This window comes from Vibrio bivalvicida, from assembly GCF_001399455.2.
Classification (GTDB): domain Bacteria; phylum Pseudomonadota; class Gammaproteobacteria; order Enterobacterales; family Vibrionaceae; genus Vibrio; species Vibrio bivalvicida.
This window is the reverse complement of the sequence record NZ_LLEI02000083.1, coordinates 1-57,671: the sequence shown is the minus strand read 5'-3', so window position 1 is coordinate 57,671 and position 57,671 is coordinate 1. Positions and strand designations below refer to the sequence as shown.

The following is a 57,671-nucleotide window of genomic DNA, read 5'->3' as shown; positions in this document are numbered from 1 at the left end:
AAAGGGAGCCAAGCTCCCTTTTTCGAATCAATGTGGCTATTTTTTAATCTTGGTAAAAATGGACCATTCTTCTTTAACGTTACCTTTGTGACCGATAACCGTAGCAACTACCTTGCGGTTCTTGGCATGGCTGACTTCATCAGTGCCTGTTTCACTTAGGTTGGTGTCACCAAAGCCAACGATACGAACCCGGTTAGAATCAATGCCATTGGATAGCAGTGCGTGTTCAACAGAGATAGCGCGGCGTTTGGACAAAGCCATATTGTACTCATGCTGACCAACTTTGCTCGCGTAGCCCTGAAGTTCGATAGAAGTAGAAGGGTAGCTCTTAAGGAAGTCAGCCATCTCACGAATCTGCGCAAGGAACACTGGCTGAATTTCGTCGGAATCGTTGGCAAACAGGATATGTAAGCTCATCTCTTCTTGTGTCTTGACGTAAGTACCACAGCCATCGTTGTCTATTTCGGCATTGAGCGGTGTCTGTGGACATAAATCCCGAGCATTGATAACACCATCTTTATCTTCATCAAGAAGATCGTCGACCTGATTTGGTGTAGGAGTGTCGATATACTGGTACACATCTTCAGCTTTCAGTGGTGCTGCGAATACGGTAGCCGCGATAATCATAGTTAGGAGTGATTTATTCATATCAGTATTCTACCTTTTCGTTCCACTCTTGAGGTGTATCAACGCGCAGTGCAGCAAGCAAATTACCTGTTGCGTTCATAACACGATACTTAGCGTACTGCTCGTCGTATTTTGCGTCTAAATAGCCTTTACGAGCTTCGAACAATTCGTTTTCTGTGTTCAAAAGATCGAGCAGAGTACGTTTACCAATCTTATATTGTTTCTCGTAGGCAATAACCGTATCTGATGCCGAATCTACATGGTCCGCCAAGAAATCTTTTTGTTGAACAGTTAGATCTAACGCGCTCCAAGAGAGTCGCAAACCTTCTTCTACACTACGATAGGTGCGGTCACGGAAATCTTTTGCTTTATTAAGCTGATACGCCGCACTTTCTGTTCGATCTGAGTCTGAACCACCATTGTACAGGTTATAGCGCATGCGAAGCATCGCTGAAAACTCGTCACTCCCGCCTTCAATACCGCCTGCATCATCACGCCAAGTTTGGTTAGCTTCAATTGAAAGGGTTGGGTAGTTAACACCTTTAGTTTGATCATATTGAAAACGTGCTGAGTCAACGTCCGCTTGAGCGACTTTCACCACTGGGTGACTAGTAAATGCTGTATCGAGTGCTTCATCAACAGTAAAGGGGATTGCCGTTTGATCTGCGCGAGGGAAGGTTAGACCTTGCGGGGACTGACCGACTATACGTTTAAACTGGGTATGCACGTCAAAAAGGTTGTTTTGTGCTGCTAGTAAATTGCCGTGAGCTTTAGCTAAACGCGCTTCTACTTGGGATAGATCCGCTGTTGAACCAATACCTGAGTCCACGCGTTTCTTAATATCGGAGTAGATTTCTTTATGAACCGTAAGATTACTTTCGGAAAGCGCCAACACTTCATAAGCTTTGGTTGCGTCCAAGTAAATCTTTGTTACCTGCAGCGCGATGTCCTGAGCGTCTGACATTAATTGGAAACGAACCGATTCAGCATCAGCTGCTGTCCTATCCATGTCATTGAGCGTCGCCGAACCATCCCACAGCAGCTGTGTAAGCGTTAACGTGGCTTCCTTTCGAGTAAGTTCGTTTTCTGTGCCTGAAGCTAGGTCAACTGCTTCATAACCAATACCAGCATCTAAATCCAATTTAGGCATATAAGCCCCACCAGAGGCTTCGGCATCGAAATACTTACTTTTGAACTCATTATAAGAAGCTTTTATTTCTGGGTTGGTCGTAATAGTAAAGGCGACGGCTTGTTCTAATGTTTGACTGTGTGCAGGAAAGCTAAGTGCAACCGCGCAACTTAGTACTTTCAACTTATTCCAATTCACTCTGACTCTCCTCGAAAGTGCTCGTAGGTGAGGATATTACTCAATAAAATCGTCTCAAAAATGAGATATATCCATCATTAGCGCCAATAAAATAACACTATTGGAAGTATAAAACTAATCAATTTGACAATTAAGTTGTTGTTAAACTGTTAAATATGACCTGGAACTAATTCAAGCAAATAGGCGCGATTAAAGGTACGCCATACTTAATTTTGTTGGCTAAAATCGAGATCTTAGTTCAGTTTCTTAAGGCTAAAAATGCAACTTGGGTCGTGTTTGTAGCGCCTTTTGTTCAAAAAACAGGTTTAGGAAAGATATGAAAAATGATAATTTATACAGAGTGTGAATTTATATTTTGCCAATTATTTGTCACTGGCAATATAACAAAAGAAAGCAGTCAAGGATTAAGGACTTAAAATATGGGTTTTGGTACTTACGTAGCAATGGGTAATCTTGCAGCCAACCAAATTATCGTCATTGATGTAAACGGTAATGTAAGGGTTCTAATCGAAGGTGAACTACCTAGGCCTGGTGAGGTTATCGTTCAATCGAATTCAGATGCGACAGATAACAGCAGACAATTACAAGTGGAGCTCGTTGATCAAGGCGGAGCGCCTCAGGACATTAGCGCTGAAATCGAAGATATATTTGCTGCTTTAGAAGAAGGCCAAGACCCAACTGAATTAGGTGAAGACTTCGCGACTGCTGCCGGGGGACAAACAGGTTCAAGTCTTGCTGCAAGTGCATCTGTAACGCGTGATGGTACAGAAACTATCGCAAGTACCAACTTTACAACTGAAGGTTTTCAATCCTTAGGCCTTTCGGAAACACAAAGCCTTTCCCTACTCGAGCAGTTCCGTTTGTTTGAACCTGTCTTCGTCGACGTTAACAACGACCCACTGGGTGAAAGTATTGCGGTAACTACAGATGAAGATACTGCCATTAGTGGTGCCTTAACTGCTACCGATCAAAATCCAACAGATACGTTAACTTTCTCCCAAGCCTCTGTTCCCTCAAATGGTACGGCAACTGTAAACCCTGACGGCACGTGGACGTATACACCAAACACAAACTTTGATGGTGACGATAGCTTCACTGTTACTGTGGACGATGGTAATGGTGGAACCGATACTCTGGTTGTCAATGTCACAGTTACGCCTATCCCAGAAATCACTGTTAGTGGAGGAGGTGACGTAAGTGAAGGCAGTGATGCTACCTACACAATTAGTTATGATAAACCATCTACCCAAGATACGACGTTACGATTAACTAATCAGTTAAACACCGCCGAAAGCGACGATGTTGGTTCTATTCAAGTTCAAACTTCTACCGGCCAAACTCTAACGGTTAACGCTGATGGTACAGTAACAGTTCCAGCGGGTACCACTTCTCTCACTGTAACAATTCCAACGACGCAAGATGATATCTATGAAGGTGATGAGTCTTTCACTCTCAATGTTGAGTCAGTTTCTGGATTAGTGGGAAGCGGGGCTGGTCAGTCGACCATCACCGATGGTGGTGAGAACGGTGGCGACGACGATCGTCCGAGCGTGAGCATCACAGAAACCGTGAGCGTGAGTGAAGGCTCAGCGGCCGAGTTCACAGTGAGCCTAGATAAGGCGGCGGACACGGCAGTGACGGTGAACCTGACGAGCTCAACGGCAGGCGCTAATACAGCGGAATCGGACGACATCGGTAACATGGTAGTGACGTTGGCAGATGGTGTGACGGTAGTGACCCCGAACGCAGACGGCAGCTACACAATCCCAGCGGGTCAGACCGAGCTGAAAGTGAGCGTGGCGACCACTCAGGATGACGTGTACGAAGGCAACGAGACGTTCAGCGTGAGCGTTGAGGGCGCATCTGGCGCGACAGGCACAGACACAGGCACGGCGACCATCACCGATGGTGGTGAGAACGGTGGCGACGACGATCGTCCGAGCGTGAGCATCACAGAAACCGTGAGCGTGAGTGAAGGCTCAGCGGCCGAGTTCACAGTGAGCCTAGATAAGGCGGCGGACACGGCAGTGACGGTGAACCTGACGAGCTCAACGGCAGGCGCTAATACAGCGGAATCGGACGACATCGGTAACATGGTAGTGACGTTGGCAGATGGTGTGACGGTAGTGACCCCGAACGCAGACGGCAGCTACACAATCCCAGCGGGTCAGACCGAGCTGAAAGTGAGCGTGGCGACCACTCAGGATGACGTGTACGAAGGCAACGAGACGTTCAGCGTGAGCGTTGAGGGCGCATCTGGCGCGACAGGCACAGACACAGGCACGGCGACCATCAAAGACGATGACGCGCCAGCGGAAATATCTGCAGTAACAAACTCTCGCGTTTCTGAAGAAGGGCTTACGAATGCAAATGTCGATACTGATGGAAATACAGATACGACAAACAGTAAAACAGCATCAGGTACATTTGTTGTAAGCGATGTCGACAGCTCATCTGTGTCAGTGTCACTAGAGTCGAGTTCTTCACTTAGCTCAAACGGCCAGACAATTTCTTGGAGCTGGGATAGTAGTTCGAAAACGCTAACTGGTTCGACAACTGCCGGACTAGCGGTAATTCAGGTAGCTCTCACTGAACCTAGTACATCTGGGTTAGGTGAATGGGATTACAATGTAACATTACTTGCTCCAGTTGATCACCCAGTGACAACTGAAGAAGACAATATCAATATTGAACTTGGCATTGTTGTGAATGACGGCACTTCGGTGACTAAATCGTCGATCCCGTTGAGCATCGAAGATGACTCTCCAGTAATCAGTGATTCAACACCAGTAATGGTAACGGTATCAAACGTGCCGGATGTACTGGTTGGTAAAGTTGATTTTTCAGGGGCTGGCGATCATCAATCAATTTCAATCGGCGGCGTAACGGTTGAGGCTCAAGGTTTTGTTTCTTCTAGTTCTGCTCAGCTAGGTGATGCTTTGGTCAACCAATCTTCTTCAGGGATTGGTGTTCACAGTAGTGTTGACTTCAGCCACCCATTGAATAACGAAGTCGACTACCGTTATGCAAATGGTGAAGGCGTTTCCGAGCAATTAATCATTGATCTCGGAGACAAGGTAGCATTTGGTGCTTCAATAGAATTCGCCAAAATGTATGGTGGAGAAAAAGAAACAGGAGTCGCGTATTTCTATCGTGATGGCGTGTTAATTGCGACCCAGCCATTTAGTTCTGATGCTGCTAGCGGTGATTATGCTAAGAACTTTAGTGTTACTGAGGGTGGCTTTGACAGAATTGTGTTAGAAGCGACAAGTAATGGTAATGGAGCAAACCACAGTGATAATAGCGACTTTACCGTTAAGTCAATTACTTTCTCAGGTTCCTCAGAAGCGCAACCTATTGCAAGCGCTGATGGTGTTGTCAACTTTGAATACGGCGCAGATGGCAAAGGTTCGATAGAGTTACTTGCAAGTGGCGAATCTCAATTACGTACAGCGGAAGGAAAGCTAGTTACACTTTCCATTGATTCATCTAATTCAAATCACCTATTAGCTCACGATAGCGACGGTAATTTAGTATTTGAAGTTCAGCTAACTCCTGCTACAGGTAAATGGGAGTACTTCCAGTACGAATCTATGCAGACTCCAATTGGTGATGGTGACATCGATCTTCAGGTTCGCGTTACTGATGCAGATGGGGACTTCTTGACTTCGAGTTTTGCAGTAGTTCCATATGCCCCACCATCAATTGGAGATGTACAGCTTACAGTGTCTGAGGAAGGCCTCCTAAACGGTATACTTGACGATGACGCTTTGGCTGGTAGCTCTGATACTACAAATAACCCGTCGGATAGTGATATTGTGCCTATGTCGAATGGTGTTACAGATGTTAGCTTAGGTATTCCGACGGGCTCTTACACTAGCGGTTCGAGTTCTATAACTTGGCAACTGTCTAATGATGCTAAGACGCTCGTAGGTAGTGCTCAAGGCTCTAAGGTTATAGAGGTATCAGTTGACAGTGTTGGTAACGTTTCGACAGTACTTTCTGGTCCAATAGATCACCCAAATAGTAATGGTGAAGATATCATCGGTATTGATGTTCCTCTTATCGCGGAAAACAGCTTAGGGCTAACGAGCAATGGCAAGGCTACGATCGTTATTGAGGATGATTCGCCAGAAGCTTCACGTGTTCATCATGATGTGGTTGCGGAAACTAAAGTTGGTGCGAATGTACAGCTTATTTTAGACGTTTCTGGATCAATGAAGGATGACGCAGGTAATGGAAAGTCAAGACTGCAAGTTATGAAAGAGTCAACGATTCAGATGTTGAATCAGTATCAAGCACTTGGTGAAACTAGAGTACAGATTGTTGCATTTTCTGATAATTATTACAGTAATCAGAGCCCTGCTAATTATACTGTATGGATGTCAGTTGCGTCAGCAATTACCTATGTCGAAGAACTACAAGCGGGCGGCGGTACCGATTACGATAGTGCAGTTTGGATTGCAAACCAAACATGGGATTCGTCGTCTGGTCGCTTGCCAAATGCAAGCAATGTGAGTTACTTCCTATCTGATGGGGAGCCAACAGGATCAGACCGCGGAAATTCAAATAGAATTAACCAGACTGAAGAAGGATGGTGGAAAACTCATCTCGAGCAGCACGATATTACGGCACAGTCTTATGGCATCGGTAATAATGCTCCTGCAGAATACCTAAACCCTGTATCCTATGATGGTCTGACCGAGCAGGATACGGATGCGATTATTGTCCCTGATGTTACACAGTTACCACCAGTGTTGTTGCAATCGTTGATACAACCGATTGGCGGGAATTTGCTTTCTAATACCCAAGGTGCTGATGAACCCGTTATTAGCCAGATCATTATTGACGGTGTAACGTTCAACTTCAACGGTAGTGATATTTCTTCAACCCTAACCAATGCTGATATTTCTCATACTTTTAATAGTCAGACGAACACCTTAACTATTTACATAGACTCGAAACATAGCTTAGTGATTGACCTAGATGACGGCGGCTATCAGTTCTTCGGTGCGGCAGGTACTAAGCCAGTCGAATTAGACTTCTACTATACGATCACTGATTCTGATGGTGATAGTAGCGCTAGCTTACTTTCATTCGAAATTGATGGTGTAAATGTTGTTCCTGATATTAAATCTGAAGGGGATATTGTTGACCACGTTAGATTGGATCATTACAGCACCTCTCATGAGAAATTGCTCTGGTCACAAAATCCAGCAGGTGCAGATAACCAGATAGTCGATGGTCACAAAGATGGCCTTGTTGTCGATGTTGGTGCTGCCGGGGATGATGTGTTCCTTGGCGAAGGGAATGACACCCTGTATTTGGGTGACAGTCATGCTTCTCTCGACAATAATGCTAATTCTACAGCAAGTATTAACGCTGCTAACAATGACATGAAAACGTTTATGTCTGGTGGGGATTTAGAACATCTTCAGAACCCTTCAGATGAAAACAGCGCTCTGACTAGCTCACAGTTTAGCAGTGCACATATTGATGTTGGCCATAGTGGAGCTGGTAGCGATCATGTGTATGGTCAAGGTGGTGTCGATATTATCTATGGTGCGTCAGGTAATGATGTATTGGATGGTGGCGAAGGCAATGATGGCCTAAGAGGTGGTTCTGGTGAAGACCGCTTAATAGGAGGAGCTGGAGAAGACATCCTAATTGGTGGTTTGGGTGATGATATCTTAACTGGTGGTGTTGATGATGACATCTTTAAGTTTGTTGACCAAGATCATACTAACTCTGAGATCGATATTAGAGATGGTGAAAGAGATATTATTACTGACTTTACTAAAGGTGAAGATAAGATTGATATCTCAGAAATACTTCATACTGATGCCAATGATACGGTAGACAGCCTGCTTCAGGAGCATAAAATTGATATCGCTATCGAAGGTAGTGACAACTTAGCAACAGCAGACCTTAAGTTGACTATTTCTGATGGAAATAGTAGTCAAGAAGTCGTATTGCAAGATGCAGCTGCTCAATACAGTAGTTACATTTCAGATGGTTCAATAACTAACGCTAGCGCTATATTGAATGATTTGCTGAAAGTGCACGATACAACTAACTAGTAAAAAAGGGCCGAAAGGCCCTTTTTTAATAGCTATTAACTGCTAAGTGAAGTCAGATCACTTGTTATAAAGTCATCTATTTTTTTGGTTTTACAGCACCTTACAAGCAAAACCTTTGAGGTAGAAACCTTCCGGGTAGGCACTATCTGTCGGGTGGTCGGCTGCTTGTTCAAAGCGTTCAATAAATTTAACTTGGCGGCCAGAATCAACCGCAGCGTCTGCGATTACTTTCTGGAATAACTCGCCACTCATTAAACCTGAGCAAGAGTAGGTGAGCAGTGTTCCACCAGGTTTCAATATTTGCATCGCTAACATGTTGATATCTTTGTAGCCATTTGCGCCAGACGTTAAGTTGTTTTTGCTTGAAACAAACTTAGGTGGGTCCATGATTACGACGTCAAATTTAGTGCCTTGATCGCGGTACTCACGCAGCAGTTTAAATACATCGGCGTTGAGGAAAACTGCGCGTTTCTTAGAAATGTCGAACTCGTTTAGCTCTGCATTATACTTAGCCGTATCGAGTGCAGGTTGAGAGACATCGGCATTGATAACGCGCTTCGCTCCACCTTTTAGAGAATACAGACCAAAGCCACCAGTGTATGAGAAGCAATTAAGGACTTCTTTATCTTTCACATATTTCATTGCTTGTTGGCGGCTGTCACGTTGGTCAAGGTAGAAACCTGTTTTGTGGCCACCAACGATATCAACACTGATCTTCACGCCGTTCTCTTCAATGACTACTGACTTTGGTGGCTCTTGGCCGTGAAGAACTCCAGTAGTTTCCTCTAGGCCTTCTTTTCTGCGTACCGCTACATCAGAGCGCTCGTACACATTACACTCAGGGAAGCACTCAACAAGTGCAGCAACTAATGTCTGTTTATGAAACTCCGCACCAGCACTAAGGAGTTGGCACACTAAGTAATCTTGGTACTTATCGATAGTGATACCAGGTAAGCCATCTGATTCGGCGGCAATCAGACGATAACCCGTGAGTCCATCGCGCACGATAATATCTTCGCGCAGTAGCTGAGCATCTTGAATACGTTTGGTAAAAAACGCTTTGTCGATTGACTCCTTTTCGAAACTCCATACACGAGCGCGAATCTGTGAGTTAGGTGAGTATGCTGCCTTAGCTAGCCATTTACCGTCATGAGAGAAAACGTCTACCGTTTCTCCTAATTTGGGTTCGCCTTCAACTTTATGTATTCCACGAGAGAATACCCATGGGTGCTTGCGGCGAAGGGATTTGTCGCGTCCTTTGACTAGATAAATAGCTGGAGTCATTGGTTTACTCGATTGTTTTTTGTAAGGTGGGGTATTTTCTAGGATGTGTTTTTGAAAAGCAAATAAAAGAGCCGCGCAAGGCGGCTCGGAGTTAAGCTTTAAGGCCCGTAAGCAGGGCTTCCATTTGATCGCTTTGATTTCGTAGCTGAGCGATGTTGGAATTTGTCGCATTAATCATATCGCAGACACTATCAGACTGAACTCGAATATCTTCAACACTTGCGGCTATATTGTCGGCAACAACACCTTGTTCTTCGGCAGCAGTTGCAATTTGAATGCTACTATCTGAAATAGATTGGTTCTTCTCGGCGAGAGCTCCAATTTCAATATCAACTTCAGACATACGTTGTTGACCTTCAGATGCATTGATTACCGTTGTCTCCATTAACTGAGTCAGCGATTGACTGTTACGCTGTAGCGCTTCAATCATAGTTTGAATCTCAACGGTTGCTTGCTGAGTACGACCCGCAAGGGCCCTAACTTCATCGGCTACTACGGCAAAGCCACGTCCTTGTTCACCAGCGCGTGCCGCTTCGATAGCAGCGTTAAGGGCAAGTAGATTAGTTTGTTCCGAAATGCCGTTGATGGTTGTGACAACTTCATCAATTTGAGCTGCGTTGGCATCTAGCTCCGCTACAGCTTCAGAAGCCGATTGAATCTCTTGTGACAGAGTAGAGATAGAAGTCAAAGTATGGCCTACTTTAGTTTGCCCCTCAGTGGCAACGCTACGAGCATCTTCGGTTTGAGTACTCGATTCGTGGGCGAGGTTAGCCACTTCTCTAATCGTCGAGGCCATTTGTTCAGTCGCACTAGCAAGTGAATTTAGATGCTCTTGCTGCGAGCCAGAAACTTCGGCGCTCTGTTGATTAGACAGGTTTAAGTCTGAACTAATTTGCTGCATTAACGCGATAGACTCTTGAATAGAAATCACCATGTTCTGCTCACGCTCAGCGACTTTGTCGATGGTAATGGCAATTTCACTAAATTCATCTCTGACCTTAAAGAAGTTCATACGGCTAGTTAAGTCACCATCTGATAAGGTAGTCAATGCTTTATTCATGGTAAACATAGCGCCACCAATAAAGGTCATGATGTAGTAAACACCTAATGCAATGAGTGACAATGTCACCAAAATGATAGCAACATGGGTAGTAGACATTGCTGACCAGAGATTTTGCTCATGGATAGCGGCTAAGCTAAAGGCTCCGCTGTTGACGCTAACAGCACCGTCACCTGCGCCAAACTGAATAGTCTCTGAACCCTTGATGATATTGGCGACTTGTTCTTGCGAAAGGTTTCCAGCTTCGATTAAATCGCGCATGAGAACGAGTTCATCCTGATAGAGGTGGTGGAGCATCTTATCGGCACTGTTATCGAGAACGAGAGTTAAAATGATTAAAGCGATAACGGGCAGTAAGAAAAGCAGATAGAACTTCTCTTGAATTTTTAGATGAATGAGATATTTATCAATCCAGCGAAAAGGTATTTCTTTCATAATTAGTATGTCCAATGAAGAGACCCATATATCCATTATGGGCTAGAATATTACCTGCTCAATATATCATTGACTCAATAACAGAGGTACACAGAATGGATCAAAGTTGTGAGAGGTTCACAGTATCCGGTATTGTCCAAGGTGTGGGGTTTCGCTATCACACCTCATATCAGGGCCTTAAAATTGACACTACAGGATATGCTAAGAATTTAGAAAACGGTGATGTGGAAGTTGTCGTTTGTGGGAGCACGGCTCAAATTGAAATGATGGCTAAATGGTTAGAGCAAGGGCCAAGAAGTGCGAGAGTAGATAGCCTCCATCGTGAATCGATACCTTACAAACCGTATAAAGGATTTAAGATCCTGTAGCCGATACTACAGGAGTTCATTGTTTATAAACATTTAGCTGGCTTTGGCAAGCCGGCCAGTTTGGTGGCTTGTTTTGCAGGTCCTTGCTTAAAGAGTTTAAACAGGTACTTACTGTTGCCCTTTTCTGGGCCGTGCGCTTTTTCCATCGCTTTGACTAACATGCGAACCGCTGGAGAGGTGTTGAACTCTTCGTAAAAATCACGAACAAAATGAACCACTTCTAAGTGTGCTTCAGTGAGTTCGATGCCTTCTTGCTTCGCCAGTATTGAAATCATGCCTTCTTCCCACTCAGTATAATCCAATAGGTAGCCTTGCGCGTCAGTTTCGATTTGTTTGCCATTGTACTCAAACATCTTACGATCCTAATTTTTATGATATTCAATAGGGTAGCGCAGCATACATTGATTGAACAAGATAGCAAGAAAGAAAAAGCCCGAAAGGAGAGCCTTTCGGGCTTGAAAACTCTAACTAAGCTACCGCGAATTAGTCATCGTTCATGATGCCTAGAATGCTTAGTAGGCTGATGAAGATGTTGTAGATAGAGACATACAGAGTGATAGTTGCTGAGATGTAGTTAGACTCACCACCTCGGATAATTCCCTGAGTTGTCATCAGAATTGCCATTGTTGAGAAAACAATGAACAAACTGCTTAGCGCAAGATGTAGGATGGTCGATTGAATAAAGAAGCTTGCAATCATACCTACAACAAGAACCACAAACAGAGACAGCATTAAGCCACCCATCATAGATAGGTCACGTTTAGTTGTCAGAGCGTAAGCTGATGCCGCCATAAATGACAGAGCAGTGCCACCTAGAGCCATGAGTATCACATCACCCATACCAGCGCCAATGTATGCGTTTAGGATTGGACCGACTGTATAACCTAGGAAACCTGTAAATAGGAACGTAAACACTAGACCCATGCTATTGTTGCGGTTTTTCTCGGTTAGGAAAAGTAGGCCGTAGAAACCAACTAGCATGATGATGATTCCCGGACGAGGAAGGTTCATCGCCATGGAAACACCCGCAACAACTGCTGACCAGAGCAGTGTCATAGAAAGCAGAGCGTAGGTGTTACGCAATACTTTGTTGGTTTGTAGAGCACTTTCTTGGCTTGAAGTGCGTGTAAACATAGGACTGTTCATAATCTTCCTCGTAAGATTTTATGTTTATATCTACATTTATGAGGTTGAATGATCAAAAGATCAAGCCCCATGTAATGATGTAGTAGATAAAATAATAATAGAAATAAAAACTTATGTATTTTGAAATATGTAACACAATTTAACAACTAAAAAAGGGGCGACCTAAGTCACCCCTTTACGTATATCATAGTTTAGTGATGAAGAATTTGAGCCAAGAAGTTTTGCGTTCGGTCTGATTGAGGGTTTTCAAAGAAATCAACCGGGTTGTTTTCTTCGATTATTTCACCTGCATCCATAAAGATAACGCGGTCAGCAACTTCTTTAGCGAAGCCCATTTCGTGGGTTACACACAGCATCGTCATCCCTTCTTCTGCTAGTTCAACCATGACATCGAGTACTTCACGTACCATTTCTGGGTCGAGTGCAGATGTCGGCTCGTCGAACAACATCACTTGCGGATTCATACATAATGAACGTGCGATTGCGACACGTTGTTGCTGACCACCAGAAAGCTGGCCAGGGTATTTATCTGCTTGTTCTGGGATCTTCACACGCTCCAAATACTTCATCGCAATGGCTTCTGCTTCATCTTTAGGCATCTTTTTTACCCAAATTGGTGCCAGTGTACAGTTTTCAAGCACGGTTAGGTGGGGGAAGAGATTAAAGTGTTGGAAACACATGCCCACTTCGCGGCGAACGGCTTCAATGTTCTTAAGATCATCCGTTAGCTCATTGCCAGAAACGATGATTTGTCCTTTTTGATGTTCTTCTAGTCGGTTGATGCAGCGAATCATGGTTGACTTACCAGAACCAGAAGGGCCACAGATAACTATTTTTTCACCCTTCTTAACATCTAGGTTGATGTTTTTTAAGACGTGGAACTCACCGTACCACTTGTTCATATCCTTAAGTTGGATCATGTAATCTTGTTGTTGCGTCATAATACGTCCTTGAGCTTTCTGATTATCGTTTGTGACCGGTATGAAGTTTGTTTTCTAGCCATATCGAGTACCTCGACATGCCGAAACAAAATACCCAGAACACTAACGCGACAAATACATAACTTTCGGTAGCAAAACCTAACCATTCTGGGTCGGTGTTCGCTGCTTGGCCAATACCCAATACGTCAAACATACCAATAATCAGTACTAGACTGGTATCTTTAAATAGACCAATAAAGGTGTTTACAATGGACGGAATAGTAATCTTAAGCGCTTGAGGCAGAATAATTAATCCCATCTTTTTCCAATAAGTTAGGCCGAGAGCATCGGCTGCTTCATACTGCCCTTTTGGAATTGCTTGTAAGCCACCACGAACGACCTCTGCCATGTAGGCGGCACTAAACATGACTACACCAATCAGGGCGCGAATCAGTTTGTCTGTCTCTGATCCTTCCGCGAGAAACAGTGGCAACATCACCGATGCCATAAAGAGTACAGTGATAAGTGGAACACCACGCCAGACTTCGATGTAAACAGTACAGATGCTGCGAATAATAGGCATCTCTGAGCGGCGACCCAATGCTAAAGCGACACCGATTGGCAAAGATACAACGATACCGACAAGAGCGATGATTAATGTAACTAACAGTCCACCCCATTTATGGGTTTCGACTACTTCAAGGCCAAATACACCGCCATACAAAAGCGCAGCAATGATAAATGGATAGATGTTGACAAAGAACAGCCAAATCCATAGTCGTTTTGGCGTTTTTTCATACGCTAGCAATGCTGTAAAGATGGCTAGAGTAATGTAAAACAGACGTGGACGCCAAAGCTCTTCTTGAGGGTAGAAGCCATACATGAACTGTTCCCAGCGCACGCTGATAAATACCCAACAAGCCCCTTCGCGGCTACATGCATCGCGAGTTGAACCAACCCAATCAGCTTTTAAGAATGCCCAATCAAAGATGTTCCAAAGTAACATAAATGATAAATAGGCGAGAATGACGGTAACTACAGAGTTTACCGGGCCGTTAAATAGGTGTTTTCTTAGCCAACCTACTGCGCCAACCGTATTCGCTGGAGGTGGAAGGTCTGGCTGAAATTGATGTACTTTCATGCTATCTCTCCACTAAAGCAACTTTACGGTTGTAGATGTTCATCAATGCAGAGGTTAACAAACTCAACGTGAGGTAGACGCCCATTGTCATTGCAATGATCTCGATAGCTTGACCGGTCTGGTTGAGCGTTGTCCCAGCGAACACCGACACCAAATCTGGGTAACCAATTGCCATCGCAAGCGATGAGTTTTTGGTCAAGTTCAGATATTGGCTAGTGAGTGGAGGAATAATGATTCTTAGTGCTTGCGGAATAACCACAAGCTTTAACGTTCGAGAGCGAGGGAGACCTAGTGACATCGCGGCTTCCGTTTGGCCGTGATTTACTGCGTTAATTCCTGAACGTACGATCTCGGCGATAAATGAAGCGGTGTAGATACTTAGAGCGAGTAGAAGAGCCGCAAGCTCTGGGATGATACTTACACCACCGCGGAAGTTAAAGCCTTTGAGCTCTGGGTATTCCGCTGTAATTGGTGAGCCCATTAAGAAATAGACAACAACAGGCAAACCAACACATAATCCTAGCGCAATTCTGCCCATAGGCGTTTGCTGACCAGTTAGGCGTTGTTTGTTATTTGCCCAAATATTAATAAGTATCGTGGCGATAATGCCCACAACAAGTGTGCCGACCACAATAGATGAACCCGCTTCGAAAACTGGAGCAGGGAAGTATAGCCCTCTTACGTTTAGGAATATGGCTTCTCCAAGGCTTAAACTTTGCCTAGTTGAAGGGAGTGCTTGAAGCACCGCAAAATACCAAAAGAATATTTGCAGCAGAAGTGGTACGTTTCGGAATATCTCGATATAGACAGCAGCAAAACGACTAACCAACCAGTTAGACGATAAACGCGCAATGCCCATGACAAAACCGACTACGGTTGCCAAGATTATCCCAAAAAAAGACACTAAGGCCGTGTTTAACAGGCCGATGACAAATGTTCGACCGTAAGAATAAGTTTCATCGTATTCAATCAGCGTCAGGCCAATCCCAAAGCCAGCTTCTTGATCGAGAAATTCAAAACCCGTGGCGATACCGCGAGCTTCTAAGTTGGTGAGTGCATTATTGACAATGGTGTAAAAGAAAAAGACAAGCGCTGCTATCGCAATAATTTGGAAAACAACTGCTCGAAAGGTGGGATTGTAAATAAGGCTAGCGTTTGAACTCGGTCCGTTATCCGAATTCGCCGCAACATTAGTAGGTTTCATACAGCTATAACCTCAAATCCATTTTTTATAAAAAGGGCGGCCTAAACCGCCCAATTTTTTGTTTAGTAACTAGCTAATAATAGTTATTAACGGATTGGTGGAGCGTACATGAAGCCGCCGGCGTTCCATAGAGCGTTCACACCACGTGAAATTTGTAGTGGAGAACCTTCACCTACAGTACGTTCGAAACTTTCACCGTAGTTACCCACTTGTTTGATCACTTGGTAGCCCCAGTCATCGCGGATACCCAAACCTTTTCCTTTAGGGCCATCAACACCTAGGATACGCTTAATGTTTGGATCTTTGGACTTAAGCATTTCGTCAGCATTTTTAGAAGTAACACCGTATTCTTCGGCGTTAACCATAGCAGCAAGTGTCCATTTCGCAATGTTGAACCACTGGTCGTCACCTTGACGAACAACAGGGCCTAGAGGTTCTTTAGAAATGATTTCAGGAAGTACTTGCGCTGAAGAAGGATCTTGCAGGTTTAGACGAAGTGCATAAAGGCCAGATTGGTCAGTTGTCAGTACGTCACAACGGCCTGCATCGAAACCTTTTGAGGTTTGCGCTGCTGTATCAAATACCACTGGCTTATATGACATACCGCTGTTGCGGAAGTAATCAGCAAGGTTAAGTTCGGTTGTTGTACCAGATTGAACACAAACTGATGCACCGTCTAGCTCTTTGGCACTGGTTAGGCCAAGATCTTTCTTAACCATGAAACCTTGACCGTCGTAGTAGTTCACACCTACAAAGTTAAGGCCAAGTGCGGTATCGCGGTGAAGTGTCCATGTCGTATTACGAGATAGTACATCAATCTCACCAGATTGCAGGGCAGTGAAACGTTCTTTAGCTGTCAGAGGTACGTATTTTACTTTTGTTTTATCGCCTAATACTGCAGCTGCGAGACCTTGACAGTATTCTACGTCGATACCTTCCCATTCACCTTTTGAGTTCGGGTTAGAGAAACCTGGCAAGCCAGTACTTACACCACAAGTAATGAAACCTTGTTTAGTTACTTTATCCAGCGTGCTATCCGCTGCTGAAGCGCTGGTAGACATCAGTGCAGTAGATGCAGCTACAACTGAAGCAAGAAGTGTTAGTTTATGTGCCATTTGTATCCTTCCTGTATGATCCATGTTTGTTCAGGCTCACCCTGATATAACGATTAAAAAATGTTGCGTTTCATTAATTATTAGGTTGCTAGTGCTCGTAATCGAGTCTTAGTTAAATCAACCAGTTATAAGCGTAGGAAAGGATCTGCGATTTCTCAAATGTATAATTTCGAAAGATTTTTGATTAAACTCACAAACCCTGACAGACATTAGAATGGCAATATGTTGCTAAAATGTAAATAGTGCAACAGATCACAAATCTGGTGCGACAGGATGGTGTAATAAATTTATCAATACAAATAGATTTGAAGTTTGAATGAATGTCACCACGTGGTGAAAAAAACCAAAGAAAGTTTAAAATTTGGTCATAAATTATGGGGTTGATCGAAATCACATGAATCTCATGCCCCATTTTTGTTACTATCGAAGGCAAAGACGTTTTCAATGACTCAAGGAATGAAATGCAGTATTTTCCTCTATTTATAGATCTTAACCACAAGCCAGTACTGGTTGTTGGAGGTGGGGAAGTGGCGAGTAGAAAGGTTGATAGCTTGATTAGGGCAGGAGCCGACGTCACTATTGTCTCGCCAAAAATCGAAGACTACCTCGCTAAATTGGTCGATAAACAAGAGTGCCGCTGGGTTCAGGGTTTTTACTCGGCCGAGTTACTTGATAAGAAGTACATTCAAGTATGGGCGACAACAGACAATCCAAGTCTGAATCACCAAGTCCACTACGACGCTAGGCAAAAAGGCATATTGGTGAATGTCGTCGATGACCTGCCTTACTGTGACTTTATCACCCCTTCTATGATTAACCGCGGGCGTATCCAACTTGCAATCTCGAGTGGGGGAGCGGCACCAGTATTGATTCGTAATGTAAGAGAAAAGCTTGAGGCTGTACTCCCTCAAAATCTCTCTCTACAGGCTGAATTTGCTGCGTCAAAGCGTGGGGATATTAAGAGCATACTGCCAACAGTGGATGAGCGACGTAAATTTTGGGAAGCGTTTTTTGCAAGATCTGATGTCGATCATGCTAGCGCAAACTCAGCGCTAGAATTTGCTTATCAAGACTTACTTAAGCAAGGCTTTGATCAGAAAGGCTCCGTGAGTTGGATAGAGTACGGTGATGATGTTGAGCTTCTCACTTTAAAGGCGATGAGGCTGATGCAGCAAGCTGAACTAGTATTGTTTGATAGCTATTGCCCGTTTGGGTTTATTGACTTGGTACGTCGAGATGCTGAACGAGTTGAGTACCACAACGAGGCTGAGCTAGCCGGGATGCTAGAAAAGGCTAGGTTAGAAGATCTGCGCGTGACGGTATTTGTTCCTCCTAGATCAAGTGGAGTTACTTTCCTGCAGGGTGAAGATTTACTGCTGAGGTTAGGTTCAAGTAAGTAGAAAAGAAAAAGCCCGATACTAATCGCATCGGGCTTTTAACTATTAGGCATAAATTAGTCGCGGAAGTTTTCGTACTGGAAAGGTTGGCCTAGCTCAGCTTCACGTATCACGGCGATTACCGCTTGCAGGTCGTCACGCTTTTTACCCGCAACACGTACTTTCTCTCCTTGAATCGAAGCTTGTACTTTCATTTTTTTGTCTTTGATCAGCTTGACGATTTTCTTCGCAATTGGTGTTTCGATGCCTTGCTTAAATACGACAATTTGATGCCAGTTTTTACCCGAAGCTTCTTCTCCTTTCGCTTCCATCGCATTTGCATCTACGCCACGTTTTGCTAAGTGGCTTCGTAAAATGTCACGCATTTGCTTTAATTGGAAGTCGCCTTCAGCGTTTAATCGTACTGACTCGTCTTTTTGCATTTCAAACGATGCTTCTACACCGCGAAAATCAAAACGCGTAGAAAGTTCACGCGTTGCGTTATCTACCGCGTTACGTAACTCAACAGTATCGATTTCAGAGACAATATCAAATGATGGCATGTTGGAATCCTTATTATTACGAGCGTTCTTTAACTGCTGTTGCTAGCATATCAAGCATGGTGGCGGTATCTTCCCAACCTAAACATGGATCAGTAATAGATTGACCGTAGGTTAGATTGTTGATGTCTGCCATAGACTGGTTGCCTTCAAGGATAAAGCTTTCAGCCATGATACCAGCGACTTGATTTTTACCAGACTTAATCTGTTCACAAATATCTTTTGCAACGTCAAGCTGCTTACGGTGCTGCTTTTGGCAGTTGGCATGGCTAAAGTCAACCACAAGACGTTGTGGTAGGCCAACTTCTCCCAACTGTTTGCACGCAGCATCGACAGATTCTGCGTCAAAGTTAGGTCCTTTGTCACCGCCACGCAGAATCACGTGACCATAAGGGTTACCACTGGTACGGTATACGGTCATGCGACCGTTTTTATCTGGTGAGTAAAAGTAGTGAGACGCCTGTGAAGCACGAATAGCATCAATAGCAATTTTGATATTGCCGTTGGTGCCGTTTTTAAAGCCTACCGGGCATGATAGCGCAGAAGCCATTTCACGGTGAATCTGTGATTCTGTCGTACGTGCACCGATTGCTCCCCATGTAATGAGGTCTGCAATGTATTGGCCTGTGATCATATCAAGAAACTCTGTAGCCGTAGCAAGGCCGAGCTTATTGATGTCTAGTAATAGTTTACGCGCTTTGTTAAGACCAGCTTCTAATGCATATGAGCCATCTAGGTTAGGGTCAGTAATGAGTCCTTTCCAACCAACAATGGTTCGAGGCTTCTCAAAATACGTACGCATTACAATGAATAGCTGATCTTTGTATTGATTCTGAATGGCTGCTAGGCGTTCTGCATAATCGATTGCAGCTTCAGTATCATGAACTGAACAAGGGCCGACAATCACAAGTAGGCGTTGGTCTTCCCCTGTAAGGATATTTTCAATTTGACGACGTGACTGTGCAATACGCTGGGCTACTTCGTCCGTAATCGGATGGGCGTTTCCTAACTCTGCCGGTGTCGGCATTGGACCCAAAGCTTGGGTTCTTAATTCATCGGTTTTTAATGGCATACCACAGCCTGTTCTCTTATTGCGAAGCGGTAAAGATAACGGAAACGCCGTTAGGAATAAACTACTTATCGAGATTCTTCTTTATACAAGGGTGTAAAAGTGAAAAAACGGATGCTTAACTAGATTCATAGTACATTCGACGTTCATTCTCTATGGTCAAGCATTGCTCTAAACTCCGTCTAGACATTGCATATTGGACATAATTTATCAGTGCTATCTAGAACGGCCTGATAAATCAAACGTCTGTTTCATATCACTGTTTGAAAGATTGATGTTAACAAAATGTTGACATAAGTTTTCATCCGTTATGAACTGGATTAAATTCAACTGGTCGGATTAGTTCAAATGTTATCAGCGCTATCAAAAGCAAATTTCTATCTTAATTATTTTGGTTTTTTCAAAGTTCCTTTTATCTGGTTAGCAAGACCCAAGATACTCCAACTAGATTCTGAGCGAGTTGAAGTGAAGATTCCGCTTAAGAGACGCACCAAGAATCACCTGAACAGTATGTATTTTGGTGTACTTGCGATAGGTGCCGATGTAGCGGGTGGTTTTATGGCAATGAGCAAGGCACAGGACTGTGGCAAGAAGGTGTCGTTGGCATTTAAAGCAGTGGAAGGTCAGTTTCTAAAGCGACCCGAGGCGGACGTACACTTTGTATGCGAAGATGGCCAATTGATTGATGAAATGCTTGAAGAGGTGTTTAAAACGGGTAAGCGCGTTAATAGAGCAGTAAAAATAACCGCCATCTGTCCAAGCTTACACGGTGATGAACCTATGGCGGAATTTTTTCTTACTCTATCACTGAAGCAAACGGGTGACTAACATCTTCAACTTCCATCTGTTCGACGGCGACTATTTTGCTCCGGTTTAGAACGATTTTCCAACGATAGAACTTAGGCTCGCCATCGTGGTTATCTTCTTTGGCGATCAAATTGATCAAATGACGTTTTTCTACCGACTCACGGCTGACCTGCCCATTGTTGTGGGTGTAGACTTTGTTTGAGCCTTTGTCCATTAGTCGAGTGATTTCCCGCATGCTAACTAATAACGACTCGCGGGTTTCTTCGTATCCGCTCATAAACTTAGATGTCGACATTTCGGTTTGGGAACTGTAATGCAAGACTTGCTCTTCTCTTTGGACGACGCGCTTTTTACGGATAGACTTTATTCTATCGGGGAGTTTCTCCAACACTTTATAGTCTAACCATTCAAGCTTTTGCCCAACCGCTTTCTTGGTGGTTGGATCCAGATACAATTTGCGCCATTTAGGGCGACCTTTGCGGATCCATCGCCACATCACATCACGTAGATCGTCTTTAAAAATTTCTCTTAGCGCATACACAAACGACATTAAAATGATAAATGAGGCGGTGATTTCTCCCCAGTAATCACGGGCAAGTATGGCTGTTATGGTGACGAAGACCATGACAAAACCTGTTGCGCCTCCTTTGACAACGCGCTTCATATTTTTACCCAGCGATTGCGTTTTTTCTTGTAGCACAACGGGGTGTTCAATCAATCGCCGCAGGAGACGCATTTTGTTGCTCAAGCGTGTTACGTCGTCTCGGACACTTTTCGAGTTGTAGTTGTTTAGCTTACGATGTGCGGCCTCTTTTTCAACAATAGCAAGTAGGCTCTCTTTTAAGCTTTTGTATTCGCTATCTCTAGGCATATGGGCGATAAGCGACATCAGCCGTTGACCGGTATACCAAGATAAGTAGTTGTCGATGTTAGCGTAGTAACGCTTCAAGCTTTCTTCATACGGAATACTTCGACGCAGTTTCTTTAGGATATCTAGGGAAAGCTTAATGACTTCGTCGACTTCATCTGTGGTGACAGTCTCTTTGTTATGCTTGTTAAGTTCGTTGACTGCCTTGTCCAGTGCGATGACATACTGGTAAGCAAAAAGACTCAAACTGACACGGTACTGGGTGGTCGAGAGTCGGCCACGTTTTGCCAATCGGCTGTGGACTAGGGGGAGGAGAGTTTTGTCACTGTAATAAGCGCGTTTTTGAATGATAGATTCATAATAGAATTCACTCTCTTTCAAAACATCTGGAGACAAACCAAGCTCACCAGGTACGAAAAAGTACAAGTCTAAATCTGACTTTTTGGTTGCTGCCATTGCGTGGGAAATTTTGAGAGTAATGCCGTCCTGCTTATCAACGGTTAACAAATAGTGCTCCTGAAAAATTACTAAATTTCAGGCGAAAGCATAACAGAGATTCGTTATAATCACCGCAAATTTAACAAGAGACAGTTGAAATGATTAAAGTTGGTCAGATTAACCACTTAGAAGTAGTAAAAAGAGCAGATTTTGGCCTATTTCTTGACGCTGGTGATTACGGTACAACACTGTTGCCAAATCGATTTGTACCAGAGGGCGTCGAAGTAGGTGATTTTTTAGATGCATTTTTATATTTCGATTCTGACAGTCAGTTAGTCGCCACAACTGAAACCCCAATTGCTCAGGTGGGTGAGTGGGGTTTGATGAAAATCGAAGGTGTTAACTCAATCGGTGCATTTGCAGACTGGGGGATCAAAGGCAAAGATCTACTAATTCCTTTTAGTGAGCAGCGCGCACGATTTGCCGCAGGGCAGAGTGTTTTGGTATATGTGTATAGCGATAAAGCTTCAGGGCGTATTGTCGGCACAACCAAATTTAATAAGTGGTTAGATAAAACGCCAGCTAAATACACCCGCAATCAGCAAGTGGATCTGATTATTGCTGAACGAAGTGATCTTGGTTTTAAAGCGATTGTGGAAGGTGAACACTGGGGCATGATCTTTAAATCAGACGTCTTCGGTAAGCTATTTATTGGCAAAAAGCTTAAGGGTTACATTAAGAGTGTACGTGAAGATGGCAAGATTGATCTTTCATTACAGAAAGTCGGTGTTGGCAAAATGGACGACTTAAGCCAAAAAGTATTAGATTTATTAGAGAAGAAAGGTGGGTTCCTTCCTCTTAATGATAAATCTTCACCAGAGGCAATTTTTGCTGCTTTTCGCACCAGTAAGGGTACGTTCAAGAAAACTATCGGTGGTTTGTACAAACAAGGCAAAATTATCATTGACAAAGAAGGCATTCGTCTCGCTTAGCTAATACTAGACACCGCTTCCCAAAAAAAAGGCCCATCGCTGATCCTGCTTTGGGCCTAGGGGAAGGGCTCTATAAGAGCCTGCGCTAACTGTTTGAATTTCCAACTTTATCAATACCTAAATTGTAGTTCAAGATTCGGAATTAGCTAGGCTCTTATAGAATTTCATACTATTGTTCTACGGATTAGAATAGATTTTTATCTCTTACCAGTTCGCGTGGTAAACCATTCTTAATTCGATTTCCTACCCATTTTCCGAGACCAATCACATCGTTACCGAATGTCACGATAACTTCTCCCTTTCCTGAAAGACCTTCAGGGCGGACATCACGACCCATAAACCATTCTCTGGCATCATCAACTGAAAGTGCTATGGCGGTTTTTTCATTACCTTTTGCCAAAGCCGTCGCGACTTGATGCTGCCAGCGATAGCCTTTTTTATGTGCTTCTGCGATCTTTATGCCCATGCGCGAGAAACGTAGCTCGCCCAACATTGGTTCCAACTGGGTTGGAAATAGCCACACATCGTTGTCTCGCAACCACACTGAAGATTGTTGTGGCAGTTCAATATCAAGTGTTGCTTTGAGCTGTGTAAAGATATCAGATTGAACTTTAGCGCTGGCCTTTTCAAAAGGAAACTTACCTAAACGTTTTTTCACTTTCGGTGCTTCAACAGAGCCGACTTTGCGAATGCGTGCAACAAAGAAACCTTCACAGTCATAAACTTGTGGAAAAATATGTAGAAAGCCTTCTTCTGTCAGGGCTTCGTCCGCTTGTGGGAATAGATCGCTCAGGCTTTCAAATTCTACATCATCGCCAAACACTTCTTTTAGGTGATGGCAAACTTGCTGGTTTTCTTCAATGCTTAAAGTACAGGTGGAATAAACCATTACCCCGCCAGGCTTTAAAGCGTGAAACGCGCTTTCGATAAGATCTTTTTGAGTATCAGAGATTTCGACAACCGAAGCTTTGCTCCAGTTTTTCATCGCATCTGCGTCTTTTCTTACTGTCCCTTCACCAGAGCAAGGAGCATCGATAAGAACCGCATCAAATTGCTCAGGTAGCCAGCCTCCAAAAACACGGCCATCGAAGTTACTTAACGCGGCGTTGCGAACCCCGCAACGCTCTATGTTAGCGTGCAAAACTTTCACACGGCTAGCGGAAAACTCATTGGCAACCAACACGCCTTGATTGTCCATTGAAGCTGCTATCTGAGTCGTTTTTGACCCCGGTGCCGCTGCCATATCAAGCACGCTGTTGAATTTATCATCTTGATTGAATAGAGCGGAAACAGGCATCATGGAACTGGCTTCCTGAATGTAGAACAGGCCTGACATATGCTCTGCCGTATTGCCTAAGGGAATGTCCGTCTCATCTGCTTCAATCCAAAAGCCTTCACTACACCAAGGAACAGACTCAAGCTGCCAATCTTTGCTTTTAGCTCGGGCAAGAAAGTCGTCGACGGATATTTTTAAGGTGTTGACTCGAATACTTTTGCGAAGAGGGCGCTGACAAGCTGCTACGAAATCATCCATATTCAAATGGTTAGGGAGAATAGATTCAATTTCAGAGAGGAACTCTTCTGGCAAATAAACGTTATGGTGCAAGGCTCTGTCTCGACTAGCTTAAAGGTCGGTGATTATAGCCAAATAATATAAAAAACGCAGCGATTAGGCTGCGTTTTATTAGGATTATTGTAGAGGTTGTTTGGGCATCTATGGTTTAGGAATCGCCGTGCGCCATTCTTTCCAGCCATCTTCGGCTTTCGCATATAGGTAAAATGACTGGCCATCCTCTGCGGCGGGCTCCAACTGCTTTTGTTCGGGAGTAGAGAAAGTGATGCCTCCTCGCACTATACTATCAAGCGTACCAGCTTTAATATTTGCACCTGTCAGTCCGATAGAAACATCAACCCCTGATGTGTTCCAAAACACACTATTTCGACGAACTAAATAGGCGTAATTGGGATCGACAACAATGGTTGAAACAACGCGATCAGCGAATTCGCCAAGTTCAACTAGAGTGACTTCACCCACTTCGATGTCGCGATAAAGTACAGGAGTTCCCGCACTTATAGAGCCTTTTGATTCACTTTGTAAAGTGAATGAAACACCCTGAATGACTTTCTCATTAGTATGTAATTTAAACTGGCTTTGTTGCTCACCCTTACCTGGCTGTACGCTAATTGATTGCGCCAGTAGGTTTTGAATATTTTTCACACCCTGTAAACCAAGTTCAGCTTTAGGCAACCAGAAGTAAGACCCTTCAACAGCAAGGGTATCGGTATACTCTGGGAGGATACGCGCCTTAATTTCAACACTCTTACGATTGAAGTTAGGTACAACGAGAGTGACTTCACCGACTTTAACACCGTTATAGTTAATACTCGTGCCTTCTGACAGAGAATTTTCACCGTCAAGTGTAAGAGTTATGACTTGTCCAAACTTCCGCGCTGTTTTGAAGTCTTTATACAGTAACCATTTGTCATTTTGAATATTGTCGACACCAGGTAGAGAGTCAAAGGCGATACCTCCTTGGATCAGTGATTTTAGCGGCGCCGCTTTAACACTGATTCCTGCTAAGCTAGCATCAATTTCAACTCCTGAACGATTCCAGAATACGGTTTGTTCGGTCACTAAGTGTTTGTATTGGTTCTCGATGCTTGCTGAAATGATCACGCCGCCATCAACCAAGTAAAAGTCCGATACGTTACCAACTTGCAGATTGCGATAGAGCAGCGGGCTACCTTTACTAATCGGTGGTAACTCGTTGGCAAAAAGTGTCAGTTTTGTAGAACCCGATATATTGTATTTTGCCAGTTCAGCTAGAGATTTGTTTGGATATAAGCGATATTCTTCTTGCGCGCTATCTTGCCCTTCACTAACAAAACTAATCGAACCAGTAAGGAGTTGCTTAGCCGGTGGGACTGTTATGTTTAGCCCAGACTCGGTTAATTCAGCACTTGCACTGCCGGTGACAAAGAAGCGGTTTTGCGATTTGATTAAATGAGCATAATTGCTATCAATTAACGCGTCGAGTTGAACCTTGTCTCCAACTAGACGAACCTGAGTAACAGAGCCCACACCTATGCCACGGTATAGAATATGTGCCCCTTGATCTAAACCGAATGAATTGTCCGCAATCAAATGTACGGCAACAGAACGCTCTTGCTGTCGGTTAAACTCATCTTTACGAACTGCACTAAACTTACGAGCACGTTCTCCATCACCTGGAACAATGGTCAAGAAGTTACCTTTGACGATGTTGGCTATATTTTCAACGCCAGTAAGAGACACTTTTGCTTCTTCAAGGACAAATTTACTTTCAGTTTTTAACATGTCGCTAAACGCAGGTTGAATGGCGGCAGAGGCAATGATGCTTTCGCGGCCGTTACTTAGCTCTAGGTTGGTGATTTGGCCTATTTCTATACCGCGGTACATGATCGGTGCGCCGTTTTCACTGATGTTGTTGTCATCAGGCAGTGCTACTTTGATAGCGATACCGCGTCCAGCCGTCTTAATGTCAGGATAGAGTCTAAACTCCGTGTTATCAGCTACAGGTGCGCCACCATCTGGGGAGTCAACAGCAATCGACCCCCCAATCAGTGCGCTTAAGCTTTCAAGGCGGACATCAACACCCGCAAAACCAATATTTGCACCAACGCCGCTCACATTCCAGAAACGACTGTCATCCGTGATGATGTGTCGATACTCATCTTGGATAGAAGCCTGAATAAGGACATGCTTTGAATCGGAATGTAATTGATAGCTGTACACCTCGCCTATCGGAATCTTACGATAAACGATCTGCGAACCAACAGATATCCCCCCCAGATCAAGGGCCTTTAATGAGATATTTAGACCTTCGCTGGCCATTAAATCTGATGGGGCGCGCTCTAAGGCGGTAAACTCAGTTTCTGGCTCTGATGGGTTACTACTCGGAGAGATCGCAATATAGTTGCCCGAAACTAAAGCGTCTAATCCCGAAATACCTGATAGGCTAGCCGTAGGTTTTACCATCCAAAAGCGAGTTTCTTTGGTCAGGAGCTTGGTCGCTTCAGGGTAAATATCTGCATCAACATAAATGCTTTGCAGATCTTCCGCTAGATTGATGTCTTTGACCATCCCGACTTCTAAGCCTTGGTAGCGGATAGTTGTTCTTCCTGCGATGAGACCTTGCGCATCTGAAAAGTAGATTTGTACTCGCTGTCCGGCATCTTGAACCGCTTTAAACACCAGCCATCCCGCTAATATCATCGTCAATATAGGTAACAGCCAAAGAGGTGATAGACCTTTATTGCGTTTGATATGTGGCGAATAAGAGTTTTGTGTCGGAGATGGATTACTCATTTAGTGACTCATTGTTTTTGTTTTCATCTGGGTAGTTATCCCAAATCAACCTTGGATCCATGCTTTCAGCTGCCAGCATGGTTAATATGACAACAATACCAAAAGCAACAGCGCCATACCCGGGTGTAAAATCAAGGATTTGGCCTCGATCAACTAATGTCATCATGATGGAAATAACAAATAAATCCATCATAGACCATCGACCAATCCACTTAATAATGAAGTAGATGGTCATTCTATGCTTGTGGTAGACCTTACGTTTAAACTGAATTGCTAATAGAAGATACGATAGGCCAAGAATTTTAGCGACAGGTACGACAATGCTGGCGACAAATATAATGATAGCGATTCCCGTCATACCACTCTTTACCAAAGAGGCGACACCGGAAAAAATAGTATCCTCAAGTCTTTTCCCATTGGTGAGAAGAATCGAAATAGGGATTAGATTGGCAGGGAAAATTGCGACCGTGGCCGCAATGAGATACGCCCACGTTTTTTGTATTGAACGGGGTTTTCTATGATGTATTGGGCTAAGGCAGCGTAAACACACTGTACCATCTGGTTGAGATAGATGACAGTGGTGACAGTGTAGCTTTTTCTCGTGAGGCGAATAGTGAGACTCAGGATCGTACGCCTCCCAGTACCGGCGTACGCTGACGCGGGTAATGAGCAAAACGGTCGCGACTTGTAAAAGCAGTAAGCCAATTAGGCCAACTCCTACGTGAATATCAGAATAGTCCTGCAACTTGAAACAAGAGATGGCAATACTGACTAAAAAGACATCAATCATCACCCAGGGTTTCAGATGCTGAACGATCGCCAACGATGCTTTAAGTACTTTGAACTGGCGATACTTGAGGCCAATGTGGGCAGCTACGACTGAGCTGCACACCAAGAAAGGGGCGATAGAGCTACAGAAAAAGATCAACAAGGCGAGCATGGCATAGCCTTCTTGGAATAAGGTGAATATGCCAGCGGGTAGGGTTGCGGGTATCATGACTCCGAACAGTCTGATGCTAATGAAATCGAAAAAATGCGAAGGGACAAAAAGCAATAGGCAGGTGATTGCAAGTGCTAGGTCGCCAGATAAAGAAGGCTTGCCTCCTCGGTAGAGGTGAGTGTTACAACGAGGACAATGAGCACTTTTTCCTCGCTCGACCTCAACAAGGTCTACGGGTAGCTCACAGCCATCACATAACCTAACTGAAGTCGGTTTAGAAGAGTGGGCATGCATTTGAGAAGGACTCATTGTTCCTCCCCAAATAAGACGGTGATGTATTGGCTAACTGTGTGATTGCACGTTGCCATAAAGTGTCTGATATAAGCCTTGTTGTTCAACCAACTCTCCGTGCGTACCAGCTTGGCTAACTTGTCCATCTTCTAGTACGTAAATTAAGTCTGCTTGTTTCACTGCAGATAATCGGTGCGCTACAATAAGTGTAGTTCGCCCTTCTAAAAATTCGGTTAACGCTTTGTGCAATGCTGCTTCAGTTGCCGTATCAAGCGCTGATGTTGCTTCATCTAAAATAACGAACCTTGGATTACTCAGTATCATGCGTGCAATCGCTAATCGTTGTCTTTGACCACCAGACAAACGGATACCACTACGACCAATTTGCGTTTCCAATCCGTCACTTAATTGACTAATGACATCTTGCATCTGTGCAATTTCTAGAGCACGCCACAATTGTAAATCATCATAGGTCGAGCCCAGAGTCAGATTATGCCTTAAAGTGTCATTGAATAGTATAGGCTGTTGTAATACAACAGCAATTTGGTCTCTAATTATGTCAAAACTGATATCATCAGTAGTTTGCCCGTTAAAACGTATTGTACCTGAGTCGGCCTGATATACGCCGATAAGAAGTTGTATAAGTGTCGATTTACCGCCACCGCTTGCACCCACCAGTGCCACCTTTTTGCCCGCTGGAATGGTTAGGTTTAAGTTATTAAGTACCTTTACTTCTTCATTGTAAGAGAAGGTAACATTGTTCACTTCAATATCGACTTCGCGCTCATCAGTAAATGGATTGACTTTGCTTATTGGCCGATGTTCTTCTTCCAAATCGAGAAGGGCGTTGATGCGTTTCAAAGCGGCTTTGGCACTGTACCAAGAAAACTGTATACCGAGCAATTCTTGTACAGGAGAAAGCATAAACCATAAGTAACCAAATACGGCAAATATCTGGCCAATGGTTAGATCGCTAAACAGCACCATCAGCATCGCTACGGCCCGAAACAGCTCAAAGCCTAATAAGAATAGTAAGAATGAGACTCTTCCCGCGGCTTCTGATTGCCACGCATACTTGTCTGCATCAACACGTATCTGGTTAGCTTGATCCTTCAGTTCATTAAGGAATTCACGTTCTCGATTTGCTGCGCGCAGTTGATAGATACCATCGAGCGTTTCGACTAATCGATTTTGAAAGCGCTCAAAAGATTGATTTTCGTGTTTTTTAAGATGTTTAACCTTGCTGCCTAATTTACGAGAAAAATAGATAACGACAGGGTTAACTAGAAGAATGAACAGGCCCAAGCGCCAATCTAACCACAGGAGCACCCCCGCCGTACCAACCACAGTAAGCAAGCTAATAAGGAACTTACTCAAAGTTGAACCGATAAACTGATCAATCGTTTCTATGTCGGTAATCAGATGAGCATTTATGCCACCACTTCCCCGTGTTTCGTATTGACGAATACTAATGCGACCAAGCTTATCGATCATTTTGCTGCGCATTTGGAACGTGATAGTTTTTGATACCAAAGTAAATTGACGGCTCTGTAGAATACTCAGCGCTTGGCTGGCGCTGCGCATGATGATGACTAAGAGTAAGGTCAGTGCGATATATCCCGTGGGTGTTTGCATTTCGCTAGGCAATAGTGAATTCATCGCTTCTAAGCCTTTGCCAGGCTGATTGAGAAGGACTTCATCCACCATAAGCGGCATCAATAAAGGAATTGGAACACTAATTAGCGTCGCCAAAAGCGCGACGATGTTGGCAAGTATCAGTTTCGACTTGTGTTTTTTTACTTGAGTTATCAACCAAGAGCGGCTAATAGTGTTGGGATTATCGATCATTATAATGAGAATGCTTACTATTTATGGTTTGCGGCGATTGTACGTAGATTTATGTTAGAAGTCTCTAATTTTAAAAAGGTCACGAGAAAAGGATGTAATAATGAACATAGAACATTACCACCGCTTAACCAAGCAAGCGGCTGCATTAATCGAATCAGAAACAGACCTGATTGCCAATTTATCTAATGTCAGCGCCTTACTTAATATGGAGTTAGAGCACCTAAACTGGGTTGGCTTCTACTTGATGAATGAGGGTGAACTGGTTCTTGGGCCTTTCCAGGGCAAACCCGCCTGTGTGCGTATTCCTATAGGTCGTGGTGTATGTGGTACTGCGGTAGCCACCAACACGGTACAACGCATCGATGACGTTCATGAATTTGAAGGCCATATTGCGTGCGATGCGGAAAGTAATTCTGAGATAGTGATTCCATTTTCAATTGGTGGTGAAATTGCTGGTGTACTCGATATTGATAGTCCTAATGTTGGACGATTTAATGAAATTGACGAGCAAGGACTGATTTTTTTGATGAGCGAAGTAGAAAAGCTGCTTAATTCACACGCTATCAAGACATAAATTGTCTATTGAGTGTGGTTTTTCGCTTGCAGGTCACTATAATACCTCAAATATTTAATTCTTAATGCTCGCGGGCAAGCCGCAATAACCAGGAATCCTCATGGAAAACACTGAAAAGTTAAAAAACAGCAAAGAAGTTATCGCATATATTGCTGAATGTTTCCCTAAGTGCTTTACTTTAGAAGGTGAAGCAAAGCCACTTAAAATTGGTATTTTTCAAGATCTTGCGGAGCGTTTAACTGACGACCCAAAAGTAAGCAAAACTCAACTTCGCGCAGCGTTAAGACAATACACTTCATCATGGCGTTACCTTCACGGTGTAAAGCCAGGTGCAGTGCGTGTGGATTTAGATGGTAACCCAGCAGGTGAGCTAGATGAAGAACACGTAGAACACGCGAAAACAGCACTGGCTGAGAGTAAAGCAAAAGTGCAAGCTCGTCGTAAAGAGCAAGCACAGAAAGCTCGTGAAGAAGGTAAAGCGAAAGCTAAGCCTGCGGCGAAGAAGCCACAAGGCCGTCGCCCACAACAGAATAAAGTACAAAAAGCCAATAAGCCGGTAGAAACGCGTGCTTTGACTGCTGACGAAGTAAAAGTTGGTAATCAAGTAAACGTAAATATGGGTAAAGGAAACATGGCTGCGACTATCGTTGAAATCAATAAGGAAGATGTGCGTGTTCAACTGTCTAACGGCCTACAAATGGTCGTAAAAGCGGAGCACCTACGCGCATAAAGGAGATACTCCTACGCATGAAATGCCGTTCAAAAATGTCGCTGATCGCTGCTAGCTTATTGCTAGCAGCTTCTTCAGCCTATGCTCTAGAAGCAAAGATTACCCTAGAGGACTTACCAGTCCTTTCTCCGGAAGCACAACACGCCACTGCAAGTAAGCGTGTCGAGGAAAAGCTTACCAGTTCCCACTACAAACATATCAAACTCAATGATGAGCTATCGCGTAAGATCTTCTGGCGATATGTAGAGTCATTGGACTACAACAAGAACGTTTTTACTCAAGCTGATATCGATGCCATCTCAAAATGGCAAGATTCCGTCGATGAACAGTTAAAGTCTGGTGACACTCAACTTGCCTTTGAACTGTATAATTTGTCGATGAAACGTCGTTACGAGCGATTCGTTCATGCGCTTCAACTCCTTGACACTGAGATGAAATTTGATACTGACGAAAGTATTGAGCTTGATCGCAGTGAAGCAGCTTGGCCAGAAAATACCGCTGAGCTTGATGAGCTTTGGCGAAAACGAGTTAAGTACGATGCGCTTAATCTGAAACTAACAGGTAAAAACTGGGACGAAGTCAAAGACGTACTAGGCAAGCGTTACAATAATGCGCTGAAAAGGCTTAGCCAAACGCATAGCGAAGATGTGTTCCAGTTTTATATGAATGCTTTCGCACGTGAAGTTGATCCTCATACTAGTTATCTTTCTCCTCGCAATGCAGAGCAATTCCAAACGGAGATGAACCTGTCTCTGGAAGGGATTGGGGCAGTATTGCAAATGACGGACGATTACACCGTTATACGTTCTTTGGTCGCTGGTGGCCCAGCGTCTAAAAGTAAGCAACTGGGTGAAGGCGATCGCATTATCGGAGTCGGCCAAGACGGAGAGGAAATTGTAGACGTTATTGGTTGGCGACTAGACGATGTTGTCCAACTAATCAAAGGGCCGAAAGGTACCAAGGTCAATTTGCAGATTTTGCCTGAAGGAAAAGATGCCAAAGCGACGGTGATTACGTTAGTCCGAGATAAAATCCGCTTAGAAGATCGCGCAGTTAAATCAGAAGTCATTGAGCAAGGTGGCAAGAAGATTGGTGTACTTGAGGTTCCAAGTTTTTATGTAGGACTTGCCCAAGATACTGATAAGTTGATAACTGAGCTAAAAGGTAAGAAAGTTGATGGCATTATCGTTGATCTACGTAATAACGGTGGTGGTGCATTGACTGAAGCGTCAGCTTTGACTGGTCTGTTTATTAAGAGTGGCCCTGTTGTTCAGGTTCGTGACAGTTACGGTCGGGTGAACGTGAAAGGTGACTTTGATGATCAAATCAGTTACGCCGGACCAATGACGGTACTTATCAACCGTAATAGTGCATCAGCCTCAGAAATTTTTGCCGCTGCATTGCAAGATTACGGCCGTGCGATCATTCTTGGTGAAAACTCTTTCGGTAAGGGAACGGTACAACAGCATCGAACTCTTGGTAAGATCTATGACCTGTTCGATAAAGAGCTTGGCTACGTTCAGTACACCATTCAAAAATTCTATCGAATTGATGGTGGTAGTACACAAAACAAAGGCGTTGCTCCTGATATTGCGTTTCCAACCGCGGTTGAACCAAGCGAAACAGGTGAAAGCGTTGAAGATAATGCATTGCCGTGGGATAGCATTGATAAAGCTAAATATGAAATGTTACAGCGTAATGATGAATTAATTAAACAGTTATCGACCAAACATGAAGCACGTATTACCAGCGACATGGAGTTTGGGTTTATTGCTGAAGACATTGCTAAGTACAAAGCCGAAAAAGACGACAACACCTTATCTTTGAATAAGAAAACTCGTCAGGCTGAAAGTGAACAAGCTGATAAAAGGCGCTTAGCAAGAATTAATGAACGACAAAAAGCGCAAGGTAAAGAATTGTTTAAATCACTGGATGATGTGCCTAAAGACTATGAAGCGCCAGATGCATATTTGGACGAGTCGGTCGCCATTATGGTTGATTTGATTAAATCTTAAAACTAATCATCACTTTAGCAAAGCGAACCTAGTTAGGTTCGCTTTTTTTATACAAATAATTATTGTGATTTAGATCAATTTTTTCGCCAAATAAACTTTGTGTGCCTAAGCTTAAAGAAAAAGGGTAAGGAGCACGCTATGAGATTGATTGTTTTGATATCGCTAATGTTTAGCTTCTCAGTGCTAGGTAATGGTGTTCGTGACAACAGTGATTTGACGCAGTTCGACCACCCATTCTTACTCGGTGATTGGTATTTGGTTAATCCCGACCCCGAGCAATCACAAGAAAACTTTTTGGCGATTAAGTTAACGCTTGACTCAAACTATAGCTTTAAAATTGATATCCAAAAACGAGACTATTCGGTTGATCATTGGGAAGGGTTATACACTGCAAATGAAGATACCATCATTCTTGGCTTAGACACTTCTGAACCCCAAGTTTACCAGTATGCAGCAAATCACAATCTACTGAACTTAAACGGTGTGACTTTCACTAAAGCACTATCAAATTCTTTAGCGGGTATGTGGTCTAGTGCCCATTTCGAAGGTGACGAAGCTTTGTCGAATGACGTCCACAGATTGGACTTAATTCTCCAACCCGATTTTGTGTTTATGTTTAGAGTGAGCAATGACGAGGGGGATGAAGCAATACACCGAGGTGTCTATTATACCGAAGGTGAGCATCTTGTTCTCTTATACGAAAATGGCGAACATGAAACTCGTTATACACTCAACAAAGATACGCTTACATTAGAAATGGAAGAAGGGTCTTTGTATGCGGTACTCGATCGAATACGCTAGATAAATGTGAGGTTTGACGACTATCTAGACAAATTGTTTGAGTTCTACATCAACAATAGACAAAAAACGAGGTATTTCTTAACAGAGCCTCGTTTTTTTTCATCTAGAGTTGTAAGCTAACACGCAATTCGTCAGCGTTGATTTTCTCGCGCTGTTAGCATACTAGCGTTTAAGTTTAGTATGTTTTCCAAATGCATTTAGTCAGAAGGATTTAGACATGGCTCAGACTCCTCAAGCCAAATACCGCAAAGACTACCAGTCACCATCTCATACTATCACTGATATTGATCTTACGTTTGACCTATATGATAACGAAACAACCGTTACGGCTGTTTCGCAGGTTAAACAACTCAAAGACTCTACAACGCTGCGCTTAGAAGGCGAAGCTCTAAAACTGAAAAGCATTCACGTCAATGGTGAAGCTTGGACAGCTTATGAAGAAGTGGAAGGCGCTTTAGAGATCCACCAGCTACCTGAACAAACTGAATTATCTATTGTTACTTTGATAGACCCTGAAGCGAATACCGCCCTTGAAGGACTGTACAAATCAGGTGGAGCATTCTGTACGCAATGTGAAGCGGAAGGTTTCCGACGTATCACCTATTATATGGATCGCCCAGACGTTCTTGCAAAGTACACTACGAAAGTGATTGCCGACAAAGCAGAGTATCCGTTTTTGCTTAGCAACGGCAACCGTATTGCTGAAGGTGAGATAGAAGGCGGTCGTCATTGGGTTCAGTGGCAAGACCCGCATCCTAAACCTGCTTATTTATTTGCCCTTGTTGCTGGTGACTTTGATGTTCTGCGCGACAAATATGTGACTCAGTCTGGTCGTAATGTTGAGCTGGAAATCTTCGTCGATAAAGGCAACTTAGATCGCGCGCCGCACGCAATGACATCACTTATCAATTCGATGAAGTGGGATGAAGAGCGTTTTGGTTTAGAGTACGACCTTGATATCTACATGATTGTTGCTGTCGATTTCTTTAACATGGGTGCCATGGAGAACAAAGGTCTAAACATCTTTAACTCGAAGTTTGTATTGGCGAACGAAAAAACAGCGACGGATACTGATTACCTAGGTATTGAAGCGGTGATCGGCCACGAATACTTCCATAACTGGACTGGTAACCGAGTCACTTGTCGCGATTGGTTCCAGTTGAGCCTGAAAGAAGGCCTAACCGTCTTCCGCGACCAAGAGTTTTCTTCTGATCTAGGTTCACGCGCAGTCAACCGTATAAACAATGTACGTATTATTCGCGGTCCTCAGTTTGCGGAAGATGCGAGCCCGATGTCACATCCGATTCGCCCTGAGCAAGTTATTGAAATGAATAACTTCTACACACTAACAGTGTACGAAAAGGGCAGCGAAGTCATTCGAATGATGCACACCTTGCTAGGTGAAGTCGGCTTCCAAAAAGGCATGAAGCTTTACTTTGAACGTCATGATGGAACAGCAGCTACTTGTGAAGATTTTGTCGCAGCGATGGAAGACGCCTCTGGTGTTGATTTAAAGCAGTTCCGTTTATGGTACAGCCAGTCCGGTACACCAACAGTTAAAGTTAGCAGTGAGTATAGTAAATCTGAGCAGACTTATTCTTTAACTATTGAGCAGTCAACTGAACCGACTCAAGACCAAGCTCAAAAGCAGGCTCTTCACATTCCATTTGACGTTGAGTTGTACGCGCAAAATGGTGATGTGATTAAGTTACGCCGTAACGGTAAGCAGGTTGGTAATGTGCTTGATGTGACAGAGCTTAAACAGACATTTGTCTTTGAGCAGGTGCCTGAACGTCCAGTCCCTTCATTACTTCGTGAATTCTCAGCTCCGGTAAAATTGGAATATAGTTACACTGACAACGAACTGATCTTCTTGATGGTGCACTCGCGCAACGAGTTTGCTCGATGGGACGCGGGTCAGATGCTGTTAGCTAAATACATTCTTAGCAATGTAGAAAAAGTGCAAGCGGGTGATAAAGTTGAATTGTCGCAAGAAGTGATTGATGCATTCCGAGGAGTGCTACTTTCAACAGAGTTAGAGCCTGCATTTATCGCTGAAATGATGTCGTTACCAAGCCACAATGAAGTGAGCGGTTGGTACAAACAGGTTGATGTGGATGCGGTAGCAGCTGTGTTGAAAGCAATCAAAGTAACTTTGGCAACTGAGCTTGAAGATGAACTAGGTGCAATTTATCACAGCTATAAACAGCACGAGTATACAATTGAACATGCTGCAATTGGCAAACGTTCATTGCGTAATACAGCTTTAGGTTACCTGGCTTACACAGAACAGGGCAATACTCTGGTTAAGGCGCAGTATTCTGACGCAAATAATATGACAGACACGATTGCAGCCATGAGCGCTGCAAATAGTGCCCAGCTTGAATGTCGTGAAACACTGATGGCTGATTATAGCGACAAGTGGAAGCATGATGGCTTGGTCATGGATAAGTGGTTTGCACTACAAGGGACAAGCCCTGCGGAAAATGTCCTAGAAGTCATTAAACAGACTATGAATCACGAAGCATTCAGCTTGAAAAACCCTAATCGAACTCGCAGTTTAATTGGTTCATTCTTGAATATGAACCCTGTTCGCTTCCATGCTAGATCGGGAGAAGGCTATAAGTTCGCTGGTGAGATTTTACGTGAATTAAACAGTAGCAACCCACAAGTCGCATCGCGTTTAATTGATCCTTTGTTGAAGTATCGTAAATATGATGAAGAGCGTCAGGTTTTAATCAAAGCGGAACTTGAGACACTCAAAGCAATGGATGATCTAGCGAAAGATTTGTTTGAGAAAGTGACTAAAGCGTTGGAGTCTTAATCAACATCGTTTAGAACAGTAGCACTTTTTAGTGCTACTGTTTATTTGTACAGTAGTTTTGTTTTCTTGCAATAATCGTTACATTTTTGACCACAGTATGAATCAGTATTACTTCAGTCTTAACATTTCTTATCAAACTTTTCTGGCACACTATAACGGTGCCGCTAGTAACGTTTTAGTCGTTACAGACAAAGGGTTACGCTTACAATTGCCTGCATCGCGTTTCAGGCCTTTTCTTAGTCAAATAGGGCTAAAAGGGCGCTTCAGGTTAACAACTGACCAAAATAATAAGTTTCTAAAGTTAGAACTTCTGTGAGCAACTGATTTTATAGAAGTTTAAATAGAACCTTAGTCACATTCTCAAACATTTCACCTCCAACCACTCCCAAAAGAATTAACTATTTATCAATAAAGCTTTTACAATAAAGCGGCATTACCCGTGTTAAGCACTATGCTTACAACAACCCCCAAAAAACATACAATTCTAATTGTGGAGTGTGATTATGACCGCGCGTGAAACACTGATGCCGGTTCTGCTTGAAAAAGTGTATCAGCTTATTCAAGACAAACTCGAGCTTGCTCATCAACCCCTAGTCACCCAACTAGCTCAACATTTATTTAGCAACATTTCTCAAGACGATTTAGTCGAGCGTAACGAATCCGATTTGTACGGTGCCGTAGTCTCGCTCTGGCACCATATCAACGAGAAAAAAGCTGACGATATTTCTGTTCGAGTATTCAATCCAACTGTAAGTCGCCAAGGCTGGCAATCGACCCATACAATCGTAGAGATTGTTGTGCCTGATGGTCCGTTCTTGGTTGACTCAACAAAAATGGCGTTAAGCCGTTTGGATCTTTCATCACACTTGATGCTGCATGGACCAACACAAATTGGCCGTTCAGCAAAAGGCGAAATAACAGCGATCAATCAAGGGGAAGGTGCACTTCAGTCACTGTTCCATATAGAGGTTGACCGCTTAAGTTCTAAAGAAGAGATGGCTTCACTGAAAGCTGAGCTTCTTAGTATTTTGAATGACACTGGATTAGTTGTTCAAGACTGGTTACTAATGGTTGAAAAACTCGAAGAGGTAACGGGTCAGGTAGTAGCGCAACAAGGAAAGGTAGAGATCCAGCGTGATCGCTATGATGAGTCGATCCAATTTCTACGTTGGTTGGGGAATCACAACTTCACGTTTATGGGGTATAAAGAGTACGACCTTGTTTCTGTGGATGGTGACACAGAACTTCGCCCGACACCTGACAAAGGCCTAGGTCTGTTTGCGAATCGAGAGCGTGTACGCACAGTTAAGTTATCTGACTTCCCAGACTCTGCTCGTCTGGAGGCGAAAAAGCCATTCCTACTTATTGTTACTAAAGGGAATCGTGCATCTCGCATCCATCGCCCAGCATATACGGATTATATTGGCATCAAGAAATTTGATAAGAACGGTAAAGTCATCGGTGAGCACCGTTTTACTGGTCTTTATACATCTGCTGTCTATAACCAAAGTGTAGGCGGAATTCCACTTATTCGTGAAAAGGTTGAACGTATCCTTGAAGCAAGTGGTTATCGCGAAGGGTCATACTCTTATAAAGCACTCCACAATATTCTAGAAAACTACCCACGCGATGAACTTCTTCAGGCAAAAGAAGAAGAACTGTTAGAAGTGGGGATGGGTGTAGTACAGATGCAAGATCGTGATCTATTGCGTCTGTTTGTTCGTAAAGACCCATTTGGACGATTCTTTAGTTGTATGGTCTACGTTACTAAAGATCGTTACAACACAGAATTGCGTCGTCAAACTCAGCGTATTCTTCAACAGTACTTTGGTTGTGAACAAGAAGTTGAGTTCACCACCTATTTCTCTGAGAGCCCGCTAGCTAGAACTCACTATATTGTTCGTGTTGACAACAACAACATGGACGTCGACGTTAAAACGATTGAGCAAAACTTAATGGAAGCATCTTCAAATTGGGATGATCGTTTATCAGAAGCGATCGTGGCAAACTTTGGTGAGAGTAAAGGTCTACCGCTTGCTAAAGATTACCTACGTGCATTCCCTCGTTCATACAAAGAAGATGTTTTGCCAGGTTCAGCAGTTGCAGATATTGAACGTCTTGAGAAGCTAAGTGATGACAATAAACTTGGTATGCTTTTCTATCGTCCGCAAGAGCTAGGGGCAGATTCTAAATCAGTAAGATTAAAGCTTTATCACCGTGACGAACCCATTCACCTATCAGATGTAATGCCAATGCTTGAGAATTTGGGGTTACGCGTGATTGGTGAATCGCCTTACGAAGTGCGTAAGGCCAACGGTCAAGTCTATTGGATCTTAGATTTCTCAATGCTGCATAAGAGTGAGAAAACGGTCGATCTTCGCGAAGCTCGCGATCGTTTCCAACAGGCTTTTGCAGCGATTTGGGCAGGTGAATTAGAAAGTGATGGCTTCAACCGACTGGTACTGGGTGCATCATTAACTGGGCGCGAAATCTCAATTCTTCGTGCTTATGCACGTTACATGCGCCAAGTGGGCTTCCCATTCAGTCAACAATATATCGAAGATACGCTAAATCATTACCCAGACCTTGCAAAAGGGCTGGTGGATCTATTTACCAAGCGTTTCGAGCCGAAATTTAAAGGCAGCCAAAAAGGTCAAAATGATCTTATTGCTAAGATGGCCGAGCAGCTCGATCATGTAGAAAGTTTGGATGATGATCGCATCCTCCGCCGCTACATGGAAATGATCACGGCAACACTTCGTACCAACTACTACCAGTTAGATGAGAACAAGCAACCTAAGCCGTGGTTGTCACTTAAGATGAAACCAAGTGATATCCCAGAGATCCCTCAACCTGTACCAGCATTTGAGATCTTTGTTTATGCACCGGATATTGAAGGTGTTCACCTACGTGGGGGTAAGGTTGCACGTGGTGGTTTACGTTGGTCAGACCGTCAAGAAGATTTCCGCACAGAAATTCTTGGCTTGGTGAAAGCGCAGCAGGTTAAAAACACGGTCATTGTTCCTGTGGGAGCAAAAGGTGGTTTCGTCTGTAAGCGTCAGCCTTTGTTGAGTGGCCGTGACGAGATCTTTGCTGAAGGTCAACGTTGTTACAAACGTTTTATCCGCGCATTACTAGATGTCTCAGACAACATTATTGAAGGTGAAGTGGCTCATCCGAAGAATGTGGTTCGTCATGACGAAGATGATCCATATTTGGTTGTTGCCGCAGATAAAGGTACTGCTACTTTCTCAGATCTTGCTAACTCAGTGTCGGAAGAATACAACTTCTGGTTAGGCGATGCTTTTGCTTCTGGTGGTTCTAATGGTTACGACCATAAGGCGATGGGCATTACCGCGAAAGGTGGCTGGGAATCAGTGAAGCGACACTTCCGTGAGATGGGCATCAACTGCCAAACTACAGATTTCACCGCTATTGGTGTTGGTGACATGGCTGGTGACGTATTTGGTAACGGTATGCTTTTGTCGAAGCATATTCGTTTACAAGCTGCGTTTAACCACATGCATATCTTTATCGATCCTAATCCAGATTCAGCATCGACTTGGGAAGAGCGAAATCGCTTGTTCAATCTGCCACGTTCTAGTTGGGAAGATTACGACGCTAAACTAATTTCAAAAGGCGGCGGCATCTTCTCTCGCCGTTCCAAGTCGATTTCATTGACTCCTGAAATTCAGAAGATGCTGCGTACCAAGAAGTCTTCAGTCGCACCAAACGATCTAATCAAGATGTTACTGTCTATGGAAGTGGATCTTTTATGGAATGGTGGTATCGGTACGTACGTTAAAGCTTCTTCTGAAACACATACTGATGTCGGTGACCGTGCCAACGACGTACTTCGTATTGATGGTCGCGATCTGAAAGCGAAAGTTGTCGGAGAGGGTGGTAACTTAGGTATGACTCAGCTTGGTCGTATCGAATATGCGCTTACTGGTGGACGTGTTAACACCGACTTTGTTGATAATGTTGGTGGTGTTGACTGCTCGGATAACGAAGTCAACATTAAGATCTTCTTAAATGGTCTAGTGGCCAATGGTGATCTTACTGTTAAGCAGCGGAATAAGATCCTTGAATCGATGGAAGATGAAGTCGGAGTGATCGTTCTTGATGATGCGTACTGCCAGGCTGAGTCTATTTCTGTCACGGAACAGCAAGGTGTTTCTCTCGTTAAGGAGCAAATTCGTTTTATTCACACGATGGAAAAAGCGGGGCACCTTGACCGAGCGCTAGAATACATTCCTGATGATGAAACGTTACTTGAACGTGAAAAACAGGGTATGGCACTGACTCGTCCTGAGCTGTCGGTACTAATTGCATACGGTAAAATGGTTCTGAAAGAAGAGCTAGTCCATGAAGATATCGCTAAAGATGAGTTTCATGCACAGCAGCTTGTTAGCTACTTTCCAACCGAGTTACGCCGTAACTATTCTTCACAAATGGACAATCATCCACTGCGTGCTGAAATCATTGCAACGGCTCTTGCTAATCAAATGGTTAACGAGATGGGTTGTAACTTCGTCACTCGTCTCCAAGAAGAAACGGGGGCGTGTGTTGTTGATATCGCCAATGCGTATACTGCATCACGTGAAATCTTTGGTTTAGGCAATGTTCTTGAAGAAGTTCGTTCGCTTGACAACGAGGCATCGACGCAAGCGCAATACGATATGATCTTCTACGTGCGTAGAACACTTCGCCGTCTTTCGCGTTGGTTGTTGCGTAATCGTACTGGTCGTCAATCAGTCAAAGATTTGATTGAGCTATACCAAGCAGATGTTGATACGACAAAAGAACACTTAGACGATATGCTTGTACCGTCCGAAGTGGAAGAACATAACGAAATGGCGAATGCTTGGATCGATCAGGGTATTAAAGCTGAAGTCGCAAGTTATGTAGCCCGTTTGTCTAGTCTCTATTCAGTACTGGATATATCAACAGTATCTCGTGAAAAAGGCAAAACCGTCGAGCAAACCGCTAAGTTGTACTACAACTTGGGTGATCGTTTATCGCTACATTGGTTCTTGAAGCAGATTAATGGTCAGGCGGTAGATAACAATTGGCAAGCCTTGGCAAGAGCGGCTTTCCGTGAAGATCTTGATTGGCAGCAGCGTCAACTAACAGGTCAAGTCCTAAGTTGTGGCTGTGCACCGGAAGATCTTGATGTGATGAAAGCGCTAGATGATTGGATCGAAACCAATGAAACTTCTTTGCATCGTTGGGAAAATATTCTCAATGAATTCAAGGTCGGTTCAGTACATGAGTTTGCAAAATTCTCCGTTGCGCTACGTGAACTTATGCTGCTTAACCTTAATTGCAGTGCGAATGAGTAAACGTTTGCTATAATTCGTTGAATTATTCGGTAAAACGTTGAATAATACAGCCCCGTTTATACGGGGCTTTTTTCTTTCGGAGGCACAATGCTTTACCGTCTAGCCAGAACTGGCTTTTTCCAACTCGATGCCGAAAAGGCACACGATCTTGCAATTCAAAATTTCAAGCGCTTTACTGGCACTCCACTTGATCTCTTATACCGCCAACAACTGCCACACCGTCCAGTTGAATGTATGGGTTTAACTTTTCGTAACCCAGTTGGCCTCGCGGCTGGTCTAGATAAAAACGGCGAGTGTATTGAAGCATTTGACGCTATGGGTTTTGGTTTTGTTGAAGTAGGGACAGTGACTCCTCGTCCACAAGCGGGTAATGATAAACCACGCCTGTTTCGCCTTGTTGAAGCGGAAGGCATAATCAACCGAATGGGCTTTAACAATTTAGGTGTTGATAATCTCGTAGAGAACGTTAAGAAAGCCAAGTACAACTGCATTCTTGGAATCAACATCGGTAAGAACAAAGATACACCAATCGAAAAGGGTGCAGAAGACTACTTGATTTGTATGGAGAAAGTATATCAATACGCAGGTTACATCGCGGTTAATATTTCTTCACCAAACACGCCAGGGCTTCGATCACTTCAGTACGGCGAAGCGCTTGACGAATTGCTTACTGAGTTAAAAGCGAAACAAGCGGAACTTGCGGAAAAGCATAGTAAGTATGTTCCACTTGCGTTAAAGATCGCGCCGGATCTTAGTGATGATGAGATCAAACAGATCTGCGACTCATTACTTAAAAACAAAATTGATGCGGTTATTGCTACCAATACAACGTTGGATCGCTCAATTGTCGAAGGGATGAAACATGCGAATGAGGCGGGTGGCCTTAGTGGTCGTCCTATTCAAAGCCGAAGTACAGAAGTGGTTCGATGCTTACATGAACAACTAAAAGATCAAATTCCGGTTATCGGAGTAGGTGGTGTGGATTCGTACGTTGCTGCAAAAGAAAAAATGATGGCTGGAGCTAAGTTGGTTCAGGTTTACTCTGGATTTATCTACCATGGCCCAACACTAGTACGTGATATCGTAACAAACATCTAATCTTTGATTGATAAGAAATTGAAAAATCGTGACATTGTCACACGGTAGATTTCTGATTAAAACTGATTAATTGCAAGAGGAAATGAGTTTTCATTTCCTCTTTTTTTTCGCCAACGAACTAATAAAATCCAAGTATTGCTAGGAAAGGTAATTAAGCGTTTTACCTAACTTCAAATCAATTTTCAGAGATGGAACGATGCTTAAACCCAGTGACAAATGGACTTGGTACTATGATGACTCAGAAGAGCACCTTATGCTCGATCTGGGTAATGATATGGTATTTAAGACCAACCTTCCTCGTAAGCTGATTGTTGACTGCGCTATTGGCATTAATGAATTCTCAGTAGATGATGCATCTGCTTACCAAACATATAAAGAACAAATTACGTTACTTGGGCTTAGCGAGCCAAGACAGGCAGAGCTTTCTTTATATTGTGTAGCGGCCAAGCGCTTTCACAAGCCCGTCCAACCAAAAAGCTGGTTTTTCGATTGTTTATCTGACGGCCAAGTAGCTCCAGAAGAAGGTGATCTAATTTGCCTTAGTAACTCTTTGAGTGAAGGTTATTTCATTGTTCTAGAAGTGGGTGAGAGTGCGAGTTTATGCGCGTCTGTTTGTTTAGACGGATTTGAGCTCAATAGTTCAAAATCACTCAGGTTTGGACAAGCAATCAAAGTGATGCATGACCGTCTGACCGTCGCCAATCATCTATTCCACGCTCAACCAATCGCACTGGTGAGCTAACACCTGTTATCGTTCCTTTGTTTCATTTCCCGCCAGCATCTCTGCTGGCTTTTTTTTACCCTGCCCGAAGCAAAATAGGGCAACTTTTGCTCTATTTATATCACTCCAACTTGTGAGACAAGTTCAATTTATCATCATATAGCACAATTAATTTCCACTTTTTTACCGCCGCTCAATCTTCAAAACTAACATTTATTCCTCTTTTGGCCTTAATTTGTAATTAAATTACTTAATAATCACCTTTTGGTATAGACCAAAAATGAGGTGAATAAGCATTCACTTCGTCTATGGCCTTTGTTTTTACGCAAAATTAGCATTGGAGTTTGAAGTGTTCTTGAAAACGAGTGACGAAGCATGAAAGTGTCGATATTTCATTCAATTGATGGAGAAATGTGGTGAATTACCTGATTGAGCTAACGATAACTAATGGAGTCAGGTATAATGCGGGGTCATTTTCTACAGAATTAAAACATCACTATGCATCAATATCTTGCGGTTACGTCCAACGGTTTGGAAAACTTGTTGGTTGAAGAGTTAACCAAGCTAGGGATAACCAATGCCAAACCTGTTCAGGCAGGGGTTCGCTTTAAAGCATCAAATGAGCAAATCTATCGTTGCTGCTTATGGAGTCGATTGGCGTCGCGTTTCGTCCGTGTGCTTTCTGAATTCACATGTAACGATGATATGGATCTCTACTTAGCAACTTCCTCAGTGAATTGGGTTAATCAGTTCCAAAGTTCAAAGAAGTTTGTTGTTGATTTCAACGGTACAAACCGTGAAATCCGCAATAGCCAATACGGTGCGATGAAAGTTAAAGATGCAGTAGTGGATAGCTTCGAGAAAAAGAACCTACCGAGACCGTCGATCAGTAAAGATCAAGCTGATCTTCGCATCCATGTACGCTTACACCGTGATAAAGCGATATTGGGTGTTGATATGGTTGGCGGCGGCTTGCATCAACGTGGATACCGCCCTGAATCTGGTCGTGCGCCTTTACGTGAGACCTTAGCTGCGGCCATTATTCTACGAAGCGGATGGGATGCAGAGAAGTCTCTACTTGACCCTATGTGTGGCTCTGGCACCTTACTGATTGAAGCGGCGATGATGGCGGCCAATATGGCACCTGGTGTTAATCGCACGCAATGGGGTTTTGAATCACTAGAAGATTTTGAACCTGAGCTTTGGGCTGAGATTAAATCTGAAGCTGCAGTTCAGGCTAGAAAGGGCGTCAAAAAAGTTGACGCTAAGTTTTTCGGCTTTGATAACGACTCGCGCGTACTGAAAACAGCCAAAGATAACGCGCGCCGTGCCGGGGTTGAATCGTTAATTGAATTTAACCTTGGTGATGCAGCGCAAGTTCAACGCCCTGAGGGTTTTGAGTCTGGTGTTATTGTCTCAAACCCGCCATACGGTGAGCGTTTAGGTACACACCCAGGGTTAATTGCACTTTATACTGCGTTTGGTGCCCAATTGAAATCTGAGTTTGGAGGCTGCCAAGCATCTATTTTCTCAAGTTCTGATGAGCTTTTGAGCTGTTTACGCATGCGAGCGGACAAACAGTTTAAGTTGAACAATGGTGCGTTACCGTGTCACCAGAAAAACTACTCAATTAGTGACCGTCCAGTGGAAAATAAAGGTGACAATGTCACTGAGTCACTGATTGCTCCAGACTTCTCGAATCGCTTAAAGAAAAATATTGCAAAAATTGGCAAATGGGCCCGTAAAGAACAGCTCGATTGCTACCGTATCTACGATGCAGACTTACCAGAATATAATGTTGCCATTGATATTTACCTCGATCACCTAGTGATCCAAGAATACGCCGCACCTAAGAACATTCCTGAAGAGAAAGCTAAACGCCGTTTAACAGATATCATCCGTGCAACGATTCAGGTAACCGGTACAGAAGCGAATAAGGTAGTGCTTAAGGTCCGCGAGAAGCAAAAAGGTCGTTCTCAGTATCAAAAACTGTCTCAAGAGTCTGAGACGCTTACCCTTCATGAATATGGGGTGAAGCTAAAGGTTAATCTGCATGACTATCTTGATACAGGCTTATTTCTCGATCATAAGATAACTCGCCGCAAGTTGGGTGAAATGGCGCAGGGTAAAGATTTCCTTAACCTATTTGCTTATACAGGCTCGGGTACAGTCCATGCAGCCTGCGGCGGCGCTAAGTCAACAACGACGGTAGATATGTCGAACACTTACCTAGAGTGGGCAAAAGAGAATATGAAGCTCAATGGTCAAGTCGGTCGTCAGCATCGATTTGAACAAGCAGACTGTCTGCAATGGTTGGAGCAATCTACTGCTCAGTTCGATCTTATCTTCATTGATCCTCCTACATTCTCGAACTCCAAGCGCATGGAGCAGAGCTTTGATGTCCAGCGCGATCATATTCAATTGATGAAAAACTTGAAGCGATTGCTTCGTCAGGGTGGAACGATTGTATTCTCGAACAACAAGCGTCACTTTAAGATGGATATGGAAGGCTTAGATGAACTTGGCTTAACCGCGAAGAACATTTCACACCAAACATTGCCAATGGACTTTGCGCGCAATAAGCATATTCATAACTGCTGGATTTTGACTCACAAGGATTGATAGGTCACACGTGATCACTTTATACAGTACAGAAGGGTGCCATCTATGTGAGATGGCATTTGAACTAACAAAACAGCTCAATATCTCTCATCAAGTCAAAATTGTCGATATAGCTTTTGATGATGAATTGTTTTCTCGTTACGGTGTCACCATTCCGGTGCTCAATTATCAAGGTAACGAGCTTAATTGGCCGTTTGATTTACAACAATTACAGCTTTGGTTAGACGAAAATGGCATTACTAACAATTAATAATGGATTACTGGCCTACGGTGATCACCCTCTATTAGATCATGCAGATTTTGCTCTACAAGAGAACGAACGTGTTTGTTTAGTTGGCAGAAATGGTGCTGGTAAGTCTACGCTAATGAAAATACTTGCCGGTGAAGTGCTACTCGATGATGGAAAATTAACTGTAACGCAAGATGTTGTGGTTTCGCGTTTAGAACAAGACCCACCACGTAACCAGGATGGCACTGTATTTGAGTATGTTGCTGGTGGTCTGGCTGAGGTCGGGAAGCAGATTAAGATCTATCAAGATCAACTCGATCTGATTGCAGTTGATCCATCAGAGAAGAATATCAACAAGCTTGCGCGTATCCAAGAGCAGCTTGAGCATTCAGGTGCGTGGCGCTTTGAAGACCGAATTAAGAACGTATTAGCAGCGCTCAATTTAGATGGGCACACCAAGCTTACTGACCTTTCTGGTGGTTGGCAGCGTAAAGCAGCCCTAGCTAGGGCCCTTGTACGTGACCCAGATGTATTACTCCTTGATGAGCCAACCAACCACCTTGATGTAACGACTATCGAGTGGTTAGAGAACTTCCTTAAAGATTTCCGTGGTTCAATCATCTTTATTTCTCACGACCGTGCGTTTATCAAATCAATGGCAACCCGTATTGTCGATCTCGATCGCGGTAAACTGGCATCTTTCCCAGGTAATTATGACAACTACTTGGTTGAGAAAGAGGAGATGCTGCGTGTAGAAGAGATGCAAAACGCCGAATTTGATAAAAAGCTTGCTCAAGAAGAGGTTTGGATCCGTCAAGGTATCAAAGCGCGCCGTACTCGTAACGAAGGTCGTGTAAGAGCACTTAAAAAGCTGCGTGAAGAACGTAGTGACCGACGTGAAGTGCAGGGTAAAGCCAATATTCAAATCGATGATGCTTCGCGTTCGGGTAAGATTGTCTTTGAAGCGAAGAACGTTAATTATGATATTGAAGGCAAGTCCATTGTTAAAGATTTCTCGTTCAATATTATGCGCGGTGATCGCATTGCATTAATTGGTCCTAACGGTTGTGGTAAAAGTACACTGCTTAAGCTGTTGCTCGACGAGCTTCAACCTCAATCAGGAAAGCTTCATTGTGGTACAAAACTCGAAGTCGCTTATTTTGACCAATACCGTGAGGTGCTAGACCCTGAAAAGTCAGTCATTGACAACCTAGCTGACGGTAAGCAGGAAGTGATGGTCGGTGGCCGTCAGCGTCATGCGTTGAGCTATTTACAAGATTTCTTATTTGCACCTAAACGTGCACGTACGCCAGTTAAAGCGTTGTCTGGCGGCGAAAAAAACCGTCTTCTATTGGCAAGAATATTCTTAAGATCAAATAATTTGTTGGTGCTAGATGAACCAACCAACGATCTTGATATCGAAACTTTGGAACTTTTAGAAGATTTGCTTGCCAACTATCAGGGTACGCTTTTACTTGTCAGCCACGATCGTCAGTTTGTCGACAATACAGTGACAACCAGTTGGATCTTTGAAGGTGAAGGCGTTATTGAGGAATTTGTTGGAGGTTACCACGACGCGCAGCAGCAGCGTGCTCAAACGCACAAAGCACGCGCGAATGAAAAACCAACAAAAAGCGTTAAACAGCTTGAGGAAACTCCCAAAACGGCTGCAGTAAAGAACAAGCCTAAGAAGTTATCCTATAAACTGCAGCGAGAGTTAGAAGCATTGCCAGCCAAACTTGAAGAGTTAGAAGCGGAAATTGAAAGCTTGCAAGAACAAGTCAACAACGCAGATTTCTTTTCAAAACCTGTAGAGCAAACGCAACTGGTATTAGATAAGCTCACTGCAACGGAGCAGGAGCTTGAAATTGCCTTCGAACGCTGGGAAGAGCTCGAAGCAATGCAACAGGAAAGTTAATAACTAATGAGTAGTAACATTTTTAGAATTTCAGCAGTAGCGGCAACAATCGCTGCCTCATTCGGTGCCAATGCGGCTCTGTACAATGTGTATTTAGAAGCCCCTGAGGGCACCAGCACAGCCATTCAGACTTATGGTGTGGCTATTTCACCAGAGACTACAGTGTGCTGGAGTAATGCTTGTGACGATTCTACCTCTAAGATGGCCACAGAGGTTAAGCGTTATCGAGAGGGTTTTAGCTATCGAGATGAGGCTCCATTTTTCCTACCTTTCGGTTGGAATTATTTAGATGATAACTACGATGGCTTTAAGAACTACTGCAGAGATTATTTAAGATACGCAGAGACACTATGTGAAAACTGGGCAAGTGCTCAGTACACAAATGGATACGCTAAAGAGCAAGGTGGTGATTATGCTGGGTCAATAGCGTATTACGATGGTTCTTCTTTGTACTCAGAAAACACTGTGGTCAATAGTATTGACAATGGTTTTTCTACTGGTAACCGGTCTATAGGTGGTACACCACGTAATGTAGCGTTTACGAGCACTGATGGGTCATCAGTAACTGATCTATCCCGAACGTATAGTGGGACCACTTATGCGGAATCGCATGGATGGAAAACTCTAAAAGATGGAAGCACCTATTATACAGTAGGTAGCGTTAGTAGAACGGCTAACCATGCAACAAGTGACAATAATTCATATGCGGCAGTTTGGGTCGATGGTGTTTTACAAGCTCCGATATCTTGGGTTGGTGGTACGAACAACGGTGACAACAGAGCGCACGCTAGCGCTAGGGATATTGTAAAAGACGGCAATAACCTGTACGCCGTAGGCTATAACTCTGATGGCGATGTGCGTCTTAAAGCAACAGTGTTTAAATCAGAAAATAATGGTGGTACGAGCTGGACCTCAACGTTAGTTAGCGGTTTCCCTTATGATTCGTCAGAATACGCCAATCAAACGTTGAAAGCAGTCAACAATAACAAAATTGCGATTGGTACGGCGAAGCTAAATCAAGCGTTAAACGGTGCATACGCCAATATGCTGTTTTATGTTGATAATCTAGATGTACCAGCATACAAAGCATTCAGCGGTAATATTTTCTTTACTGGTGCGAATGGTTTAGCGGGCAATATCAACAACTATAACGATGTGGTGGGTACTATAGATTATGAGCAGCACTCAGAAACCAATGGTAAACCACGTGCTCAAAGAGCCTTTATTGCTAACCTAGGCACAGTAACGGGTTCTGCGCCAATTGGCGGTCAAGCACGTTATTTAGATGATCTGACTTATGGCTCGGGTGCTACCACAAGTAATAACCAATATCGCATTATTCAAGCGGCAGACATTAATGATGCAGGTGTAATTGCGGCAACAGCTTACTACTGCGCTGGTGGTTTTGAGAGTGATGCGATTGATGCGATATGTGCCGCAGGCGCATCATTGGCGGGTGTTAAGCTAGTACCAATAGCAGGTAAAACAGCTAGCGACATTTCACCACGCCCAGTGACTCAAACAACAGTTGAGCGCCAGGGTGGTACTTTAGGATTCTTGGTATTGACTGTATTAGGTCTGCTAGGGTTCCGTAGAAAATAGGTCAAATTGTAAACAAGGGCACAGGTTCACAGTTTTGGATCTGTGCTTTTTTTATATCTTGAATTTGACGTTCTTTTGATCGAATCTTAATGGTGAAGCCACAAAAGCTTCATATTAATCGGTTATCCGGATCTGACAAAGATCAGCATTTAATCGGTTAATAAAGTAGTACGTTAAGAAACATTTTATGTATGAGGACGACACTATGAAGAGACAAAAGCGTGACCGCTTAGAGCGAGCTCAATCTCAAGGGTATAAAGCAGGCCTTAATGGCCGCTCTATGGAGGCATGTCCATACCAGCAGATGGATGTTCGATCTTATTGGCTTGGTGGTTGGCGCGATGCCAGAGAAGATAAACACTCTGGTCTCTACAAATAACACTCATTCCACATACAACAAAGGAATTTAGCCCCGAAAGGGGCTTTTAAATCGCCATATAACGCACTATAACTAAATATGTTGGGTATAAAAAAGCGACTCGAATGAGTCGCTTTTTAAAAAATCAATATGCTTAGAAAGCAGAAGTGTCTTGGAACAAGCCAACCTTAAGGTCTTTTGCTACGTAAATCTCTTTTCCGTCAACCAGAACGCGACCATCAGCAAGACCCATAACAAGTTTACGGTTTACAACGCGCTTCATGTGGATCTCGTAAGTAACTTTTTTAGCTGTAGGTAGGATCTGACCGGTGAATTTTACTTCACCAACACCAAGAGCACGACCTTTACCTTTGCCGCCAACCCAGCCAAGGAAGAAACCAACAAGCTGCCACATAGCATCAAGGCCAAGACAACCAGGCATTACTGGGTCACCAGGGAAGTGGCAGTCAAAAAACCATAGATCTGGAGTAATATCTAGCTCAGCTAGAATCAGACCCTTACCGTAATCACCTTCAGTCTCAGACATCTTGGTGACGCGATCCATCATTAGCATATTTGGCGCAGGTAGTTGAGGGTAACCAGGACCAAATAGTTCGCCTTGGCTAGACGCTAGAAGATCTTCACGGTTATAAGAATCACGTTTGTTTTGCATTATCAATTACTCCGATTTTTGATAGCAGCATGTTAGTGAACACGTGTACGCTAAACAACTCCGATCAGTATATTTATGAGCGAAATTTTGTTCAAACGAACCAGTTTTTGATGCGCTCCACAATTCCTTGCGGGTGCTCGTGTCTTTCAAAGTTTTCAATACGTTGCGCTATTTTACTAATAACGCTTTCTTCATCTTCACCACGGAAAGGCTTACCCATAATAAGAGGAATTGCCTCGTCCACAGTCGATACAGACCAGATATGAAATTCATTCTTTTTGATGCTGTCGACCACGTCTTTATTTAGTGATAGGTGTTTAAGGTTTGATTTAGGAAGAATGACACCTTGATCTCCCGTTAAACCTTGGTGGTTACAGACGTGATAAAAGCCTTCGATTTTTTCATTGAGGCCACCAACGGCTTGCACACGACCAAATTGATCGACGGCACCAGTCACGGCAATTTGTTGATTGATAGGGTACTCAGATAGTGCCGAGACGAACGAGCAAAGCTCTGCTAACGTTGCACTGTCACCATCAACCTCGCTGTAAGACTGCTCAAACACTACTGAAGCAGAGTAAGGAAGTGGCTCGTCGAGTTGTAGGGCGCTACTCACGAAAGCTTGCATGATCATCATACCTTTAGCATGGAGGTTTCCGCCAAGTTCAGCTTTACGCTCTACATCTGAGATATCTCCGTCACCAAAGTGGATGACACACGAGATACGTGCGGGTTCCCCATAAGACATAGGGTGACCAGGTACATCAATCACTGTCAGGCCGTTCACTTGGCCTATGCATTCACCTTGAGTTTCGATGATCACCTGACCATCGGTAATGTCCGCAAGGGCTCGCTCTGGAAGGTAAGCTTCGCGTTGGTACTTGGCTTCTAAAGCCTGCTCAAGATCTTGTTCGTCAAGTACTTTGTTATTTGATGTCAGTAATGCTTCCTGAAACAAAGAAAGATACCAAAGCACTTCGATTGGCATGTAATTCTGGTCTTCAGTGTAACGGGCTCCAGCATTCATCAACCGATGTAGTGCACCAAATGAAAGAGTGGGCAGTTTATACTTATTGACTATCCAAGATAGGAAACCGAGATATTGCTCAATGGTGTTGGTGCTTAAAGAGAACTCATCTTCGACTTCAGTAAACATTGCCAAACCGGTATACAATTCTGGTTCGAGATACTCAAAGTCAGCTATTTGGTGGCGATCGCCAACCAGAATGATTTTAATGTCATATGTGCTTGCTGGTGGATTAGTAGCGATTTTATGCGGATTGGCATTAATAGGGCTTACTTCTTGTCCTAATAAGACGGACTTAAGCGTTTGCCAACTTGCTGGGTTAGCGAGCAACAAAGTGGCCGGGATTACAAGATAACCGCCGTTAGTTTGTTCAATAAGGCCTTTGCTTGAAGTGACAATGTCACCTGAGTCGCTACAGGTATATGACCCCAGTAGTGTCGCGATGTTTAAAGACTCTGTCGTTGATACCGGTTTTTGACCAATGAACTTTTTCAGTCCATCTTTAATCAGGTTACGATAAAACGCGTTGTCTGCAGAATTAATCACAAGTAAGCGGCTAAAGCCCTGAATGGCACTTAACGTTTCCAATGATTGTTTAAGTCGAGGTTGAATATTGAAGAAGTCGACTTGTTCTAGCTCATTGAATCGTTGGATCTGGGTGTCATATTGCGAATATTGTGGCGTGACAGCGTGCCAGCTTTCTTGGTTCATTAAATCAGTTCGTATACTTAAAATGGATGAAAATTATATAGAAAAACCCCATCAGGAGATATAGATAATTTTATCTGATGATCTTGATCGCTTTTCGATTACAATGGGGATTGTAACTTTTATCACTTAGGGTTACGCTGTCACCTAGGACGTTAACGGAATGGCTTTGCAATGAAATATCAACAGCTTGAAAACTTAGAGTGTGGTTGGAAGTGGAATTATTTGATCAACAAGTGGAAGGCTGGTGAAGCCATCACTTGTCATATCGATACTAGTGAGGCAGACACCGCGGTCAATGAGCTTCGTCAGCTAGAACACCAACCAACAAAAGTTCTAGAGTGGATTGAGCAGCATATGTCACCAGAACTTGATAATAAACTCAAGCAGGCCATTCGTGCTAAGCGTAAACGCCATTTTAATGCAGAGCAAATCCATACCAAGAAGAAATCTATCGATTTGGATTATCGCGTTTGGGAAAAGCTGTCACACAGAGCCAATGAGTTAGGTTGTACTTTGTCTGATGCGATAGAATATTTACTGTCAGAAGCCTCTCGTAGCGAAAAGGCGAGTAAAGCGGTAAGTAGCTTAAAGGAAGATTTAACCAAGTTACTCGATTAACAAGGAGTGCCTATGCTTTATGTAATTCTAATTGCGTCAATCGTTATCTTTTGGTTAGTTGCTGTAGACCGACCGATTTTAAAGGTTAAGTTTTCTGACGGTAAAATCACGCAGGAAAAAGGGCATTTCCCTCCGAGTTTTAAGCACAATGTGGTTGAAATTGCAGAGCGCACTCCATTTAGCGGCGAGCTAAAGGTTTATCAGCAACGAACAGGCACTAAGCTAGTCATGTCGAAGCAAGTACCGAAAAAGGTACAGCAGCGCATACGAAATGTTTTTCCGCATCAAGGGTTTCGTAGCAAAGGCAAAAAGCACGCAGGTTGATGCCGATTCTTTTTCTTTCGAAGTAAATTTCCTCAATTTTGTTACCTCTAAACTCAATAAGGCTGTATATCCCACACCTTGAAGCTGGAGGTAACCCGTTAAATTCTCAATTGCTTATCTTGCAACCCACCAGTGTCAATAATCAAGATAAGAATCAAACACAAATCTTTCAAGACAGATGTAATCGAACTATCGAGATGAACCATCAGGATTCAGTGGCTATAGTTAATAGAGCCTCGTCAACTGCCTAGCGCATTGAGAGTGAGTGGTTCTCCATTGATGGCTTTAAAGCGATTTGAGTATGCAGAGTTTACTAACAACAAACAAAAAGTATAACGAAGAAGCTAATGCTCTAGCTCAGAAAATCACACGTATGACAACGGAGCGTCATGCTAAGTGGTTGGTAAGCTTGAAGTATATACTTGATCAATCTGATGTCGACAGTGCGTTAAGCCGACAGAGTGAGTTTTGCGACAGTGTAATTAAAAAAGAAGAGGAACGAATTACCGATAATCAAAGGATACTACTTAAATGTGAAAGCGAGCGAGTAGAGGAGCGCAGGCTGGCAGTTGAAGAAAGGCAAAAAGTCGTAGTGTCGGTTGTGTCCGATATTGCCGAACATGCACAAAGTTATATGTGTCAGAAGCTAGAAGAAATGTCAGTACTTCAACTTTTTGGGCGCTTTCCAGATTTCTCCTATTTCTCAAGTATTGCTTATTCACCGTCGTTAACATTTAGCAGGCTATCCGTTCTGACAACCAACGACAATCAGCTCAAGTCGAACATATTAGAGCTCGTCAACAATCCCAAATTTTGTCAGAGAATTGGTAAGTCACCTCGTAGTATTCAAGACCCTAAGGTAGCGATAGGTACAATCGGCATAGATAATTGCTGCTTACTACTGCCAATATTGATGGCTAAGCCACTGCTCAAATGGCACGACCCCGTAACGAAAAGTATTGCTCCTAAGCTGTGGCAGCATATGGTGCTAACGGCAAATGTTACACGAATTCGCCTAGAGCAGACTGGTAGTAAGTTTCCCCAGCAAGGCATTCTATTAGGTGTATTGAGAACAATCAGTCGTTTCGCCATCGTCAACCACTTCAGCTTACTTTTCGAAGATGCTCAAGTTGCCAAATTGCAGTGGTATCGAGAGAACAACTTGCGAGAAGAGTATTACGCGTGTGGTGAAGTAGCACCGGACCTAAGTATTCTGCCCCATGTCATTCACAATCTAGAACTCGAGCTTACACGCAAAGTTGTTGATGCTATAGAGTGGACCCCATTTACCATCCCAATGAGGAATGCGTTAGAAGAAGATCTTAATGGAGTGCCGGTTTTGGAACGAAGTGATGCCGGGGCCGCATTGGCACAGGCTCAAGCATACGCAATGTATGACACCCTAGATCGAAGCAATGCATTTATTGAGAAACATAAACCATTCTGGTTTGCTAACGTTCAGATGCCTCCTGATGCGTTGCAAGTAATCCGAGAACTCAATCCTGGTCGTGTAGGTCTATCAAAATAAACAACGCCTAATTAGCGCACTATAACTAAATCAATTGATGGTAATTGTATTTTCAAAGTTATTAACGTATTGAATACACTGATTAGGTATTCTCAGCGTTACTTCTTCTAGGTAAGTGACAGTGTGTCGAATACTGTGTGATTTAGAGTAAGGTTAATGCATTCAAGGATAGTTTAGGTTGAAAAATGTTCGACAAAGAAGTGGCTATGTTTCCCGCAGAACGAGTCAGGTTTCGTGGTAGATATAGGCAGGCAAGTGTATTGATAAATGAAAAGAAAAAAGGCTTCAACACCATAGTTTGAAGCCTTTTAAAATCTTGGTCTGTAATGCTTATTAGTAGTTAACGGTTCTATGTTTACAGCGATAGATATCTGCTACCACAGACTTAGCCTGACCATCTTCAGTGTCGATTAGCTTAGTAATATGGAATCTGTTTCCACCCAGCATATACGTTTGGTTAGCTAGTTCTACTTCTAGATCCTCAGACGATACTTCCTTGAATACGTGGGTTGTTAAGATTTTACAACTGTTATTCTCAACTTCAGCAAACGCAATTGGAGAGACATTTTGAGCACCTGGAATTAGTTTTATCTGAGACTCAATAGTTAGCTTTTTCTTGGCCTGGTGTGGATTACAGCGATAAAACTCGGCAATAACACTGCTTGGGCGATTACGACGAGTTTTCGTAACTTCGCTGATAAGGTAACGGTTGGCACCAGCTAAGTATGCTTCATTCTTTAACACTGGCACTACATTGTTAGGGTGAGAATCCGCCAGAGTATAAACTTCAACAAAATCACACTTTTGACTTATAACACTCGACTCGGAAATCGGAGTGACATTTTTAGCCTGTGACATTACAGGCACTTTTTTTGTGGCACAACCACCTAGAATTAGAACGGCAAACAGAGCGATAAAAAACTTTTTCATAATACACCTTTACAAATATGAAGGTGGGATTCTATCAGTGTTTATTATGATTGTGAAAAGTTAAACTAAGAATAGACTCAAAGCGTCTCATATTAGAGAAAACTGTATAAGAGGTCCGTTAAGTATCTAATATAAATGAATTTACTATTAAGCTGCTTTTATAGGCCGATATTTAAAGTTCTTATTTAATCCCTTTAAAAGCATAGGAAAACGTTATGTTTTGTGGCCGCTTATTAACAGAAATAAGTGATACTGTCACGCTGTCTGGGCTGGCAATACTAAATTCTAACAAGGGACTGTCCAGTACCTCAGTACTAATCCTAATTTCGTACTCTATAGATGTGAAAAGTATTGGCCTGTTAACGAAAATGCATTGCTAAACACTTATAGTTTAAATTAGTGTGGCCACTACAAGTCGACGTTATCGTTAGGCAGTGAATAGGATGATTATAAGTGCAAGTCGAAGGACTGATATACCAGCTTTTTATCATCGCTGGTTTATGAATCGAATTAGAGAAGGATTTCTACTGACTCGAAACCCATTTAACGCCAATCAGATCAGGCGTGTTTCGCTTGAACCACAAGATGTCGGGGCCATCGTATTTTGGACCAGAAACGCTGAAAAGCTAATAAAATACTTGCCGCAACTCTCTGAGTTTAATTACTACTTTCAATATACAATCACAGGTTACCCCAAAGCCCTTGAGGCTCACTTACCCAATACTGTAGTGGTCAACTAAAATTGGCCACGGTTTTGTAAGTTTTCCAGTAAAGCCTTT

Annotated in this window: 43 protein-coding genes; 23 read left to right on the top strand and 20 right to left on the bottom strand. The window is 43.3% G+C overall.

The window, feature by feature from the left end; all coding sequences use genetic code 11:
* Positions 1-36: 36 nt before the first annotated feature.
* Positions 37-648, bottom strand: coding sequence for an OmpA family protein (locus APB76_RS20185; protein ID WP_054962455.1), 612 nt, complete (start codon positions 646-648; stop codon positions 37-39).
* A gap of 1 nt (position 649) precedes the next feature.
* Positions 650-1,954, bottom strand: a complete 1,305-nt coding sequence (locus tag APB76_RS20180) for a TolC family outer membrane protein (RefSeq protein WP_049844034.1) — start codon at positions 1,952-1,954, stop codon at positions 650-652.
* A 419-nt stretch (positions 1,955-2,373) separates the two neighbouring features.
* On the opposite strand from APB76_RS20180, the gene APB76_RS20175 reads away from it, so the two are divergent.
* Complete coding sequence (locus APB76_RS20175; protein WP_054962454.1) at positions 2,374-8,034, top strand: Ig-like domain-containing protein; 5,661 nt, start codon at positions 2,374-2,376, stop codon at positions 8,032-8,034.
* A gap of 90 nt (positions 8,035-8,124) precedes the next feature.
* On the opposite strand, the gene APB76_RS20170 is transcribed toward APB76_RS20175, so the two are convergent.
* Positions 8,125-9,318 (bottom strand): class I SAM-dependent methyltransferase, encoded by a 1,194-nt coding sequence (locus APB76_RS20170; protein WP_054962453.1) that lies wholly within the window; start codon positions 9,316-9,318, stop codon positions 8,125-8,127.
* A 91-nt stretch (positions 9,319-9,409) separates the two neighbouring features.
* Entirely contained in the window at positions 9,410-10,813 is a 1,404-nt protein-coding gene (locus tag APB76_RS20165; RefSeq protein WP_049844037.1) for a methyl-accepting chemotaxis protein, read from the bottom strand.
* Positions 10,814-10,908: 95 nt separating this feature from the next.
* Between APB76_RS20165 and yccX the strand changes: the two genes are divergently transcribed.
* Positions 10,909-11,181 (top strand): acylphosphatase, encoded by a 273-nt coding sequence (yccX, locus tag APB76_RS20160; RefSeq protein WP_049844114.1) that lies wholly within the window; start codon positions 10,909-10,911, stop codon positions 11,179-11,181.
* A 23-nt stretch (positions 11,182-11,204) separates the two neighbouring features.
* Here yccX and APB76_RS20155 read toward each other — a convergent pair whose 3' ends face one another.
* The 6 genes from APB76_RS20155 to APB76_RS20130 all read right to left on the bottom strand — a co-directional run bounded on the left by APB76_RS20155 (position 11,205) and on the right by APB76_RS20130 (position 16,707).
* Complete coding sequence (locus APB76_RS20155; protein WP_049844038.1) at positions 11,205-11,534, bottom strand: TusE/DsrC/DsvC family sulfur relay protein; 330 nt, start codon at positions 11,532-11,534, stop codon at positions 11,205-11,207.
* Positions 11,535-11,664: 130 nt separating this feature from the next.
* The gene (locus APB76_RS20150; protein ID WP_049844039.1) at positions 11,665-12,327 is read right to left on the bottom strand and encodes a Bax inhibitor-1/YccA family protein; all 663 of its coding nucleotides are present in this window, start codon (positions 12,325-12,327) and stop codon (positions 11,665-11,667) included.
* A gap of 191 nt (positions 12,328-12,518) precedes the next feature.
* Entirely contained in the window at positions 12,519-13,268 is a 750-nt protein-coding gene (locus APB76_RS20145; RefSeq protein WP_004749473.1) for an amino acid ABC transporter ATP-binding protein, read from the bottom strand.
* Between the two features lie 22 nt (positions 13,269-13,290).
* A complete protein-coding gene (locus APB76_RS20140) occupies positions 13,291-14,388 on the bottom strand; it encodes an amino acid ABC transporter permease (protein WP_049844040.1) in 1,098 nt (365 codons plus the stop codon).
* Position 14,389: 1 nt separating this feature from the next.
* Positions 14,390-15,592 (bottom strand): amino acid ABC transporter permease, encoded by a 1,203-nt coding sequence (locus APB76_RS20135; RefSeq protein WP_054962452.1) that lies wholly within the window; start codon positions 15,590-15,592, stop codon positions 14,390-14,392.
* An 86-nt stretch (positions 15,593-15,678) separates the two neighbouring features.
* Positions 15,679-16,707 (bottom strand): amino acid ABC transporter substrate-binding protein, encoded by a 1,029-nt coding sequence (locus APB76_RS20130; protein WP_049844042.1) that lies wholly within the window; start codon positions 16,705-16,707, stop codon positions 15,679-15,681.
* Between the two features lie 461 nt (positions 16,708-17,168).
* Here APB76_RS20130 and APB76_RS20125 point away from each other — a divergent pair, with 461 nt between their 5' ends.
* A complete protein-coding gene (locus APB76_RS20125) occupies positions 17,169-18,107 on the top strand; it encodes a precorrin-2 dehydrogenase/sirohydrochlorin ferrochelatase family protein (RefSeq protein ID WP_049844043.1) in 939 nt (312 codons plus the stop codon).
* A 53-nt stretch (positions 18,108-18,160) separates the two neighbouring features.
* Here the strand turns inward: APB76_RS20125 and APB76_RS20120 are convergent, their stop codons facing one another.
* Together APB76_RS20120 and APB76_RS20115 are read right to left on the bottom strand one after the other, a co-directional pair.
* On the bottom strand, positions 18,161-18,646 hold the full coding sequence (locus APB76_RS20120) for a YajQ family cyclic di-GMP-binding protein (RefSeq protein ID WP_054962451.1): 486 nt from the start codon (positions 18,644-18,646) through the stop codon (positions 18,161-18,163).
* 16 nt (positions 18,647-18,662) lie between these two features.
* A complete protein-coding gene (locus APB76_RS20115; protein ID WP_049844045.1) occupies positions 18,663-19,715 on the bottom strand; it encodes a 3-deoxy-7-phosphoheptulonate synthase in 1,053 nt (350 codons plus the stop codon).
* Positions 19,716-20,060: 345 nt separating this feature from the next.
* Here APB76_RS20115 and APB76_RS20110 point away from each other — a divergent pair, with 345 nt between their 5' ends.
* On the top strand, positions 20,061-20,540 hold the full coding sequence (locus tag APB76_RS20110; RefSeq protein ID WP_049844046.1) for a DUF4442 domain-containing protein: 480 nt from the start codon (positions 20,061-20,063) through the stop codon (positions 20,538-20,540).
* On the opposite strand, the gene APB76_RS20105 is transcribed toward APB76_RS20110, so the two are convergent.
* Positions 20,509-21,894, bottom strand: coding sequence for a hypothetical protein (locus tag APB76_RS20105; protein WP_049844047.1), 1,386 nt, complete (start codon positions 21,892-21,894; stop codon positions 20,509-20,511). The genes APB76_RS20110 and APB76_RS20105 overlap by 32 nt on opposite strands.
* Positions 21,895-21,983: 89 nt before the next feature.
* Between APB76_RS20105 and APB76_RS20100 the strand changes: the two genes are divergently transcribed.
* On the top strand, positions 21,984-22,817 hold the full coding sequence (locus APB76_RS20100) for a CvfB family protein (protein WP_054962450.1): 834 nt from the start codon (positions 21,984-21,986) through the stop codon (positions 22,815-22,817).
* Between the two features lie 184 nt (positions 22,818-23,001).
* Here the strand turns inward: APB76_RS20100 and rsmF are convergent, their stop codons facing one another.
* The 4 genes from rsmF to APB76_RS20080 all read right to left on the bottom strand — a co-directional run bounded on the left by rsmF (position 23,002) and on the right by APB76_RS20080 (position 30,244).
* Entirely contained in the window at positions 23,002-24,423 is a 1,422-nt protein-coding gene (gene rsmF, locus APB76_RS20095; protein ID WP_074181741.1) for a 16S rRNA (cytosine(1407)-C(5))-methyltransferase RsmF, read from the bottom strand.
* A 108-nt stretch (positions 24,424-24,531) separates the two neighbouring features.
* Entirely contained in the window at positions 24,532-27,165 is a 2,634-nt protein-coding gene (locus APB76_RS20090) for a PqiB family protein (RefSeq protein WP_049844049.1), read from the bottom strand.
* Positions 27,158-28,414 (bottom strand): paraquat-inducible protein A, encoded by a 1,257-nt coding sequence (locus APB76_RS20085; protein WP_049844050.1) that lies wholly within the window; start codon positions 28,412-28,414, stop codon positions 27,158-27,160. Before APB76_RS20085 ends, APB76_RS20090 begins: the two co-directional genes overlap by 8 nt.
* Before the next feature lie 33 nt (positions 28,415-28,447).
* Positions 28,448-30,244, bottom strand: a complete 1,797-nt coding sequence (locus tag APB76_RS20080; RefSeq protein ID WP_054962449.1) for an ABC transporter ATP-binding protein — start codon at positions 30,242-30,244, stop codon at positions 28,448-28,450.
* A gap of 100 nt (positions 30,245-30,344) precedes the next feature.
* Here APB76_RS20080 and APB76_RS20075 point away from each other — a divergent pair, with 100 nt between their 5' ends.
* The 14 genes from APB76_RS20075 to rmf all read left to right on the top strand — a co-directional run bounded on the left by APB76_RS20075 (position 30,345) and on the right by rmf (position 51,102).
* Complete coding sequence (locus APB76_RS20075) at positions 30,345-30,818, top strand: GAF domain-containing protein (protein WP_054962448.1); 474 nt, start codon at positions 30,345-30,347, stop codon at positions 30,816-30,818.
* A 100-nt stretch (positions 30,819-30,918) separates the two neighbouring features.
* Complete coding sequence (gene proQ / locus APB76_RS20070; protein WP_049844053.1) at positions 30,919-31,548, top strand: RNA chaperone ProQ; 630 nt, start codon at positions 30,919-30,921, stop codon at positions 31,546-31,548.
* Between the two features lie 17 nt (positions 31,549-31,565).
* Positions 31,566-33,563, top strand: coding sequence for a carboxy terminal-processing peptidase (gene prc, locus APB76_RS20065; protein ID WP_054962447.1), 1,998 nt, complete (start codon positions 31,566-31,568; stop codon positions 33,561-33,563).
* Positions 33,564-33,701: 138 nt separating this feature from the next.
* A complete protein-coding gene (locus APB76_RS20060; RefSeq protein WP_054962446.1) occupies positions 33,702-34,364 on the top strand; it encodes a hypothetical protein in 663 nt (220 codons plus the stop codon).
* 217 nt (positions 34,365-34,581) lie between these two features.
* Entirely contained in the window at positions 34,582-37,188 is a 2,607-nt protein-coding gene (gene pepN / locus APB76_RS20055; RefSeq protein WP_054962445.1) for an aminopeptidase N, read from the top strand.
* Between the two features lie 97 nt (positions 37,189-37,285).
* Positions 37,286-37,504, top strand: coding sequence for a DUF2835 domain-containing protein (locus APB76_RS22755; protein ID WP_074181740.1), 219 nt, complete (start codon positions 37,286-37,288; stop codon positions 37,502-37,504).
* 187 nt (positions 37,505-37,691) lie between these two features.
* Complete coding sequence (locus APB76_RS20050; RefSeq protein WP_054962444.1) at positions 37,692-42,533, top strand: NAD-glutamate dehydrogenase; 4,842 nt, start codon at positions 37,692-37,694, stop codon at positions 42,531-42,533.
* An 87-nt stretch (positions 42,534-42,620) separates the two neighbouring features.
* Entirely contained in the window at positions 42,621-43,631 is a 1,011-nt protein-coding gene (gene pyrD / locus APB76_RS20045) for a quinone-dependent dihydroorotate dehydrogenase (protein WP_054962443.1), read from the top strand.
* A 196-nt stretch (positions 43,632-43,827) separates the two neighbouring features.
* Complete coding sequence (locus APB76_RS20040) at positions 43,828-44,373, top strand: cell division protein ZapC (protein WP_054962442.1); 546 nt, start codon at positions 43,828-43,830, stop codon at positions 44,371-44,373.
* A 477-nt stretch (positions 44,374-44,850) separates the two neighbouring features.
* Complete coding sequence (gene rlmKL / locus APB76_RS20035) at positions 44,851-46,974, top strand: bifunctional 23S rRNA (guanine(2069)-N(7))-methyltransferase RlmK/23S rRNA (guanine(2445)-N(2))-methyltransferase RlmL (RefSeq protein WP_054962441.1); 2,124 nt, start codon at positions 44,851-44,853, stop codon at positions 46,972-46,974.
* Between the two features lie 10 nt (positions 46,975-46,984).
* On the top strand, positions 46,985-47,224 hold the full coding sequence (locus APB76_RS20030; protein ID WP_074181739.1) for a glutaredoxin family protein: 240 nt from the start codon (positions 46,985-46,987) through the stop codon (positions 47,222-47,224).
* Complete coding sequence (locus tag APB76_RS20025; protein ID WP_054962440.1) at positions 47,205-49,121, top strand: ABC transporter ATP-binding protein; 1,917 nt, start codon at positions 47,205-47,207, stop codon at positions 49,119-49,121. Before APB76_RS20030 ends, APB76_RS20025 begins: the two co-directional genes overlap by 20 nt.
* Positions 49,122-49,127: 6 nt before the next feature.
* Positions 49,128-50,723: a DUF3466 family protein gene (locus APB76_RS20020; protein ID WP_054962439.1), complete on the top strand. Its 1,596-nt coding sequence runs from the start codon at positions 49,128-49,130 to the stop codon at positions 50,721-50,723.
* A 205-nt stretch (positions 50,724-50,928) separates the two neighbouring features.
* A complete protein-coding gene (gene rmf / locus APB76_RS20015; RefSeq protein WP_049844116.1) occupies positions 50,929-51,102 on the top strand; it encodes a ribosome modulation factor in 174 nt (57 codons plus the stop codon).
* 133 nt (positions 51,103-51,235) lie between these two features.
* Here the strand turns inward: rmf and fabA are convergent, their stop codons facing one another.
* Together fabA and APB76_RS20005 are read right to left on the bottom strand one after the other, a co-directional pair.
* A complete protein-coding gene (fabA, locus tag APB76_RS20010) occupies positions 51,236-51,754 on the bottom strand; it encodes a bifunctional 3-hydroxydecanoyl-ACP dehydratase/trans-2-decenoyl-ACP isomerase (RefSeq protein WP_045956267.1) in 519 nt (172 codons plus the stop codon).
* A gap of 91 nt (positions 51,755-51,845) precedes the next feature.
* Positions 51,846-53,492, bottom strand: a complete 1,647-nt coding sequence (locus tag APB76_RS20005; RefSeq protein ID WP_049844064.1) for an AAA family ATPase — start codon at positions 53,490-53,492, stop codon at positions 51,846-51,848.
* Between the two features lie 171 nt (positions 53,493-53,663).
* Between APB76_RS20005 and matP the strand changes: the two genes are divergently transcribed.
* The 3 genes from matP (at position 53,664) to APB76_RS19990 (ending at position 55,962) form a co-directional block, all read left to right on the top strand.
* Positions 53,664-54,110, top strand: a complete 447-nt coding sequence (matP, locus tag APB76_RS20000) for a macrodomain Ter protein MatP (protein ID WP_049844065.1) — start codon at positions 53,664-53,666, stop codon at positions 54,108-54,110.
* A 12-nt stretch (positions 54,111-54,122) separates the two neighbouring features.
* The gene (locus tag APB76_RS19995) at positions 54,123-54,434 is read left to right on the top strand and encodes a DUF3634 family protein (protein WP_049844066.1); all 312 of its coding nucleotides are present in this window, start codon (positions 54,123-54,125) and stop codon (positions 54,432-54,434) included.
* Between the two features lie 301 nt (positions 54,435-54,735).
* The gene (locus tag APB76_RS19990; RefSeq protein ID WP_054962438.1) at positions 54,736-55,962 is read left to right on the top strand and encodes an HDOD domain-containing protein; all 1,227 of its coding nucleotides are present in this window, start codon (positions 54,736-54,738) and stop codon (positions 55,960-55,962) included.
* Between the two features lie 333 nt (positions 55,963-56,295).
* Here APB76_RS19990 and APB76_RS19985 read toward each other — a convergent pair whose 3' ends face one another.
* Positions 56,296-56,892: a putative periplasmic lipoprotein gene (locus tag APB76_RS19985; RefSeq protein WP_054962437.1), complete on the bottom strand. Its 597-nt coding sequence runs from the start codon at positions 56,890-56,892 to the stop codon at positions 56,296-56,298.
* A gap of 443 nt (positions 56,893-57,335) precedes the next feature.
* Between APB76_RS19985 and APB76_RS19980 the strand changes: the two genes are divergently transcribed.
* A complete protein-coding gene (locus APB76_RS19980; protein WP_054962436.1) occupies positions 57,336-57,632 on the top strand; it encodes a DUF1848 family protein in 297 nt (98 codons plus the stop codon).
* The last annotated feature ends 39 nt before the right edge of the window (positions 57,633-57,671 follow it).

What these genes read in the sequence shown, in the direction of transcription:
- APB76_RS20100 (WP_054962450.1), top strand. Translation starts at nt 21,984, where the DNA reads ATGATTAAAGTTGGTCAGATTAACCACTTAGAAGTAGTAAAAAGAGCA.
- APB76_RS20125 (WP_049844043.1), top strand. Translation starts at nt 17,169, where the DNA reads ATGCAGTATTTTCCTCTATTTATAGATCTTAACCACAAGCCAGTACTG.
- pyrD (WP_054962443.1), top strand. Translation starts at nt 42,621, where the DNA reads ATGCTTTACCGTCTAGCCAGAACTGGCTTTTTCCAACTCGATGCCGAA.
- APB76_RS20145 (WP_004749473.1), bottom strand. Translation starts at nt 13,268, where the DNA reads ATGACGCAACAACAAGATTACATGATCCAACTTAAGGATATGAACAAG.
- rlmKL (WP_054962441.1), top strand. Translation starts at nt 44,851, where the DNA reads ATGCATCAATATCTTGCGGTTACGTCCAACGGTTTGGAAAACTTGTTG.
- APB76_RS20155 (WP_049844038.1), bottom strand. Translation starts at nt 11,534, where the DNA reads ATGTTTGAGTACAATGGCAAACAAATCGAAACTGACGCGCAAGGCTAC.
- matP (WP_049844065.1), top strand. Translation starts at nt 53,664, where the DNA reads ATGAAATATCAACAGCTTGAAAACTTAGAGTGTGGTTGGAAGTGGAAT.
- APB76_RS20175 (WP_054962454.1), top strand. Translation starts at nt 2,374, where the DNA reads ATGGGTTTTGGTACTTACGTAGCAATGGGTAATCTTGCAGCCAACCAA.
- APB76_RS20025 (WP_054962440.1), top strand. Translation starts at nt 47,205, where the DNA reads ATGGCATTACTAACAATTAATAATGGATTACTGGCCTACGGTGATCAC.
- APB76_RS20130 (WP_049844042.1), bottom strand. Translation starts at nt 16,707, where the DNA reads ATGGCACATAAACTAACACTTCTTGCTTCAGTTGTAGCTGCATCTACT.
- APB76_RS19995 (WP_049844066.1), top strand. Translation starts at nt 54,123, where the DNA reads ATGCTTTATGTAATTCTAATTGCGTCAATCGTTATCTTTTGGTTAGTT.
- yccX (WP_049844114.1), top strand. Translation starts at nt 10,909, where the DNA reads ATGGATCAAAGTTGTGAGAGGTTCACAGTATCCGGTATTGTCCAAGGT.
- APB76_RS20115 (WP_049844045.1), bottom strand. Translation starts at nt 19,715, where the DNA reads ATGCCATTAAAAACCGATGAATTAAGAACCCAAGCTTTGGGTCCAATG.
- APB76_RS20135 (WP_054962452.1), bottom strand. Translation starts at nt 15,592, where the DNA reads ATGAAACCTACTAATGTTGCGGCGAATTCGGATAACGGACCGAGTTCA.
- APB76_RS20140 (WP_049844040.1), bottom strand. Translation starts at nt 14,388, where the DNA reads ATGAAAGTACATCAATTTCAGCCAGACCTTCCACCTCCAGCGAATACG.
- rmf (WP_049844116.1), top strand. Translation starts at nt 50,929, where the DNA reads ATGAAGAGACAAAAGCGTGACCGCTTAGAGCGAGCTCAATCTCAAGGG.
- APB76_RS19990 (WP_054962438.1), top strand. Translation starts at nt 54,736, where the DNA reads ATGCAGAGTTTACTAACAACAAACAAAAAGTATAACGAAGAAGCTAAT.
- APB76_RS20090 (WP_049844049.1), bottom strand. Translation starts at nt 27,165, where the DNA reads ATGAGTAATCCATCTCCGACACAAAACTCTTATTCGCCACATATCAAA.
- APB76_RS20050 (WP_054962444.1), top strand. Translation starts at nt 37,692, where the DNA reads ATGACCGCGCGTGAAACACTGATGCCGGTTCTGCTTGAAAAAGTGTAT.
- APB76_RS20165 (WP_049844037.1), bottom strand. Translation starts at nt 10,813, where the DNA reads ATGAAAGAAATACCTTTTCGCTGGATTGATAAATATCTCATTCATCTA.
- APB76_RS20150 (WP_049844039.1), bottom strand. Translation starts at nt 12,327, where the DNA reads ATGAACAGTCCTATGTTTACACGCACTTCAAGCCAAGAAAGTGCTCTA.
- APB76_RS20060 (WP_054962446.1), top strand. Translation starts at nt 33,702, where the DNA reads ATGAGATTGATTGTTTTGATATCGCTAATGTTTAGCTTCTCAGTGCTA.
- APB76_RS20080 (WP_054962449.1), bottom strand. Translation starts at nt 30,244, where the DNA reads ATGATCGATAATCCCAACACTATTAGCCGCTCTTGGTTGATAACTCAA.
- APB76_RS20110 (WP_049844046.1), top strand. Translation starts at nt 20,061, where the DNA reads ATGTTATCAGCGCTATCAAAAGCAAATTTCTATCTTAATTATTTTGGT.
- APB76_RS19985 (WP_054962437.1), bottom strand. Translation starts at nt 56,892, where the DNA reads ATGAAAAAGTTTTTTATCGCTCTGTTTGCCGTTCTAATTCTAGGTGGT.
- APB76_RS22755 (WP_074181740.1), top strand. Translation starts at nt 37,286, where the DNA reads ATGAATCAGTATTACTTCAGTCTTAACATTTCTTATCAAACTTTTCTG.
- APB76_RS20020 (WP_054962439.1), top strand. Translation starts at nt 49,128, where the DNA reads ATGAGTAGTAACATTTTTAGAATTTCAGCAGTAGCGGCAACAATCGCT.
- APB76_RS20005 (WP_049844064.1), bottom strand. Translation starts at nt 53,492, where the DNA reads ATGAACCAAGAAAGCTGGCACGCTGTCACGCCACAATATTCGCAATAT.
- APB76_RS20120 (WP_054962451.1), bottom strand. Translation starts at nt 18,646, where the DNA reads ATGCCATCATTTGATATTGTCTCTGAAATCGATACTGTTGAGTTACGT.
- APB76_RS20185 (WP_054962455.1), bottom strand. Translation starts at nt 648, where the DNA reads ATGAATAAATCACTCCTAACTATGATTATCGCGGCTACCGTATTCGCA.
- APB76_RS20040 (WP_054962442.1), top strand. Translation starts at nt 43,828, where the DNA reads ATGCTTAAACCCAGTGACAAATGGACTTGGTACTATGATGACTCAGAA.
- APB76_RS19980 (WP_054962436.1), top strand. Translation starts at nt 57,336, where the DNA reads ATGATTATAAGTGCAAGTCGAAGGACTGATATACCAGCTTTTTATCAT.
- fabA (WP_045956267.1), bottom strand. Translation starts at nt 51,754, where the DNA reads ATGCAAAACAAACGTGATTCTTATAACCGTGAAGATCTTCTAGCGTCT.
- pepN (WP_054962445.1), top strand. Translation starts at nt 34,582, where the DNA reads ATGGCTCAGACTCCTCAAGCCAAATACCGCAAAGACTACCAGTCACCA.
- proQ (WP_049844053.1), top strand. Translation starts at nt 30,919, where the DNA reads ATGGAAAACACTGAAAAGTTAAAAAACAGCAAAGAAGTTATCGCATAT.
- APB76_RS20170 (WP_054962453.1), bottom strand. Translation starts at nt 9,318, where the DNA reads ATGACTCCAGCTATTTATCTAGTCAAAGGACGCGACAAATCCCTTCGC.
- APB76_RS20085 (WP_049844050.1), bottom strand. Translation starts at nt 28,414, where the DNA reads ATGAGTCCTTCTCAAATGCATGCCCACTCTTCTAAACCGACTTCAGTT.
- prc (WP_054962447.1), top strand. Translation starts at nt 31,566, where the DNA reads ATGAAATGCCGTTCAAAAATGTCGCTGATCGCTGCTAGCTTATTGCTA.
- APB76_RS20075 (WP_054962448.1), top strand. Translation starts at nt 30,345, where the DNA reads ATGAACATAGAACATTACCACCGCTTAACCAAGCAAGCGGCTGCATTA.